The organism is Cellulomonas sp. P24, from assembly GCF_024704385.1.
In the GTDB taxonomy this organism is placed as follows: Bacteria; Actinomycetota; Actinomycetes; order Actinomycetales; family Cellulomonadaceae; genus JAJDFX01.
Genome location: NZ_JAJDFX010000002.1, coordinates 2,005,698 through 2,063,368 on the forward strand (window position 1 = coordinate 2,005,698; position 57,671 = coordinate 2,063,368).

The window sequence follows — 57,671 nt, forward strand, 5'->3', positions numbered from 1 at the left end:
TCGGCTACGCGTACGAGTCCGCCGAGGCGATCGACCTGCTCGACGAGGTCGTGGAGTTCATCTCGTTCCACGCGATCGACACGAGCGCGGACCTCGCCCGCGAGCGCGGCTCGTACGCGACGTACGCCGGCTCCGGCTGGTCCCAGGGCCTGGTCCCGATCGACACGATCGCCCGGGTCGAGGCAGACCGCGACGTCCCGGTGCAGGTCGACCGCACCACCCGGCAGGACTGGGACTCGATGCGGATCAAGGTCGCCGGCGGCATGCGCAACGCGACGCTCATGGCGATCGCCCCGACCGCGTCGATCGGCCTCGTCGCCGGCACGACGCCCGGCCTCGACCCGCAGTTCTCGCAGATCTTCTCCCGCGCGACCAGCTCGGGGAAGTTCCTCGAGGTCAACCGCAACCTCGTGCGCGACCTGCAGCAGCTCGGGCTCTGGGAGCAGGTCCGCGACGACCTCCTCGCGACCCAGGGCGACCTGTCCCGGGTGCCCGGCGTCCCGGAGCACCTCAAGGCGGTCTACCGGACGTCGTTCCAGCTCTCGCCGTACGCGTACATCGACGTCGCGTCCCGCGCCCAGAAGTGGATCGACCAGGCGATCAGCCGGAACATCTACCTCGAGTCCCGCGACATCTCCGAGATGGCACGCCTGTACGCGGCCGCGTGGGAGAAGGGCGTCAAGACGACCTACTACCTGCACGTGAAGCCCCGGCACACCGCCGAGCAGTCCACCGTCCGGGTCAACAAGGCGGAGACCCTGCCGGCCGGACGCGGTGCCACGACCGTGCGCCCCGCGGAACCGGGTGCTGCCTCCGCACCGCGGCGTGGCTTCGGCTTCGGCAAGGCAGCGGGCACGACGACGCCCACGTCGGACGCTTCCGCCACCGCCGCCGCCACCACCGCCTCGGACTCGGGTGCCTCGACGGACACGCCGTTGTCGATTGCCTCTGTGTCGGCTCCAACTCCCGAGGCGCCCACACCCACACCCACACCCACGCCCGCTGCCGCTGCCGAGCCCGCTCCGGCGACCACATTCTCGTCACTGACCACCCACGCGGCGCCGCCGTCGGTGCTCGCAGCAGTGGTCGACGCCGCCCGTCAGGTGTCTCCCGCGCGCACGTCGGCGCCGACACCGGAGCCGTCCGCTGCACCCGCTGCACCCGTCACCCCCGCTCCGGCTTCGGCTTCGGGCGCGTCGCACCGGCGGAAGCCACCTCAGCACCGCCCGCGTCCGCACCGTCCACCTACGCACCGCCCACCGACCTGACGCCGCCGCCGTCGGCCACGGTCCTCGAGGTGCAGGAGGCCGACATCATCGACGGCGTCGCGTGCCCCGTCGACCCGATGGAACGCCTGCAGTGCGAGTCCTGCCAGTGACGACAGCGACGACAGCGACGACACAGTCGTAGATCGACCGCCCCCGACGAAGGAGCTCCCATGTCTGCCCCGCACTCGATCCTCGGGACCGGAATCTCCGAGGGCCTGCTGCTGAAGCCCGTCCGCTACCAGTGGGCGATGGACCTGTACGACCAGGCCGTCGCGAACACGTGGTTCCCGAACGAGATCCAGCTCGGCGAGGACCTCGCGGACTTCAAGCGCATGACCGACGAGGAGAAGCACGCCGTCACGTTCCTCATGTCGTACTTCAACCCGAACGAGCTGCTCGTCAACAAGGCGCTCGCCTTTGGTGTCTACCCCTACATCAACGCCCCCGAGGCGCACCTGTACCTCGCGAAGCAGATGTGGGAGGAGGCCAACCACTGCATGTCGTTCGAGTACGTCCTCGAGACGTTCCCGATCGACCGCACCGAGGCGTACTCCTCGCACGTGTCGGTGCCGTCGATGGCCGCCAAGGAGGAGTTCGAGGTCCGCTACATCAAGCGGATGACGGAGCAGACGCTCGACATCACGACCACCGAGGGCAAGCGCGACTTCATCCGCAACCTGGTCGCGTACAACATCATCCTCGAGGGCATCTGGTTCTACTCGGGCTTCATGGTCGCGCTGAGCTTCCGGCAACGGAACCTGCTGCGGAACTTCGGCTCACTCATGGACTGGGTCGTGCGGGACGAGTCGCTGCACCTGAAGTTCGGCATCAACCTCATCCTCACCGTCCTCGACGAGAACGAGGACCTGCAGACGCCCGAGTTCGCGGAAGAGATCCGTCAGATGATCCTCGACAGCGTCGAGATGGAGGAGCAGTACAACCGCGACCTCCTGCCGACCGGGATCCTCGGACTCAACGCCGACTACGTGAACCAGTACGTGAAGTACCTCGCCGATCGCCGGCTCGAGGAGCTCGGGTTCGAGCCGCACTACAAGGTGTCCAACCCCGCCAAGTGGATGGCGGCGGCCAACGACACCCTGCAGCTCGTGAACTTCTTCGAGGCGACCAACACCTCCTACGAGGTCAACGCACGCTCCGGGAGCTGATCGCGCGGTCTCACCCTCGAGATTCTCAAAGGTCCGTCACGATTCTGCCGATGTGACGGTAGCGACCGGGGCAGATCGTCTCGGCGCCCTGCGATCGAGGACCGTCGTGACCGTCAGTCTCGGGCACCTACGAGGCGGCACGCTGCCGTCAGAGGCCCGCACGCGCCTCCGCGAGCTCCTCCGCGGCTGGGTCGTCGTCCTGACGCTCATGGTCGCGACGGACATCCTCGTCGTCTCCACCAACCAGGCCCCGCAGGCGTATCTCGCGGCGTTCCTCGTCATCGCGGGGATCGGCGTCGTCGCCCGGTGGAGCACCTTCGCGGTGCTGGTCGGCTACGTCGTCATCCGGTTCGCCGCAGTCGGCGACCGCTCCTACACGGCCTGGCTGCTCGCCGCGTGCGGCGTCGCCTTCGCCTCGTGGAGGTACAGCGCACACGTCAGCGAGCGGCAGCGGCGACGGCACGCCGAGCTCGAGCACCTCGCGACGCACGACGAGCTCACCGGGCTCCCGGTCCGGTCCCGCCTGCGATCGGTCGCCACCGAGCTCGTCCCCGAGGTGACCACGTCGCTGACCCTCGCGATCGTGGATCTCGACCGGTTCGTCGAGATCAGCAGGACGCTCGGGCGCGAGCTCGGCGACGACCTGATCGTCGAGATCGCCACCAGGATCGTCCGCGCGGTACGACCGCAGGACGTCGTCGGTCGGCTCGGACCCAGCCAGTTCGGGGTGCTGCTCCCCGACGCCACCCTCCCGTTCGCCCGGTCCATCGTCGAGGCGGTCCGCCGGCAGGTCACCACGACGATGAACCTCGGTGGCGTCGACGTCGGCGTCGAGGCGACCGTCGGCATCGCCCAGTGGTCGACCCCCACGTCCGGGAGCCCGGCGGCCGAGCCGGATCGCGTCGTCGCCGACCTGCTGCGCCAGGCAGAGATCGCGGTTCACGAGGCCAAGAACCAGCTCGCCCCCGCAGCGGTCTACGACGTGGCCGTCGAGGCGCACAGCGCCGACCGGCTCGAGCTGCTCGCCGAGCTCCGCGAGGCGATCGACACCCGCTCCCTCTCGGTGCGGTACCAGCCCGTGCTCGACCTCGACACGTCGCACGTGCGGTGCGTCGAAGCGCTGGTGCACTGGCAGCACCCGACCCGCGGGCTGCTGACGCCCCGGGAGTTCGTCCCTCTCGCGGAGGCCACAGCCCTCAGCGGCCCGCTGACCACCCTCGTCCTGGACCTCACCCTCGCCCAGTCCGCGGTGCTCGCCTCGACCGGGCGCCCCGTCGAGATGTCCGTCAACATCTCGCCTCGCACCCTGCTCGCGACCGGGTTCGCCGCCCAGGTCCTCGAGGCCCTCGATCGTCATGAGGTCTCCCCCGCCATGCTGCGCCTCGAGATCACCGAGGCCGGGTTGCACGCCGACCCGTTCGGGGCACGCGCCGTCCTGCAGCGACTGACCGACCACGGCATCAAGGTGTCGATCGACGACTTCGGTGCCGGGTACTCCTCACTCACGCACCTGCGCGACCTGCCCGTCGACGAGCTCAAGATCGACCGAGGGTTCGTGACCGGGCTGGCGACCACCGCGGCGGACAGCACCGGTGGCGACCCGATGGTCGTCCGTGCCGCGGCACTCCTCGGCCACACGTTGGGGATGACCGTCGTCGCCAAGGGCGCCGAGACCTCCGCAACCGTCGAGACCGTCAAGCTGCTGGGCTGCGACTGCGTGCAGGGGTACTTCCTCGCGCGACCGATGGACCCTGAGCGCCTGCTTCACTACCTCGGGCCGCAGACGGCGCGGTTCTTCAGCCCTGGTGGGCGGTCGTCACGGTGAGGACCCCGATCAGGTACTGATCGCCGGACGTCGACGCCACGACGGTGTTGACCCCCGCGGTGAGCGTCGCGGGCGCAAACCCCTTCGCATCCACCCCGAGCGAGTTCACGTCGGAGGACCCGATCGCGGTCGAGTCGAACGCGTTGTCCGCCGCCCCGAGGCTGGTCGTCCCTGTCGACGGATTCCAGCGCAACGGCGTCAGCGCCGTCCCGTTGAGGCCCAGCTTGTCGCCCGACGTCCCCTGGTCACCCTCCCAAGCCACCACCCCGAGCCGGACGGGCTGCTGCGCCAGGCCACGGAACGCGAACGGCACCGAGCTGTTCGAGGCGACCCACGCCCCGCCGTCGTACACCGTGACGTCGCCGGTGCCACCGGAGTACACGACCACGAGGGCCCAGCCCGCGTAGTAGGTCGGCGACGGGTCCGTGGCCCCGACCGGCAGGGCGATGTCCGCCACCGACCAGGTCCCGCTGCCGGCAGCAGCCACCTGGGAGGTCACGTCCGCGAACGACTGGTAGTACGAGCGGCCCCCGGAGTCCGTCACCTTCGCGACGACCGTCCCGCTGACGTCCCGGTACCCGGCGTCACCCGGCCCCCGGAGCCGCGCGTTGGTCAGCGGGGCACCGAAGGTCTGCGCCGGACCGGCGTTCGCCGACCAGTACAGACCCGCGAACGTGACCGTCCGCCCGGCAGGGACCGTGAGCGTCGACGAGGACGACGTCTGCGTCCCGCCCGCGGCGTTGAGCGGCACCATCGTGAGGCTGTTGTTGTTCCCCGACCGCGTGCCGTCGAGGATGTCGGTGCAGGTGGCGGAGGGTGCGCACGTGAGGAGCGGGGCACCGATCTCGGTCACGTCCGACGCAGCGGACGACGTGTACCGCGGCGCCAGGCCACCGTCGGCGATGCTCGCCACGAGGTGCTGCTCGACCGGGACGAGACCGTCCGCCCGGATGCTGAGCAGCAGGTCGGCGACCCCGGCGGCACTCGGCTTGAGCCCGATCTCGACCGGCACCTCGGCACCGACGGCCAGGTCCCCGAGCGCGCACGTCACGGTGGCGGTCGCGGTGCCGGTCGTCGTGCACGGCGTCGCACCGACCCGGCTCGTGTCGAGGTCGATGCCTGACGGCAGGACCACGTCGGCAACCACGTGGTGCGCGACGGCGTCCCCGGTGTTCACCACCGTGAACGTGACCGTCCCGGACCTGCCGGCGGACAGCGCCGCGAGCGGTGCCGGGTTGCCGAACTCGAGCACCGGGGCCGGGGCGGGAAGCTGCGTCGTCGTCACGGTCGCTGCCGCCGACGGTGCCACCGTGCCGTCACGGAACGCCACCGCGGTGAGTACGCCTGTCGGCTGCTGGAGGGCGGCCTCAGTCGCGACGAGGGTGGGTGTCAGGTCGAGCGACGCACCGACCTCGAGGGTCGGCCGCCGGCAGTCGATCGTCCCGTCGGATCCCGCGGTGCAGGTCCAGCCGGTCGGCTGTGCGGCCGACGGGTCCAGGCCGACGCCGGCCGGCGGCGTGATCACCACGTCGATGCCGTGCAGCTCCGGGCCGGACACGTGCTGCACCGTGAGCTGGACCGGCGTCGGGACACCGATGGCAAGGCTCGCGGTGCTCGGGGCCTTCACCGCGAGCTCGCCGGGCGACGGCACCACGGCCAGGACGGCGTCGCCGAGGGCCGGCGCGCTCGATCCGGTCCACGTGAGCGCGCGACCGACTCGCAGCGTCGGCGACGGGGCCGCGAGCACCCGGGTGTCCGCGACGGCCGTCAGGGCCAGTGCCGGCGTGACGGCGTCCGGGCCGAGCGACGGGTACGAGCACGTCAACGCCGCCGCACCCCCGATGACCGGCCCCTGGTCGGGTACGCACGTCCACCCGGCGTCGGCCGCACCCGCAGCGTCGAGCGTCAGCCCCTCCGGTACCGAGAGGGCGAGCGACAGGGCCGTCGCGGTCTGACCGCCGACGTTCGACACCGTCCACGTCAGCGGCTGCGGCTCGGCCGCGGTGAATGCGTCCACCGTCGGGTCCGTCACCATCAGGACCGCCGGCATGGTCGTCACGTGCGCCGGCACGTTCAGGCGGGTGGGGGCGATCCCGGAACCGCTGAGGTCGAGCACGACCGTCCCGTCGCCGCCCGCCGTCTTCACCACCTCGAGCTTCACCGTCAGGTGGGTCACCGCTCCGCCCGCCAGCTCGGGGAGCCGACAGGTCATCGAGCCGGCCGTGGTCGTGATGCACGTCCAGCCCACGGTCGGCAGGGTGCCGATCCGGACCGAGCGACCCACGCCGCCGACGACGACGTCTCCCTGGGCGCCGGCCACCGGACTCACTCCCGGTGGGAGCGTCAGCACGGCGACGAGGTCCGTCGCGGTCGACTGGCCGCTGTTCTGCAGTCCGATGCTCACGGACGTCGAGGTCCCGGCCGACAGCTCGACCGCGAGCTGGGAGGACACCACCGTGATGCTCGCCGGTGTCAGGACGGGATCCTGGGTCGGGCTCGCGGTCGGCGTCGTGGTGGTCGGTGTGGTGGTCGTCGTCGTTGTCGTGCCGGTGCTCGCGCCCGTGCCTGGCACGGTCGACCCGGTGGGCGGTGCCGTCGTCGCGGGCGCGGTCGGCTGCTCCGTGGGCACGGTCTCGGCGACCGATGCGCCTGCTGGTGGCGTCGCGCCCGGTGCCACCGCACCGGCGGACGGTGCAGCGGCCGAGCTCACGTGGGCCGTCCCCCCGGTCCCCGGGAGCAGCCCGAGCGCCCCGGCGGTGACGAGACCGCCCACCACGATCACTCCGGCGAGCGCCGCTGCGATGGCTCCGCCGGACAACGAGCCGAGGAACGCGAGGATGCCTCCGCCGCTCGCCGCGACCCCTGCGGTGGCACCGACCGACGCCGCTGCACCGGCCGCGACACCTCCCGAGCCGGCCCCTCCCGACGCGGCCCCGCCGAGCGCGCCTGCCCCCGAGGCGGCGACGCCTGCGCCGACGAGCGAGCCCGTCGACGCCGCCGCGCTGGCCGCAGCGCCTCCCGACGCGGTGCCCGCGGCCACGGTGCCGCCCTCCGCCGCCGCACCGCCTGCCGCACTTCCCCCGGCCGCCCCCTGACCGGCCGCGCCGGCCCCGGCGGCCAGACCACCCGCGACCGGGAGTCCCTTCGCAAGCGCCGACAGCCCGGCGAGGCCGAGGACGAGGGGCGCGATGACGGTCCGCATGCCGTGGTTGACGTCGCCGAGCTCGAGCAGCAGCGCCCGGCAGTCCTCGCACGACTCGAGGTGCTCCTGGACCTGCGCGGTCTCGCGCCTCGCGAGCCCACCACGTACGTACGCACCGAGCTTGTCCGCGCAGGGTCGGCAGGCGTCGGTCGGCGGCGCCTGCAGGTGCTCCTGGAGGTAGGCCTGCCGCAGTCCCTCGCGGGCACGGTAGGACAACGCCGCGACGCCGTTCGCCGTCAGACCCAGCAGCGGGGCGATCTGCGCCGGTGAGAGGCTCTCGACCTCGGTGTACCAGAGGACGGCCTGCCAGCGTTCCGGGAGCGTGGCGTACGCACGGGACACGACGTTGCGCTCGAAGCCCGCCATCGCGGGTTCCTCCGTCGACGCGGCCATCCCGAGCCCGGACTCGAAGGTCTCGACGTCGTCCGTCGGGGCCACGCGACGCAGGCCGTCCTTCCGGGTCATCGCGAGGCGGCGGACCACGGTGAACAGGTAGGCGCGGAAGGCGACGTCCGGCCCGCCGCCGTACTGGAACACCGAGAACACCTTGGTGAAGGCCTCGGAGACCACGTCCTCGGCGTCAGCAACCGACGTGGAATACTGTCGCGCGACCACGAGCGCGGCCCCGGCGTGACGTTCGTAGAGCGCGGCAAAGGCAGCGGAATCGCCTCCGCGGGCAGCAGCGATCAGCTCGGCGTCTCCGAGCACCTCGCCACCGACGCGAGCGTCGCTGGTCACTGCCGTTGTCTCCTTCGTGCGGGAATTCGGTGTTCGTCCCGCGTGTCCTGGTTCCCTATGGTCCCCCGAGCGGGTGATTTCCGGAAGCCTGACCGGATCTCGCGTCATGGCGGGCGCTCTGCTCGCTCTCATCGCACGTGACCACTTCGGGGCCCGGGACGTCGGCGCGTCCGCCGCAGCTGCGCGAGCAGTGGCGTGTCGAGAGCACGGAGTCGGTCTGGATCCGGCCCGCAGACTGGTACCACCCGGCGGTCGATGCGCTGGTCGAGGCCGTGGAGCAGGGCGCGGTGCCGGTGGCGGTCGCGGAGCGTCTGGGTGAGGTCCGTGCGACCGACGGTGTCGGGATCAACGAGGCCATCGACGACCTGACGTGCCTGTACCGCTCGCTCGGCAGCGCCGAGCCGCCGTTGGCCCTCGTCCGCGCCCTGTGCGCCGGGTGGGCGTCCGCGCAGGCGTCGACGGTGGTCCTGGGGACGTGCATCGACCCGGAGTCGGGGCTGCCGACCCGCGAGTACCTGATCGTGCGGCTCGGAGAGCTCTACGGTGCGGCGGCGCGCGCGGGGACCACCCCGACCTCGACGCACGGACTCGTCCTCATCGACGTGAGCACGGCCGGCGTCTCACCCTGGACCCGGATGGCGTGCGCGGCGGCGATCGGTGCGGCCCTCGGCGACGCGTACGGCGACGGTCGCCCGGTGGCGTCGCTGGGTGCGGGGCTGTTCGCCGTGGTCGTCGAGCGCGACGAGAACCTGGGGTCGCACGCCGCCCTGCTGCGCGACCGGATCCATCACCAGGCAGCCCTGTTCGACATCGAGGCGTTGATGCGGAACCCTGCGCGCATCTGGATCGAGGGCCTCCCCTCGACCCACGAGGCCGCCACGATGCTCCTCATGCACGCCCGAGGCTGACCCCCCCTCGGTCAAGTGGCGCGTTCTGCCGCGACACGCCCGCGTGTCGCGCGCAGAACGCGCCACTTGACCGAGGGACGGGCGTGACGCATATCACGCATATCTCTCCAGCGGATCGCAGATCAGCAAAGACTTGGCCACGATCGACGTGACACGTTCGTCACTTCGTCATATGTTCGCCAGATGACTACCGTCTCCGAAGCCACCGGTCTGACCGATCCGCACGGAGCACCCGGACCGCTGCTGGCCTCAGGGACCTGGTCGGACGTCTTCATCCTCGACGGCGAGCGCCTGCTCCGCCGCAACCGGCACCGCGACGTCAGCGCGCGTGAGGTCGAGCTGCTCCAGCTCGTCAGCGACGCCGGGTTCCCCGCACCGACCCCGTTCTCCGTCGACGGACCTGACCTGGTCCTCGAGCGGCTGCACGGTCCGACCCTGCTCCAGTCGCTCGCCGCCGGCGAGACGCGGCTGAGCGTGGGCGCGCAGATGCTCGCAGACCTCCACCACCGCCTGCACGCCGTTACTCCGCCCGCCGACGCCGAGCCGGGACAGGTCGTCCTCCACCTGGACCTGCATCCGGCCAACGTCATCCTCACCGAGACGTACGGGCCGGCGCTGATCGACTGGACCGGCGCGGCGCTCGGCCACCCGGACCTCGATCTGGCGGTGACGGCCGTCGTGCTGGCCGAGGTCGCCGTCGACGACGAGATCGAGTACGCCCGCGGGGCGCGCGCCCTGCTTCAGGCCTTCCTCTCCGAGTGCGGAGGCGATCCTGTCGCGCACCTCGACGACGCCGTCCGGTCGCGACTGTCGAACCGTGTGCTCGACCAGGACGAGCGGGCGCTGCTGCCGGCAGCCGCCGACCTCGTCCGTCAGGTCGTGCACGCCTGACGACGCCGGCTCGACCGCTCCGGCGGCTCGACCGCTCCGGCGGCTCGACCGCTTCGCCGTCTCGACCGCTCCGCCGTCTCGACCGCTCCGGACCTCGACGACGCCTCAGGCGGTATGACGCGGCACAAACGGGATCACGGTCCGGTTGTCGGGCTCGTCGCTCACGGCGAGGCGGTCACCCAGCCAGGCCAGAAGCTCGGCGGCCGGCTGCGGGCTCAGGTACAGGAACCCCTGCGCCTCCCGCACCCCCAGCGCCATCAGCAGGTCGCGCTGCTCGGGTCGCTCGACACCCTCGGCGATCGTGCGCAGCCCCATCCGCGCCACCATGGTGACGATCGCCTCGGTCACGGCGCGGTCCTCGACGCTCGTCGTGCTTCCGGCGACGAACGACCTGTCGATCTTGACGATCTGCACCGGCAACGACCGCAGCGTCGTGAGCGACGCATAGCCTGTCCCGAAGTCGTCGATCGCGATCAGCACCCCGCTCGCGGACAGTGTCCTCAACCGGTCGATCGCCTGCGGCGACCCGATCACCACGGTCTCGGTGAACTCCAGCACCAGTCGGTTCGCCGGCCAGGAGAACTCCCGCAGGACGTCGGCGACGGCGGTCGCGAACACGTCGTCGTCAAGCTGGAGCGCGGAGACGTTCACATGGACGGCCAGGGGTGACCGCGGGTGGATCTCCCGCCACCGGGCGACGTCGGCCACGGCCTGGCGCAGCACCGCGACACCGATCGACCCGATCGCCCCCGTGCGTTCGGCGACGGCGATGAAGTCGTCCGGCTGCAGCAGACCGCGTTCGGGATGCTGCCACCGCACCAACGCCTCGACCGCCCCGCACCGGCCGTCCTCCAGGCTCACCACCGGCTGGTAGTGCACGACGAGCTGCCCGTTCGCGGCCGCCGTCGCCAGGTCGTGCTCGAACGCGATCCGCGACGGGTCACCCCGCAGCAGTCCCGGCTCGAACACCTGCACCCGGGCCTTGCCCTGCGCCTTGGCGGAGTACATCGCCACGTCGGCCCGGTGCACCAGCGCCTCCGCGTCCTCCCCGCCGACCACGCCCGCCACGCCGACGCTCGCTCCGACGTGCACCACCGCGTCGTCGAGGGTCGCGGGCGTGGACACCGTCGCGACGACCCGCTTCGCGATCTCGGTGGCGGCGGCCTCTCCGGTGCGGGGCAGGAGCACGGCGAACTCGTCGCCGCCGATGCGCGCGCACAGGTCACTGGGGCGGGTCACCTCGCGCAGCCGGTTCGCGACCACCCGCAGCAGGTCGTCGCCGGCGTGGTGCCCGTACGCGTCGTTGACGTCCTTGAAGTCGTCCAGGTCGACGAACAGCACCGTCGTCTCCCGATCGGCCACGCCTTCGAGGTCCCGCGACAGGGCCGCGTTGAACGCCGCCCGGTTCGCCAGTCCCGTGAGGCTGTCGATCTCCGCCAGCACCGTCAGGTCCCGGTGCACCGCACTGTTGCGCAGCGCCAGGGTCACCTGGTTCGCGAGGTTCTCGATCGCTGCGAGCGCCTCGGACGGCACCCGCTCCGGCGCACCCACCAGCAGCCACGCACGACCAACCGGGTAGTGCACCTCCGGCAGCGCCACGCACGCCCACGCACAGGTGTCCCCGGCCGCTGCGTCGAGGGTGGCGATGGCCCTCGACTCCTTCTCACACCCACCACCGGTGTCGCGGCTCAGGGCTCCGGCGAGCTCGGGAGGGAAGTCGACCGGCAGAGACGCGACGCCCTCGCTGGCCCGTTCGACCCGGAAGCCGGCGCCGTCGGCGACCACCTTGAGGACCCGCAGTCCGGGTGTCACCTCGCAGAACTGGCCGATCGCGGACCAGGCGATCTCCCGGATCTCGTCCGCGTCCGTCGTGCTCAGCAGCTGGGCGCCGAGCGTCCCGTGGACGGCCTCGAGCTGTGCGACGTGCTCACGGGTCCGCACCGCGGAGGCCAGGTGCTGGCCGACGGCGACCGTCAGCAGCATCGTCGGGATCGATGCGATCAGCGGGGTGAGGCTCGTCGTGCCGGAGTGCCCGGGCACCAGTGTCGACAGCGGCGCTGCGGTCGACATCACGACGACCAGGATGGCCACGCGCATCAGGCCGCGCCGGACGGAGCCGTACTGCGCGCGGAACCACAGGGTCGCGAAGACCACCGGGAGCACCCCCTCCGCCAGGGGGTCGGCGAGGCTGAGGCACAGCAGGGCCACCGCGTCCACGAGGTCCATCGCGATCGACACCCGGCGACGGCGGTACCCCGACACCCACGAGACCACCAGCGCGGACCCGCCGACGAGGACGAGGCCCCGCACGAACGGGCCGCTGCCGGCGAGACCCGCGGGCAGCGTCACGAAGAGCGACACCACCACCAGGACGCCGAACAGCCATCGTGTCCGCTCGACGATGCCCACCGGTCGTCTGATCCATCCGGGCACCCGCGCGGCGAGCCATGACACGAGGCGACCCCCGCGTCGCGTCCCTCCTGGTTGGTCCAGGAGGTCGCGACCGCGGGCGGCTGCATCGCGCCGCTGGGAGACCGACGACATCGTGACCCTTCCCGCTGGGCAGCCGGGAGCCCCGACCGTCGGCGCCTGCGACGGGCATCGCAGGTCGCCTCTCCCCCAACGATCGACGTTGAACGCCCTCGGGATGAGGTGAGGGGCGTTTCACCCGGATTCGCTCACCCGTTCGGCCTAGCGTCGTCGCGGGAGAGTGTCCTCGTCGTCGCCGCGGCGCGCCCGGCGGTCAGAACTCCCAGTCCTCGTCCTCCGTGTTGACGGCCTTGCCGATGACGTACGAGGAGCCGGACCCGGAGAAGAAGTCGTGGTTCTCGTCGGCGTTCGGGGACAGGGCCGAGAGGATCGCCGGGTTGACGTCGGTCTCGTCCTTGGGGAACAGCGCCTCGTACCCGAGGTTCATCAGCGCCTTGTTGGCGTTGTACCGCAGGAACTTCTTGACGTCCTCGGTGAGCCCGACACCGTCGTAGAGGTCCTGCGTGTACTCGACCTCGTTGTCGTACAGCTCGAAGAGCAGCTCGAACGTGTAGTCCTTGATGGCCGTGCGCTCGGTCTCGGAGAGCTTCTCGAGGCCCTTCTGGAACTTGTAGCCGATGTAGTACCCGTGGACCGCCTCGTCGCGGATGATCAGGCGGATGAGGTCGGCCGTGTTGGTGAGCTTGGCGCGGCTCGACCAGTACATGGGCAGGTAGAAGCCCGAGTAGAAGAGGAACGACTCGAGCAGCGTGCTGGCGACCTTGCGCTTGAGCGGGTCGTCCCCGCGGTAGTACTGCATGATGATCTCGGCCTTGCGCTGGAGGTTCGGGTTCTCCTCCGACCACCGGAACGCGTCGTCGATCTCCGGCGTGGAGATCAGCGTCGAGAAGATCGACGAGTAGGACTTCGCGTGCACCGACTCCATGAACGCGATGTTCGTGTACACCGCCTCCTCGTGCGGGGTGATCGCGTCCGGGATCAACGAGACCGCACCGACGGTGCCCTGGATCGTGTCGAGCAGGGTCAGGCCGGTGAACACGCGCGTGGTGAGCTGCTGCTCCTGCGGGGTCAGCGTCGCCCACGACTGGATGTCGTTGGAGATCGGCACCTTCTCCGGGAGCCAGAAGTTCCCGACGAGCCGGTCCCACACCTCGGAGTCCTTGTCGTCCTGGACCCGGTTCCAGTTGATCGCCGACACCCGGCTGACCAGCTTCAGCTTTCCCGTGGACATGTCACTTCTCTCTCTTCACCGGGCAGGTCCCCGGGGTCGTGCGGCCGGACGTGCGCGAGCTGACCAGGGTCTACAGCATGCAGGAGACGCAGCCCTCCACCTCGGTGCCCTCCAGGGCCATCTGCCGCAGCCGGATGTAGTACAGCGTCTTGATGCCCTTGCGCCAGGCGTAGATCTGCGCGCGGTTGATGTCGCGGGTCGTGGCGCTGTCCTTGAAGAAGAGGGTCAGCGACAGGCCCTGGTCGACGTGCTGCGTCGCCACGGCGTAGGTGTCGATGATCTTCTCGTAGCCGATCTCGTACGCGTCCGTGTAGTACTCGAGGTTGTCGTTCGTGAGGAACGGCGCCGGGTAGTAGACGCGGCCGATCTTGCCTTCCTTGCGGATCTCGATGCGCGACGCCACCGGGTGGATCGACGACGTCGAGTTGTTGATGTAGGAGATCGAGCCGGTCGGCGGGACGGCCTGCAGGTTCTGGTTGTAGATGCCGTGCTCGCGCACCGACGCCGCGAGCTCGCGCCAGTCGTCCTGCGTGGGGATGTGCACGCCGGACTGGGCGAAGAGCTCGGCGACGCGAGCGGTCTGCGGGACCCACTCCTGCTCGATGTACTTGGTGAAGTACTCGCCGGACGCGTAGGTCGACCGCTCGAACCCGTCGAACGCCTTCCCGCGCTCGATCGCGAGGCGGTTGGACGCGCGGATCGCGTGGTACGCGACCGTGTAGAAGTAGATGTTCGTGAAGTCGAGGCCTTCCTCGGACCCGTAGTGGATGCGCTCACGGGCGAGGTAGCCGTGCAGGTTCATCTGTCCGAGACCGATCGCGTGGCCACCCTCGTTGCCGAGCTTGACCGACGGGACGGACTCGATGCTCGTCTGCACCGACACGGCCGTCAGGGCGCGGATCGCGGTCTCGACGGTCTGGGCGAAGTCCGGTGAGTCCATCGCGAGCGCGATGTTGAGCGACCCGAGGTTGCAGGAGATGTCGCGGCCGACGTGGCTGTAGGAGAGGTCCTCGTTGAAGGTCGACGGCGTCGAGACCTGCAGGATCTCCGAGCACAGGTTCGAGTGCGTGATCTTGCCCTCGATCGGGTTCGCCTTGTTCACCGTGTCCTCGAACATGAGGTACGGGTAGCCGGACTCGAACTGGATCTCGGCGAGCGTCTGGAAGAACTCGCGCGCGTTGATCTTGTGCTTGCGGATCCGCGCGTCGTCGACCATCTCGTGGTACTTCTCGGTCACCGAGATGTCGGAGAACGGGATCCCGTAGACGCGCTCGACGTCGTACGGCGAGAACAGGTACATCGGCTCGTTCTTGCGCGCGAGCTCGAAGGTGATGTCGGGGATGACGACGCCGAGGGAGAGCGTCTTGATGCGGATCTTCTCGTCCGCGTTCTCCCGCTTGGTGTCGAGGAACCGCATGATGTCCGGGTGGTGCGCGTGCAGGTACACCGCACCGGCGCCCTGACGTGCCCCGAGCTGGTTCGCGTAGGAGAACGAGTCCTCGAGCAGCTTCATGACGGGGATGACCCCGGAGGACTGGTTCTCGATGTGCTTGATGGGTGCGCCGTGCTCGCGGATGTTCGTGAGCAGCAGCGCGACCCCGCCGCCGCGCTTGGAGAGCTGCAGCGAGGAGTTGATGCCGCGCGCGATGGACTCCATGTTGTCCTCGATGCGCAGCAGGAAGCACGAGACCGACTCGCCACGCTGGGCTTTGCCCGAGTTGAGGAAGGTCGGCGTGGCCGGCTGGAACCGGCCGGCGATGATCTCGTCGACCATGTGCATGGCGAACTGCTCGTCGCCGTCGGCCAGCGTCAGGGCGACCATGCACACGCGGTCCTCGAAACGCTCGAGGTACCGCTTCCCGTCGAACGTCTTGAGCGTGTACGACGTGTAGTACTTGAATGCGCCGAGGAAGGTCTGGAACCGGAACTTCTTCGAGTACGCGTGCGTGAAGAGGCTCTTGACGAACTCGAACTCGTACTTCGCCAGGATCGCCGGCTCGTAGTACTTGTTCTCCACGAGGTACTCGAGCTTCTCCTCGAGGTTGTGGAAGAACACGGTGTTCTGGTTCACGTGCGTGAGGAAGTACTGGCGCGCGGCCGCCCGGTCCTTCTCGAACTGGATCTCCCCGTTCGGCCCGTACAGGTTGAGCATCGCGTTGAGCGCGTGGTAGTCGAGCTCGGGCGAGACGCCCGTCGTCGCGCCTACGCCGGTATCCGTGAGTGTTGCCACAGCTGTCCCAATCCTTCGCGGACGCGTGTGACGTCCTCCGGTGTCCCCAAGAGCTCGAACCCGTAGAGGTACGGGACCTGGCACTTGGCGGCGATGATGGTGCCGGCGAGGCAGTACGCCTCACCGAAGTTGGTGTTGCCCGCGGCGATGACGCCACGGAGCAACGACCTGTTGTGCGCGTCGTTCAGGAACTTCACGACCTGCCTCGGCACGGCGCCGCCCTCGTTGCCCCCGCCGTAGGTGGGGACCACCAGGACGTACGGTTCCTCGACCCGCAGGAACCCTTGCGCCGGGGTCAGCGGGATGCGTCGGGCCGGCAGCCCGAGCCGCTGGACGAACCGGTGCGTGTTCTCCGAGACGCTGGAGAAGTAGACGAGTGTGCTCACGACGACCTGACCGGACCGAGGGGATGGAGTGCGTCGGCAGGGGTCGCCGGTGACCGTGCGGGACCTGTCGGGCGTGTCGCCCGCGTGCTCAGGCGACCGCGGCGACGAGCTCCGCGAGAGAGCTGATCTTGTCCGGGCGGTAGCCCGACCAGTGCTCGCCACCGGCCATCACGACCGGCGCCTGGAGGTAGCCGAGGCCCCGGACCATCTCGAGCGCGGCCGGGTCCTGCGTGATGTCGATCTTCTCGTACGAGATCCCGCGCTTGTCGAGCGCGCGGTAGGTGGCGTCGCACTGCACGCACGCCGGCTTGCTGAAGACGGTGACGGTCATGTCCCCGAGGCTCCTTCCACAGTTCTGTACCCACGCAGCGAGAGGTCGTAGGACCTTCGGCCTGGAAGATTCTCAGACACTACACCTTGTGGTGCAAACTGGAAGTAGGCACAACACTTGGTGTTTCAGTCGTGTAGTTTGTCCGCTTCTGATCCTACGTCCCGGCACCCACACGCCCGACCCGGCGCCGTCGCGGGCAGGCGCCCGGCGCTCGTGCGGCACCCGTGCCCCCACCCCGTACGTCACCCGAGCGCCCGCCCGCACGGCACCCGCGCCGCGATCCGCGCCACCACTCGCACCGGCACACAGCCCCCGATCGCACCACCGGCATGACGAGCCGCCGCGTCGTCCTGGGGGATGCTGTCACCGTGCAGATCACCGCGCTCGGACCGCTTTCGATCGACGGCCACGCCGTCGAGGGCTCCCGTCTGCCCGCGCTGCTGCTGCCACTGCTCCTCGCCCGCGGCCGCGTCGTCCCCACCGGGGTGCTCGTCGACGAGGTCTGGGAGGAGGCACCGCCCGCCGACCCCCTGGGCGCCCTGCAGGCCCTCGTCACCCGGGCCCGCCGGCTCGGTCTGACCCTGACCGCCACGGCGGGCGGCTATCGGCTCGACCCGACCGGCCTCGACGTCGACCTGCTGACCGCGCAGGACCTGCTCGCGCACGCCCGCGCCTCCCTCGGCGCGGGGGACCCCACGCGCGCCGCGGACGACGCCGCCCGCGCCGTTGAGCTCTGGTCCGCCGACAGCACCGCACCCCTGGACGGCCCGGCCGGGCGCCTCTACCGCGACCTGGTGGCCCTCCGGGTCGAGGCCACCCTCGCCTCCGGTGCGCGCCTCGTCCCCGAGGCGCTCGACGACCTGCGGGACGCCGTCCGGCACCTGCCGACCGACGAACCCCTCGTCGTGCTCCTCATGCGCGGCCTCGCCGCGACCGGCCAGGAGGCGGAGGCTCTCGCCGTCTACGCCCAGCTGTGCGCACACCTGCGGGAGACCTACGGGACCGATCCGTCGGCGCTGGTCTCGCGGACCCATCTGGCGCTGCTCCGCGGCGAGCTCGGCGCGTCCGGCGGCTCCGACAGGACCGGTGGTCCCGGCACCCCCGGCACACCCGACCCCCGGAGCACTCCCGCCCGTCCCACCACGTCCCCCGCACCGTTCCCCACCACCACACCCCTCGCCACACCCCCCGCCACACCCCCCACCCCTGCGGCGCTGCTCCGACGCCAGACGACCCCGCTCGTCGGGCGGGACGCCGACGTCGCCGCGCTCGAGCGCGCGCTCGAGACCTCGCCGATGGTGACCCTCGTCGCGGTCGGCGGGGCGGGCAAGACGCGGCTCGCGGCCGAGGTCGCCGCTCGCGCCTCGCGCCAGGGCGTCCCGGTGCACGCCGTCGAGCTCGCGGGCGTGCGCGACCCGGACGAGGTCCTGCCCGCCCTCCTCACGGTGCTCGGCGCCGCCGAGTCCACCTCGGACGGCGTCGACCCTCGGACCCGGCGCGCCCTCGACCCGCAGGAGCGGGTGCGGCGCGCCGTCGGGTCGCTGCGCGGGCTGCTGGTGCTCGACAACTGCGAGCACCTGCTCGACGCCGCGGCCGACCTGGCGGCCCTCGTCCTGCCGGCGGCAGACCCCGGTCTGCGGATCCTCGCGACGAGTCGCGCGCCCCTGGGCGTCGTCGGTGAGACCGTGCACCCCGTCGCGATGCTCTCCGACGGCGCGGCTCTCACGCTGCTGGAGAGCCGCGGACGAGCGGCCCGGCCCGGCCTCACCTGGGATCCGGAGACCGCCCTCGAGGTGTGCCGACGGCTCGACAACCTCCCGTTGGCGCTCGAGCTCGCCGCCGCCCGCCTGCGGTCGATGTCGCTCGCGGACGTGCTCGCCGGCGTCGACCACCGGTTCACGCTGCTCACGGGGGCGCTACGCGGCCTCCCGGACCGCCACCAGGGTCTGTGGGCCATGGTCGACTGGAGCTGGGCGCTCCTCGACGAGCGGTGCCGCACGCTGCTGCGGGACCTCGCCGTGATCCCGGCCGCGTTCAGCGTCGACACCGCGCTCGCCGTGTCCGGGTCCACCCACGACGACACCACGCGCGCCGGGCTCGCCACGCTCGTCGAGCAGTCGCTCCTCACGCTCGACGAGCCCGGCGACGGCGAGCCTCCCCGGTTCCGCATGCTCGAGACGGTGCGGGAGTACGGCGACGCGCACCTCACCGAGGACGGTGCGCGCGAGGAGGTGATGGCGCGGCTCACCCGGTGGGCGGCGGAGCGGGGGCGCACCCTGCGCGACGACTACGCCGGCCCCGCCCAGCTCGCGGCGCTCGCGGCGACGGCGCGCGACCACGACGCCCTCGCCGTCGCGCTCCGGTGGGCGGTCGAGCACGGCAGCACGGCCGACGCCTTCGCGATCGCCGCCGACCTGCTGACCGTCTGGACGTTCCACGGGCTGCACCTCGAGGTGCTCGGCTGGGCGCGGTCGCTGCTGGAGCGCGACGACCCGGCGGCCCGGCGCGCGACCTGGCAGCGGCTGCGTGAGCCGGCCGGCGACGTCACCCCGGACACCGCCCCCGACCCCGACGACGCCGCCGTCATCGGCGCGCTCGTCGTCGTCACGTCGGGGATCACGCGCGACGTCCGGCTCGGCGCCCTCGGCGCTCGACTCGCACGGTGGGCGCTCACCGGACCCGCCGACGCGAGGCGCCTGTCGCACCGGTCGGCGGCGATCGCCACCGTCGCCCTCGCCGTCATGTCGGACCGGAAGGACCGGCAGGCCGCCGCGGTGGACCGGCTCGTCGCCGACGCGGACCCGTACCTGCACGGGCTCGGGCTGCTCCTTCGGGCGATGTCGCGCGAGAACGAGGGCGACCTGGTCGGCTCGGCGGAGGACGCCCGGACCGCGTACGCGTTCTTCGAGTCCACCGGTGACCACTGGGGCATGGGCATGTCCGCGCAGGCGCTCAGCCAGTGGGAGGACGGGTTCGACGCCGAGAGGTCCGACGAGTGGCTCGCGCGCGCGATCGGCCACTTCGACCAGATGGGCGCCGTGAACGACGCCCGCACCCTGCTGGTCGCGCGTGACCTGCGCCGCGCGCTCCGGGGATCATCGGAGGCGACCGCCGCGCTCGAGGCGACGCTGCGGGCGGCGTCGTCGGCACCGAACGAACGCGCGCAGGCCGCGATCGGCCTCGGCGCGCTCGCGGCACTCTCGGGCGACGCGGACGCATCGGTGCGGTATGCCGAGCTCGCGGTGGGTGCGGCCCGCAGCGACACCACCGCCGCGCCCCAGTTCAGGATCACGGTCGAGGTGGGCGCTGCGGTGCTGCAGATCCGCGCCGGGGCGGACGGCGAGGGCCTTCTCGCCGTCGCCGCCCACGCCGCGCTGCCGCTCGGGGACATGCCCGTGATCGGCGCGGTGGCCCAGGGCTACGCCGAGCTCGCGGCGAGCCGGGGGCAGACCGCACGCTCCGACGAGCTCTGGGAGCTGGGCGCCCGGCTGGGCTCGAACCTGGGGCTCGTCCTCGGTCGATCCACGGTCGCCCGCCCCGCCGCGAGCATCCCCGCCGACGCGAGCGCGTCGATCGATCCGGGCCCACCGGCCGTCTCCGGCGCCGCCGACCCGGGTGAACCACCCGGCGCGGCTGCCGGCGAGGGTGCCGGGACTGCCCTGGCACCCTCGCCGGGTCGGCTGACCGCGGCCGAGGCACTCGCCCGGCTCACGGCCCTGATCGAGCCGGACTGACTCAGATCTTCCGGCGGTAGGCCCGTAGGGCGAGCGGCAGGAACACGGCCACCAGGCCGACGCACCATGCGAGGGTCCACCACACGTGCGTGCCGAGCGGATCTCCGAGGAACAGCCCCCGCATGGAGGCGACGAGGTGGGTGAGCGGGTTCACGTTCACGAACCCCTGCAGCCAGCCCGGGAGCGAGGACGTCGGCACGAACACGTTCGAGGCGAAGCTCAGGGGCATCACGATCAGGAACATCACGCCCTGCACGGCACCCGAGGTGCGCACCTTCATCCCGACGAAGACGGACACCCACGAGAGCGAGAGCGCGAACAGCACGGCGAGCAGGCAGCCGGCGACGGCCTGGGCGATGTTCGTGTGGATCCGGAAGCCCATGACGTAGCCGGTCGCCATCGTGGAGACGGTGACGATCACGTAGCGCGCCACGTCCCCGATCACAGCGCCGATGAGCGGCGCGGAGCGTGCGATCGGCAACGATCGGAACCGGTCGAAGATCCCCTTCTCGAGGTCGGTGTTGAGGTTGACGCCGATCGCGATCGCGCCCTGGGCGATCGTCTGCGCCAGGATCCCCGGCAGCAGGTACTGCAGGTACCCGCTGGTCGAGCCGGACACCGCCCCGCCGAAGATGTACACGAAGATCACCAGGAAGATGATCGGCTGCAGTGTCACGTCGATCAGGGCCTCGGGCGTGCGCCAGGTCTTGATCAGGCTGCGCTTGGCCAGGGTGAGCGAGTGCCGCACGAGCGGCAGGGCGCGGCGGCTCGCGCCGCCCGGGTCGTTGGCGCCGGCGCCGGGCGTCAGGCGCGCCCGTGGCGCCGTCAGGGTCGTGTCGAGGGTCATCAGGCCACCTCCGCGTGCTGGGTCGTGTCGTCGGCGGTCGCCGTGCGACCGGTGAGGGTGAAGAAGACCTCGTCGAGGCTCGGCAGGTGCAGCGCGAGCTCGGTCACGCCGATGCCTGCGCTCGCGAGCCGCTCGACCGTCGCCGCGAGCGCGTCGTCGCCGGCTACGGGCACCGCGAGGACGCCCTTGCGCGTCGGCTCGGCCCGGCCGGCGGTCGAGACGGCGCCCAGGATCGCGGCGGTCTCCTCGAGCCGTGCCGGGTCGGCCGGGCGGACCTCGAGGGTCTGGCCGCCGACCACCCGCTTGAGCCCCTCTGGAGTGTCGTGGGCGATGACCTGCCCGTGGTCGATCACGGTGATCTCGTCGGCGAGGGCGTCGGCCTCGTCGAGGTACTGGGTCGTCAGCAGCACCGTCGAGCCCTCGGCGACCAGGGACCTGATGACGTCCCACATGTCCTCGCGCTTGCTCGGGTCGAGGCCCGTGGTGGGTTCGTCGAGGAAGATCACCTCCGGTCGACCGACCAGGCTCGCCGCGAGATCGAGCCGTCGCCTCATGCCGCCCGAGTAGGTCTTCACGGGTCGGTCCGCGGCGTCCGCGAGGTCGAACCAGTCGAGCAGCTCGGCTGCCCGGCGTCGGGACTCCCGGCCGCGCAGGTCGAGCAGGGCGGCGATCATCACGAGGTTCTCGCGACCGGTCAGGGCCTCGTCGACCGAGGCGTACTGGCCGGTGAGCCCGATGCTCTGCCGCACCTGCTGCGCGTGCGTGCCGATGTCGTAGCCGCAGACGCTCGCGCGTCCGGCGTCGGCGGTGAGCAGGGTCGCGAGGATCCGGACCGCGGTCGTCTTGCCGGCCCCGTTGGGGCCGAGGAGCCCGAGGACGGTGCCTCGGGCGACATGCAGGTCGACGCCTTGGAGCGCCTTGGTCCTGCCGAAGTGTCGGACGAGGCCTTCTGCCTCGATCACCAGGTCGTGTTGAGTCATGGCACCACCGTGACGGCCGTCGCCGACGGGACGACGACACGGGGCTGACACGGGCCGACACGGGCTGACACCGCGCTGACACCGCTGCCGCGACGGCGAGTTGCGCTGCCCTCGGCGACCCACGGATCATGCCCCGCATGGAGCCGAACCCTGCGACCGTTGCCGACCCTTACGCCTGGCTCGAGGACGTCGAGGGCGACGACGCGCTCGCGTGGGTGCGTGCCCGCAACGCCGAGGCGACCGGAGCCCTCACCGGGCCCGGTTTCGAGGAGCTGCGCGCCGGCATCCTCGCGGTGCTCGACTCCGACGCGAAGATCCCGGCGGTCACCAAGGCCGGCGACCTGTACTACAACGTGTGGCGCGACGCCGAGCACGAGCGTGGTCTCTGGCGTCGGACCACGCTCGAGTCGTACCGCACCGACGACCCGGACTGGGACGTGCTGCTCGACGTCGACGCTCTCGCCGCCGCCGAGGGAGAGAGCTGGGTGTGGCACGGCGCGCAGGTCCTGCGGCCCGACTGCCGTCGCGCGCTGGTGACGCTCTCCCGTGGTGGTTCCGACGCGGACGTCACGCGCGAGTTCGACCTCGAGACCCGGGCCTGGGTACCGGACGGCTTCGAACGGCCCGAGTCCAAGGGCGGCATGAGCTGGATCGACGAGGACACGGTGTTCGTCTTCACCGACACCGGGTCGGGTTCGCTGACGACGTCGGGCTACCCGCGGACGGTGCGGCGGTGGCGTCGCGGGACCCCGCTGGCGGAGGCCGAGCTCGTCTACGAGGGCGACGAGACCGACCTGTACATCTCCGCGTACCACGACCGTACGCCCGGTTTCGAGCGCGACCTCGTCGTTCGGTCGATCGCGTTCTACCGCGAGCAGGTGTTCCTGCTCGGCACCGACGACGTCCTCACGCGTCTCGACCTGCCGGAGTCAGCCGACCTCGGCCTCAAGCGCGAGTGGCTCACCGTCGAGCTGCGGGACCCCTGGGAGGTCGGCGGGTTCGAGCACCCAGCGGGTTCTCTCCTCGCGATCCGCCTGGACGCCTTCCTCGCCGGCGACCGGTCGTTCGACGTGATCTTCACCCCGACCCCGACGACCTCCCTCACCGGTGCGAGCTGGACGCGTCACCACCTCGTCCTCAACATCCTCGACGACGTCAAGAACCGGCTCCGCGTCCTCACCCCCGGCCACGGCGGCTGGACGGACGCGCCGCTGCACGGCGTGCCGGAGGTCGGCACCGTCAGCGCCGGCGCGGTCGACGCCGACGAGTCCGACGCCCTCTGGCTCACCGTGACCGACTACCTCACCCCGTCGACGCTCGCGCTCGCCACGCTCCCCGAGACCGGTCCCGCCGACCTCGCGGAGGTCGCGCCCCTGAAGTCGATGCCCACGTTCTTCGACGCGACCACGCACGTCGCCGAGCAGCGGTTCGCCCGCTCGCAGGACGGCACCCGGGTCCCGTACTTCCTGGTCCGGCCGCGCGACCTCGTGCTCGACGGCACCGCGCCGACACTCCTGTACGGCTACGGCGGCTTCGAGATCTCCCTCACGCCGAGCTACTCCGGCAGCCTCGGGCGTTCCTGGCTCTCACGCGGCGGCGTGTACGCGGTCGCGAACATCCGGGGCGGCGGCGAGTACGGCCCCCGCTGGCACCAGGAGGCGCTGCGGGAAAACCGCCACCGCGCGTACGAGGACTTCGCCGCCGTCGCGCGGGACCTCGTCACGGCCGGCGTCACGTCCCCCGAGCACCTCGGCATCCAGGGCGGCAGCAACGGTGGGCTGCTGGTCGGGAACATGCTGGTCCACTACCCCGAGCTCGTCGGCGCCGTCGTCGTGCAGGTGCCGCTGCTGGACATGTCCCGCTACAGCCACCTGCTCGCCGGTGCCTCGTGGATGGCCGAGTACGGCGACCCCGACGACCCCGCGCAGTGGGAGTTCATCCGGACGTTCTCGCCGTACCACCTGGTCGACCCGGACCGGGAGTACCCGCCGGTGCTCTTCACGACCTCGACCCGCGACGACCGGGTGCACCCCGGCCACGCGCGCAAGATGGCCGCCCTGATGCTCGCGGCCGGCAAGGACGTGCTGTCCTACGAGAACATCGAGGGCGGGCACGGTGGCGCGGCGACGAACGCGCAGTCGGCGTTCATGTCCGCGCTGGCGTACACGTTCCTCTGGAAGCGACTCGGGGGCTCCGGGGCGTAGTCGCCGTCGTCGGCGGGCGCGTCCGTCGGTCCGCCGACGGGCCCCGTGGCACGGCCGACGACCTGCGCGTCAGCGGCCGACGACCTGCGCGTCAGCGCGGCCCCGGCCGCCAGAGCACGAGCGCACCGCGGGCCTCGGCCTCCGCGAACCGCATGCTGCGCTGCGGGCGCTGACCTCGCCGGACCGCCACGACGTCTCCCGACGGTCCGGCGGTGAAGACCCGGCGCCCCGGCTCGACGTACGCGCGCAACGCGTCGACCTGCTCGGTGAGCCGGGTGACCTCCGCCTCGAGGGCGAGGATCCGCTTGATCCCGGCGAGGTTGACACCCTCGTCCTGGGAGAGTCGCTGGACCTCTCGCAGGGTCGCGATGTCACGCATCGAGTACCGCCGACCGCGACCGCGCGTCCGCCCGGGCGAGACGAGGCCCAGGCGGTCGTACTGGCGGAGCGTCTGCGGGTGCATGCCGGCGAGCTCGGCGGCAACCGAGATCACGAACATCGGTGTGTCGTCGTGCACCGTCGACCGCCCTCCCGGAGCTGCTCCCTCGTCAGACCTTGGCCTGTGCCATCAGGTTCCCGCGGACGTCGGCGTCGGCCGTCGCCTCCGCGAATGCCCGCACCGCGTCCTTCGCCGCACCCGTCAGCCGCTGCGGAACCACGACCTGCACCGTGACCAGCAGGTCACCGGTGCCCTTGGGGGTCGTGATCCCCTTGCCCCGTACGCGCAGCGTCCGGCCGGACGGCGTGCCCTCCGGCACCTTGACCTTGACGGTCGACCCGTCGAGCGTCGGCACGTCGATCTGCGCCCCGAGCGCGGCCTCGTCGAACGCGACGGGCACGGTGATCCGCACGTTGTTGCCGTCCAGGCTGAACAGCGGGTGCGGGGTGACGCTGACCGTGATGACCAGGTCACCTGCCGGCGCCCCGGACTCGCCCGGCTGCCCCTTGCCGCGCAACCGGATCTTCTGCCCGTCGCTCACCCCGGCCGGGACGCGCGCCGTGACGTTGCGCCCGTCCACCGACAGCGTGACTGTCGACCCGGACGCCGCCTGACGGAACGGCAGCGTCGTCGTCGCCGTCACGTCGCTCCCCCGGCGCGGCTGACGGAAGCCGCCACCGCCGCCACCGAAGAGCCCGCCGAGGAGGTCCTCGAAGCCGCCGCCACCCTGCGTCGAGTACCGGACCCGACCGCCACCGGGCGCACCGCCACCGAACATGCCGCCGAAGAGGTCCTCGAAGCCGGCGCCACCGGCCCCGCCGGCACCGGCGGAGAACCGTGGTCCGCCCGCCATCGCGCGCAGCTGGTCGTACTGCGCGTGCTGCTCCGGGTCGGAGAGCACCGCGTACGCCTCGCCGACCTCCTTGAAGCGCTCCTCGCTCTTGGCGTCGCCCGGGTTGTGGTCCGGGTGCAGCGTGCGAGCGAGCTTGCGGTACGCCTTCTTGATCGTGGCGGCGTCAGCGTCCTTGGGAACGCCGAGCACGGCGTAGAAGTCCTTCTCGATCCAGTCCTGGCCGCTCATGACGCCTCCCTCCGCTGATCGTGCCACTCACCTGCTGTCGCGACGTCCGTGCCCGGCAGTGTGCCGTCGGACCCACCGGACCCACCGGGCCCGCCAGGCCCGCCAGGCCAGCCGGGCCTGCCGAGCACGGACGTTCGCGGGTGACGGCCGCGTCGGTGCTCAGGCATCCGGGTCCGCGACCGCGACCCGCGCAGCCCGCACGATCCGGTCGCCGACCTTGTAGCCGTCCTGCAGCACCTGGACGACCGTCGGACCGGTGACCTCGGACGAGTGCTGGTGCATCAGCGCCTCGTGCACGTTCGGGTCGAACATCTCGCCGACCTCGCCGTAACGCTGCACCTCGAAGCGGCTGAGCACCTGCTCGAGCTTCTCCGCGATCGAGGCGAACGGACCACCGGCGAGCTCGCCGTGCTGACGAGCCAGCGCGATGTCGTCGAGCACCGGGATCAGCGCCTCGGCGATCTGCACCACGGTCTGGTCGCGTGCGACGGACCGGTCACGGTCCACCCGCTTGCGGTAGTTGACGTACTCGGCCTGGAGCCGCAGCAGGTCCTCGAGCCGCTCCGCCGCGAGCGTCTCGGCGAGCGCCAGCGCAGAGTCCTCGGCCGGCTCCTCGCCGACCTCGGTCAGTGCCTCCGGCTCGAAGTCCAGGTGCGCCAGCGGGTCGGCGGGCTCGCGCAGCTCACCGGTCTCCGGGTCGAGGCGTCGCTTGTCCGTGAAGCGCGGCGCCTCCTCGGGGCCGGGCGTACCCGACCCCGAGGTGCCGGTGGTGTCGTCGCTCACTTGGACTCGTCCACGATCTCGGCGTCGACGATGTCCTCGTCGGAGCCTTCGGTCGAGCCGGACGTGTCGGCACCTGCAGCGGTCTCGGCCTGGCTCGCCGCGTCGGCCGCGTACAGCGCCTCACCGATCTTCTGGCTGACGGTCGCGAGCGTCGCCTGCTTCGTCTTCACGGCCTCGATGTCGTCGCCCTCGAGCGCCGTCTTGAGCTCGGCCAGCGCACCCTCGACCTCGGTCTTGACGTCGGCGGGAACCTTCTCGGCGTTGTCCGCGAGGACCTTCTCGGTCGAGTAGACGAGCTGCTCGGCCGTGTTGCGGGTCTCGGCCTCCTCGCGACGCTTGTGGTCCTCGGCGGCGTGCGCCTCGGCCTCCTTGATCATGCGGTCGATCTCGTCCTTCGGCAGCGCGGAGCCGCCGGTGATCGTCATCGACTGCTCCTTGTTGGTGCCGCGGTCCTTGGCGGACACGTGCACGATCCCGTTCGCGTCGATGTCGAACGTGACCTCGATCTGCGGGACGCCGCGCGGGGCGGGCGCGATCCCGGTGAGCTCGAACGTGCCGAGCGGCTTGTTGTCCCGGGCGAAGTCACGCTCGCCCTGGAACACCTGGATCAGCACCGACGGCTGGTTGTCGTCCGCGGTCGAGAAGATCTCCGAGCGCTTGGTCGGGATGGCCGTGTTGCGCTCGATGAGCTTGGTCATCACCCCGCCCTTGGTCTCGATGCCGAGCGACAGCGGCGTGACGTCGATGAGCAGGACGTCCTTGCGCTCGCCCTTGATGACACCGGCCTGGAGCGCGGCGCCGACGGCCACGACCTCGTCCGGGTTGACGCCCTTGTTGGGCTCCTTGCCGCCGGTGAGCTCGCGCACGACGTCCGCGACGGCGGGCATGCGCGTCGAGCCGCCGACGAGGACCACGTGGTCGATGTCCGCGAGCTTGACGCCCGCGTCGCGGATGACGTTGTGGAACGGTGCCTTGGTGCGCTCGAGCAGGTCAGCGGTCATCTGCTGGAACTGCGCACGCGTGAGCTTCTCGTCGAGGTGGATCGGGCCGTTCTCCGACATCGACAGGTACTGCATCGAGATCGTGGTGCTGGTCGAGGACGAGAGCTCCTTCTTGGCCTGCTCCGCCGCCTCGCGCAGACGCTGCAGCGCGATCTTGTCCTTGGACAGGTCCACGCCGCTCGAGTTCTTGACCTGCTTGATGAGGAACTCGACGATCCGGTTGTCCCAGTCGTCGCCGCCGAGGCGGTTGTCGCCGGAGGTCGAGCGGACCTGGATGGTCGAGAACTCGTCCTCGTCCTTGCCGACCTCGAGGAGCGAGACGTCGAACGTGCCACCGCCGAGGTCGAAGACCAGGATCAGCTCGTCCTCCTTGCCCTTCTCCAGGCCGTACGCGAGCGCGGCGGCGGTGGGCTCGTTGACGATGCGCAGCACGTTGAGGCCGGCGATCTGGCCGGCGTCCTTGGTGGCCTGGCGCTCGGCGTCGTTGAAGTACGCCGGGACGGTGATGACCGCGTCGGTCACCGGCTCGCCGAGGTACTCCTCGGCGTCACGCTTGAGCTTGCCGAGGATCCGCGCGGAGATCTCCTGCGCGTTGTAGTTCTTGTCGTCGATGGCGACGTGCCAGTCGGTGCCCATGTGGCGCTTGACGGAGCTGATCGTCCGCTCGACGTTGGTGACGGCCTGGCGCTTGGCGACCTCGCCGACCAGCACCTCACCGGTCTTGGAGAAGGCGACGACCGACGGCGTCGTGCGCGACCCCTCGGCGTTCGCGATGACGGTGGGCTCCCCACCCTCGAGGACGGCGACCACCGAGTTGGTGGTCCCCAGGTCGATCCCGACCGCACGTGCCATGGTGATTCCTCCACTGATCTGGTGCCCGCGACGTTCCGCGCGGGCGTGTTGAGCCTGCTGCGCTCAAGTCTGTGCCGAGTTCCGCCGGAGCGCAAACTCGACTGCCCAAACTTGAGCCCACCTCACTCAACCTCGACCCCACCGCCCCCATTCCCACCCACCACCCGACTGCCCCGTCACCCCGTCAAGTGGAGCGAAGTGTCGCGACACGCCCGCGTGTCGCGACACTTTCGCTCCACTTGACGGGACGGGCGGGACGGACGCCGGGTGGATGGGTGGCGGGGCCGGCGGCAGCGGTCTCAGGGGCGGGGGCGGAGACCGTCGACCACCAGGTCCGTCGCCCGCGCGACGGCCGCCGCGTCGGCGCGGCCGATCGGACCGGTGACGACCCCGTACACCATCCCGATGATCATCAGGAGGTCGTCCAGCGTGAGGTCGGCCCGCACGACGCCGGCGGCGCGGCTCGACTCCAGCGGTCTCGTGAGCAGCGCCAACGACCGCTCCCACAACGGAGCGAGCTCGGCGTGCCCCGGGCCCTCCGTGAAGATCAACCGGAACAGGCCGGGGATGCGCGCCTGCTCCGCGGTGATCTCCCGCACGAGGGTGAGCAGCACGCCGGGGTCGTCGCTGTGCTCCGCCGCAAGCGCCTCGAACGCGACCAGCCGCTCCTCGTAGACCGCCGCGACCAGGCTGTGGCGGTCCGGGAAGTGCCGGTAGAGCGTGCCGCGCCCGACCTGCGCGCGTTCGGCCACCTGCTGCAGCGGGACGGCGACGGACTCCGCGGCGAAGATCTCCTCGGCGGCGGTGAGGATCCGGGCGCGGTTCCGGCGCGCATCGCTGCGTTGGCTCATGGCGCCCCATGGTAGGGGCGCATGCTGGGTCGATCGTCAACCGCGCGCGTGCGGCGTGCGAGCCGCACCGTGGCGCCCGTACCGACCCCGCGGGATCACCCCTCCTCGGCCGTCGCTGCAGGTCCGGGCCGCGCTGTCGTCAGAACCGGGACAGGGTCTCCGCGAGCCGCGCGTAGTCGTCGATCGTGTTGTACAGGTGCGCGGAGAGGCGCACCGCGACCCGGTCGTCGTGCGCGACGAACTTCGCCTCGAAACCCTCCGCCCGGACGTGGTCCGTCAGCTCCCGGCCCGTCGCACGCCCCGCCGCACCGGACAGCGGCACCACCGCGAGCGAGCCGACCATCGATGCCGGCACGGGTGCCGCCGTCCCGAACGCCTCGCACATCAACGCCTGCGCCTCGAGGACGAGGTCGTGGTTGGCGGCGCGCACCCCGGCCCACCCGCCCGGGTGCCGCGCGGCGATCTCACGGATCGCGACGGGGACGCTCAACCAGGCGGTCGGGTCCGACGTCCCCGGCCAGTCGAACAGCGCGTGGAACCGCCCCTCGTCCGCGGTGCGCACGTCGCTCCACCCGTGGCTGACCGTCAGCGGCACGACCTCGTCACGCCAGCCCGCGGCGACCCGCACGAACGCCGCACCCTTGGGTGCGCAGACCCACTTGTGCAGGTTGCCGGCGTAGAACGACGCGTCCAGCGCGTCGAGGTCGAGGTCGACCATGCCGGGTGCGTGGGCGCCGTCGACGATGACGACGACGTCCGGCTCGAGCGCGGCGACGATCTCACCGACGGGGACGACGACGCCCGTCGCGCTCTCCACGTGGTCGATGAGCACCGCGCGCGTGCGCGGACCGACGGCGCCCAGCACGAGCGCCGCGAGCTCGGCCGGACCGTCGAGCACCGCCGGGACGTCGACGACGCGCACGACGACGCCGGCCGGGGCCGTGATCGCGTCGACGGCGTACCGGCACGCCGGGTAGGCGTGGCTCGTCACGAGGATCTCGTCGCCCGCGGACAGCCGTGCCACGACCGCACGCACCGCCATGTTCACGGCCTGCGTGGTGTTGGTCGCGAAGGCGAGCGCGGCAGGGTCGCTGCCGACGAGCTCCGCGACCACCTCGCGCGCGGCGCGCACCGCCGCCGGGTGGGTGAGGTCGAACCATCGCGTCGGGTTCGCCTCGAGCGCACGCCGCAGGCGCTGCTGCTCGTCGAGCACCGGCCACGGGCAGGCCCCGAACGAGCCGTGGTTGAGGTGGGTCGTCCCGGGGTCCAGTGCCCAGAACGGGGTCGGGTCACCCATGCGGTGCTCCTCGAGGGTCGTCGTGCGCATCAGGTGAGCGCCAGGTGCCAGGTCCCGGCCAGCATGCCTGCTGCGGTCGCGACGGTCACGATCACCACGCCGCCGATGACGACGCCGACGTCCGATCGGCGCAGCCGACTCGTCCGGGCCCAGGTCCGCGTCCCCGGACCGCCGAACCCGCGCGCCTCCATCGCCATCGCCAGTCGGGTCCCGCGGCGGATGACGAGCACGAGCAACGCCAGGACCTGCCCCGCCGTGGTGCGGGCACGTCCGACCGCGCCGTCGTCCCCGATCCCGCGGGCTCGACGTGCCGCGCCGAGCGACTCCCACTCGGTGCCCATCAGCGCGAACAGGCGCATGGCCGCGAGCGCCGAGAGCACGAACCGGTGCGGCAGCCGGGCGACCTGGGCGAGCGCGTCGGCGAGGTCGGTCGGGTCGGTCGTCGCGAGCAGCACCACACCGGGGAGCCCGACCGAGAGGATCCGCAGCGCGATCGCGCACCCGGCCAGGAACGACCCCTGCGTCACGGTCACCGGTCCCAGCGCGAGCAGCACCTCGCCCGAGTCCACGCCGAGCCACATGGTCACGAGCCCCGCCGGGACCGCGCCGACGAGCACGATCCAGCCGCGACGCAGCAGTCCCCGCGGGCTCAGACCGCACCACGGCAGCGCCGCCACCTCCAGTGCCAGGGCGACGCCGGCGGTGACGACGTCGACCGTGAGCAGCAGGGTCAGCGAGACGAGCAGCGCGACGGCGAGCTTCGCGACGGGGTTGGCCCGCGCGACGAACGCCCCGGGCCGCAGCTCGGGGTCGGCGCCGAGCGTCAGGACGGTCATGTCGGCACCACCGTGACGGGAGCCGCCGCGCTGTCGGCCGGTCGCCCCGTGCCCGGGCCCGCGGCGCCCGCACTCATCGCGCCCGGAACCGCGTCGGTCGGTCCCGGTGCGGCGCCTCCGACGACGGGTCGGACGGTGCCGTCCCCCACGCGGAGCTCGCGCCCTCGTCCTTCGGCGAGGAACGCCTCGACGAGGTCGCGGTCGTGGGTCGCGCACACGATCGCGGTCCCGTCCATGAGCAGCTCGCGGAGCAGGTCGACGAGCACCGCCCACGTCACGGAGTCCTGACCGAACGTCGGCTCGTCGAGCACGAGGACCCCGGGGCGGGTGACGAGCGCGGTCGCGACCGACAACCTCCGTTGCTCGCCGCCGGACAGTGTGAACGGGTTCGCGAGCGCCAGCGCCCCGAGCCGGAGCCGCGCGAGGGTCTCGTCGCACCGTCGTCCTGCGACGTCGGCGGCGACCCGGGCCTGGTGAGGTCCGACGGCGAGCTCGGCCTGAACGGTCCCGGCCACGAACTGGTGCTGCGGCTCCTGGAACACCGTCCCGACGCGGGTCACGAGGTCCCGGGCGCGCCATCGCACGGGATGCAGGCCGGCGTCTCCGGCGAGCTCCGGCTCCGCGGTGAGCTCTCCGGCAGCCGGGGCCGCGAGGCCGGCCAGGGTGAGCGCCAGCGTCGACTTGCCCGAGCCGTTCACGCCGGTGAGGAAGAGGATCTCGCCGGGGACGACGTCGAGGTCGACCCCCGTGAGCACCGGCGCCAACCGACCGCGTCGCACGGCCAGGCCGCGAGCGCGGAGCACCGGCTCGTGCGTCGGTCGGGCGACCTGGGCGCGGGCGGGGGTCGCGGCCGCGGGCCGGAACCGGCGCGGCACCCACACGCCGAGGCGGAACAGCTCGGGCCCCTGGTCGGCGAGGACCTCGAGTGCCGGCCCGTCGGCGATCACGCCGCCACCCGGCTCGAGCACCACCACGCGGTTCACGACGTCCAGCCACTGCTCCACCCGGTGCTCGACGACGATCAGCGTCGCCGTGAGGCGCCCGTCGGTGTGCGGGGCGGCACCGATGACACCGGCGACGGACCTGACGAGCTGCCGGGCCCCGTCGGGGTCGATCATCGCCGTCGGCTCGTCGAGCATGAGCAGCCCCGGGCGCATCGCGACCACCCCGGCGAGGGCGAGTCGCTGGCGCTCGCCGCCGGACAGCGCGGACGTCGGGTGCGCACGGTCGTACGGGAAACCGACGAGCCGCAACGCCTCGTCGACGCGCGGCCAGATGAGCTCGGGCGGCACGCCGTGGTTCTCGAGCCCGAAGGCGACGTCGTCACCGCACCGGGCGAGGACGGTCTGCGCGTCCGGGTCCTGCAGGAGCAGCCCGGTTCGCGACGTGCCGGGCGCGCGAAGACCGCCGGGCCCGTCCGGCGCCGTGCGGGCTGCCCGCGTGTCGAGACCATCGACCTCGAGCGTCCCCTCGGACTCCCCGGCACCGTCGTCGAGCAGACCCGCCGCAGCAGCGAGCAGCGTGGACTTCCCGGCCCCGCTCGGGCCGAGCAGCAGGACGCGCTCCCCCGGGGCGATGTCGAGGTCGACCCCCCGCAACGCCCACGCGCGGCGTCCCGAGTGCCGCCACCCCCAGCCGCGGGCGCGGAGCCCGACGGCCGGGGTGGCGGCGGTGCCGATGTCAGACGCGGCGTGCATCTCGGCCCGACGCCAACGACGACAACGCGCCGGTCCGGGCGAGCGCCCGGGTGAGTGCCCACGAGCCGAGGCCGGCGATCACGACGCCCGAGACGATCGTCGCGACGATGTACGCGGTCTTGTACGCGGGCGAGAACTCGGGGTAGTACACGAACGAGTCGAGCAGGCCGACGACGACACCCGCCGCCGCGCCGCCACCGAGAGAGGCTCCCAGCCCGAACCGGCGGTACAGGAGAATCGCGAAGACGACCTCCGGGCCGAGCCCCTCGAGGAACCCGTACCAGACGGTCGAGAATCCCCACTGGTTCCCGACGAGCGCCGAGACGACGGCGGCGAGCAGCTCGGTGTAGAGCGCCGCGCCGGGCTTGCGGATCACGAGCGCACCGAGGACGCCGGGCAGGAGCCAGATGCCGACCCCGATGCCCGACGCCGGGGGGAACGCGGCGAGCGCCCCGCTCACGACCGGCCACGAGAGGTTCCACACGACGAACAGGAACCCGCCCGCGACCCCGAGGACGGATGCGGTCACGATGTCCACGACCCGCCACGACTCACGCGTCGTGGAGGCCCAGCCGGCAAGCCACAGGCCGGTGAGAGCGAGCAGGACCGCCGTCGGGACGGTGAGGTCGGCGAGCGACGAGCCGAACAACGACGGGCCGGCCGGTAGGCCGATCGCCCAGACGGCGACGGCGAGGGCGAGGCCGAGGGCGGCCGGGACGACGGCTCGCGTCGTCCGGAGGCTGCCGAGCGGGCCGGCGCCGATCGCCGAGGTGGCTCCGGCCCCGGATGCCGGTGGTGATCCCGCTGCCTCGTCTGCTCGAGGTGCTCGAGGTGCTTCAGGTAGTGCCATGGTGAGTTCTCCCGTCGTCACACGGGGAGGGCCGCGACGGGGGCGGCCCTGCCGCGTCGACGGTGATCAGCCGTCAGCGGGACGAGCAGCACCCGGCTCACGGCCGAGATTCCCGACTCCCTACGCCGGTGCAAACCGGATCAGGTTCGAGGGTCTGCGGTCGCCCGCACTCTCAGCGCCCTGGTGGCGCTCCCCTGTCGTTCGCGAACGAGAATACACCGCGGCTCGTCCCGCGTTAGCGTGGGTCGACGAACACGTCGCACCTGCGACGTTCCCGGACACGGAGGTGCGACGTGGCGGACGACGAAGCCCCCTCGACCCTGGCGAAGATCGCCGGCGCGGGTGCCGCGGTCGCCGCGGCGTGGGTGGCTCAGCGCGCGGTGACCCTGGCGTGGAAGACCGCGACGGGCCACCGTCCGCCGAAGCCCGACGAGGACCTCGAGAACCGGTTCGTCGAGATCGCCGCCGCGGCTGCGGTCACCGCCGCTGCGGTCGCGTTCGCGAAGGTCTACACGGCCCGGGGAACGGCGCGGCTCGCGGCGCGGGTGAACGCCAACCGGGCTGGTTGAGCGCCTCGCCGCCGGGCGGTAGCCGCGTCGCATCGACGCCATCGCGCTGACCAGGGACGTTGCGTATCACAGCACGTTCATCCGACGAACCGATGTCCGCATGTTGCGCAAATGCCCGATATGGTCCATCATCAAGGGGTCAGCGAAAAGGGCAAACCCGCCGCGAGGTGGGGACGCAAAGCCACGGGACCGTGACGGTCAGCCGGGCTGCCGAACGTCAGGAGAACCATCATGGCCACAGGCCTTCTCAACACCAGCAGCTACACGCCCCGCGTCGACGCGCTTCTGACGCCTGGCGAGGTCGCCGTGCTGTTCCACGTCGACCCGAAGACGGTCACCCGCTGGGCCAACGCCGGCAAGCTCACCTCGGTCCGGACCCTCGGCGGCCACCGCCGGTTCCGCGAGGCAGAGGTTCGCGGCCTCCTCAGCGGCATCCCCACGCAGGCGTCGGGCGAATAACTCACTCACGCGAAGCCGGTCGGTCCTCGGACCGACCGGCTTCGTCGTGCTCGGCATGCATCTGCTCGGCATGCATCTGCTCCGCGCGCATCTGCTCCGCGCGCATCTGCTCGGCACGCATCTGCTCCGCGCGCGCCCGCTCAGCGCGGCGCATGTCCACGGTGAGCTCGTCGACCACGAGCGTCGCCGAGGGGACCTTCCCGGTGCGGTAGCCGGCGCGGCCGACCATGTGGGCGGCCACCGGCGCGGTGAGCATCTGGAAGATCGCGACGAGAACGAGCGCCCACACGGCCGGCGCGGAGCGGATGCGGAGCGCGAGACCGGCGAGGACGAGCACCAGCCCGAGGGTCTGCGGCTTCGTCCCGGCGTGCATCCGCGCGAGCAGGTCGGGGAACCGCAGCACGCCCACGCCGGCGGCGAAGGCCAGGAACGACCCCCCGAGCAGGAACGCACCGGCCGCGACGTCCGCGACCGTCGTCCACGCGTCCGACCCCATCACTCCCCCTCCCCCGGTTCGTCCGCGGCGTCCGCGGCAGTGGCATCCCCGCCCACGCCTGCGTCCCCGCCCGCGCCGTCAGCCACGTCCTGCGCTCCGCTCTCCTCGGCGACCTCGGCCTCCTCGTCGGCAACCTCACGCGCCGCGCGCTCGGCCTCGACAGCGGCGGCCTCCTCCCGGGTGAGCACCCGACCTTCGCCCGCCGGCTCGACGGCGGCGAACCGTGCGATCGTCACCGAGCTGAGGAACCCGACGATCGACAGCACCACGAGGATCGGCACCGCGACGGCACTGCGCGTCACCGCCGACTCGAGGGCGATCGCTGCGATGAGCACCGTGACGACGACGTCCATCGCGATCGTGCGATCGAGCATCGACGGCCCCTTCTCCACCCGGACGACCGCCAGGACCGCGCCGGCGGCGAGCATCACCGCACACAACAGGGCAAGGACGGTCATCGCCGCGCTCCTCGCGTCGGGCGCCGGACCGGTAGGCCGGCGCGGATCAGCTCGTCGTCGGAGGCCAGGGCCCGCATGACCCGCTCCTCGAGACCGAGCACGGCCGCATGGTGCGCCTCGGCCTCCGCGGCCGTCGTGACGTCGAGGAGGTGCAGGTACAGCATCCCGGTCAGCCGGTGCGCCTCGATCACCAGGGAGCCGGGCACGAGCGACGCGAGCTCCGCGGTGATCGTCAGGTAGAGGTCCGAGTGCGACCGGAGCCGGACACCGATCACGGCGCCGCGGGGTGTCCGGCCGGGCGTCAACGCGATCACGCTCACCTGGAACGACGCACGGGTGACCTCGACCGCGAAGTGACCCAGCAGCCGCAGCATCCCGAGCGGTCGCACCCGCCCGTGGAAGTCGATCGGCGGCATCGGCAGGACGGTCGTGATGACGAATGCGAGACCCGCCCCGACCAGGACGTTCGCGATCGAGAGGTCACCCCACAGCAGCACCCACACCGCCACCATCCAGGCGTAGGTGAGCGCGTGCATCGCGAGGTGCCGACGATGACGGTGCAGCGTCATGGGTGCACCTCCGCGACGGGATCGGCCGGAGCGGGACGCCCGAGCCCGCGAGCGCCGTCGGGCAGCACGGCATCGATGTACGGGGTGCGGTCGCGCAGCGACGTGGCGGTCCGGTCCGCGAAACCGTAGAGCGGACCCGCGACCATCGTGAGCGACAGGCCGACCAGGACGAGCGCCGCGGCGGAGCCGACCATGCCGAACGGCAGCCGGGTACGGTGCCGGTCGGTCGGGAGCTCCGCGGGTGGCGTCTGCCAGAACGCCTTGTTCCACGCCTTGACGAGCGCGTACAGCGTGAGCAGGGACGTCACGACGCTCCCGCCGACCAGCACGTACGCGAGCGGCGTGCCCTGGGCGACACCGGCCTGGAGCAGGCCGATCTTGCCGAGGAACCCGGACATCGGCGGCACCCCGGCGAGGTTCATCGCCGGGACGAAGAACAGCACCGCGAGGACCGGCGAGACCTTCGCGAGCCCACCGAGCCGATCGAGCGACGTCGAGCCGCCACGACGCTCGATCAGGCCGACGACCAGGAACAACGCGGTCTGCACGGTGATGTGGTGCACGACGTAGAAGATCGCTGCCGCCATGCCGGCCTCGCTCGACAGCGCGATGCCGAACAGCATGAAGCCGATGTGGCTCACGAGCGTGAACGAGAGCAGACGCTTGATGTCGTTCTGCGCGACGGCACCGAGGATGCCGATGAGCATCGTCGCCAGCGCGACCCACATGAGGACGGCGTCGACGCCCCCGCCCGGGAACAGCAGGGTCTGGGTCCGCAGGATCGCGTACACGCCGACCTTGGTGAGCAGGCCGGCGAACACCGCGGTGACCGGGGCGGGCGCCGTCGGGTACGAGTCGGGGAGCCAGGCGGACAACGGGAACACGGCCGCCTTGATGCCGAAGGCCAGCAGCAGGAGGACCTGCAGGACGAGCCTGACCCCCGGGTCGATCTCCGGGAGACGCTGCGCGAGCTGGGCGAGGTTGACCGTGCCGGCGGCCGCGTAGGTGAGGGCCAGGGCCACCAGGAACAGCACCGAGGACAGCAGCGCGACGACCACGTAGATCGTGCCGGCGCGGATCCGTGCTCCCGTGCCGCCGAGGGTCAGCAGCACGAAGCTCGCCGCGAGCAGGATCTCGAAGCCGACGTACAGGTTGAACAGGTCGCCGGAGAGGAACGCGTTCGCGACCCCGGCGGTCAGCACGAGGTACGTCGGGTGGTAGATCGCGACGGGCGCCTCCTCGTCACCGTCGGCCTCGCCCTGAGCGAGCGAGTACAGCAGGACGCACAGCGTGACCGCGCTCGAGACCGTGAGCATGAGGGCGCTCAGCCGGTCCGCGACGAGGTCGATCCCGATCGGCGGCGCCCAGCCTCCGATGCTGAGGACGAGCGGCCCGTCGTCCACCAGGGCGAGCATCGTGGCCGATGCCGCGAGGACGAGCGTCAGGGTGACGACGCTGATGACGCGCTGCGCGCGGGGTGCCCGGTAGAGCGCGAGCGCGAGGCCGGCACCGAACAGGGGCAGCACCACGGGCAGCGGCACGAGCCAGGTCATCGAGGTCATCGGCCGGCCTCGCCCGAGGTGTTCGACGGCACGTCGGCGGGGTGACCCTCGTCGGTCTCGTCGTGGACCGCGGCCGCCTGCTCGTCGAGGCTCGCGCCGGTGTCCTCCGTGTCGGCGTCGGTGAACGACGGCTGGTCGGCAGCCGCGCGCCGGGCGACCCGACGGTCCTCGAGGTCGTCCTGCACCTCGTCGTGCTCGTTGAGCTGCCACGACCGGTAGGCCATCGCGAGCAGGAACGCGGTCAGGCCGAGGGTGATGACGATCGCGGTGAGGACCATCGCCTGCGGCAACGGGTCGCTCATCCGGCCGATCGGCGTCGTCCCGACGATGGGTGCACCACCGGCCGCACCCCCGGCCACGAGGAACAGGAGGTTCACGCCGTTGCCGGCGAGGATCAGCCCCACGAGGACGCGCGACAGGCTCCGCTCGAGCATGAGGTACACGCCCACCGTCACGAGGGCGGCGATCACGACGACGAGCACGATGCTCGGGCGCATGTCGACGGTCATCGCGCTGCTCCCGACGATCGTCGCTCCGGTCCCGTGGTTCACCGCGCCGCTCCAGTCGTTCTCGCGCCTCGGTCGTCCGTCGTGCTCGTCGGCGGTGTCGGTCCCGTCGACCCCGCCGGCCCCGCGGGTCCTGCCGGCGACGGCCCGGCCTCCGCCTCGACCTGCCGGTCCACCTCGGCGCCGAGGCTCCGCAGGATGTCGAGCACCAGCCCGACCACCACGAGGTACACGCCCAGGTCGAAGAACACCGACGTGACCAGGTGGACCTTCCCGACGACGGGCACGTGCAGGTCCACGATCACGCTCTGGAGCGCCGAGCCGCCCGCGAGCAGCCCGACGATCCCGACCCCCGCAGCGAGGAAGAGGCCACCGCCCAGAAGGAGGCCCGGCTGGATCGGGGCCGCCTCGCCGAGCTCGTACCGACCTCCTGCCAGGTAGCGGACGATCAGCGCGATCGACGTCACCAGGCCCGCCGCGAAGCCCCCGCCCGGGGCGTTGTGGCCGGAGACGAGCAGGTAGACCGAGTAGAGGATCATCGTGTGGAACAGCAGGCGCGTGACCACCTCGAAGATCACCGACCGCCGCTGAGGGGCGAGCGTCGGCACCGCTCGCAGCCACACGGCCGACCGCAGGCGCCGCGTCGGGTCCGCCGGTGACGGCACCGCGCTCGCCGGGGCGTCGATGGTCCCGTGCCGGCGCAACGCGCCACCGGGGTCGGGCAGGTCTCCCCAGACCGGGCGCCCGTGCGGCGTGGCCTCACCCGCCCGGAAGATCGGGCTGGTCCGGCGCCGCAGGAACACCAGCGAGGCGACGCCGGTCGCCGCGACCAGCAGCACCGAGATCTCCCCGAGGGTGTCCCACGCGCGGATGTCCACCAGGGTGACGTTGACGATGTTCGTCCCGCCGCCGTACGTGACGGCCTCGGCGGCGAAGCCTGCGGAGACCGGCGGATGGATCCGCGCGCCGGGGACGACGAGCGCCAGACCGGCCACCGTCAGCCCGGCCGCGAGCCCGACCGCGAGACGCACCCACCGGCTGGCCGCGAGCGGCCGGTCGGAGAAGTACGGCGGCAGCCGGCGCAGCACCAGCACGAACACGACGAGCGTGATGGTCTCGGACAGCACCTGGGTCAGGGCGAGGTCGGGCGCACCGTGCAGGAGGAACAGGGCCGCGACGCCGTAGCCGGAGGTCCCCAGCAGGATCACGGCCTTGAGCCGTCGGCGGGCGCGGGCGGCGAGGATCGCGGCGCCGATCGTCACGGCACCGAGGGCGAGCTGCGCGGGCCGGTCCCACACCCGCACGGACGTCGGCCACGACGTGCCGGCGATCGCCGTCCCGCCGGCCGCGACCACGAAGACCGCGAGGATCAGGCCCAGGTACAGCGGGAGCGACCCGCGCTGGGTGACGGCGGTGACGTCGGCCGCGACCTCGTCGAGACGCCGCATCATGCGGCGGTACACGCGGTCGGCCTCGAGGGAGACGTGCCGGTCGGCCTGCCAGACCTCGACCGGTCCGCGCAGCGCGAACAGCACCAGGCCCACGGTGAGCACCACGACGGTGATCGCGAGCGTCGGGGTGGGGCCGGCCCACAGGGTCAGGTGGGCGGCCTCGCCCGTGGGGTAGGTGTCCGCGTACGGGGAGAGCAGGTCCGACCCGAACCCCGGGACCAGTGCGACCGCGAGCCCGAGGACGGCGAGCGTCAGCGCGGGCCACACGAGCAGGAGCGACGGGTGCGTGATCGGCGGGGGGCGGGTGTGCGCGCTGTGACCCGGGGGCCGGGCGACCACCGCCGATCGACCGGCGGGGGCCTCGGTCGACCCGACCGCAGCAGCGTCGGCGACCGAGCTCCGCGGGTGGAGGAGGTCGGCGGCGGGCGGGGCGGGGATCACGCGTCGCTTGGTCGCGAAGGCGCCCCACAGCAGCCTCGACCCGTACGCGACGGTCAGCGCCGACCCGACGGCCACGACTCCCACCAGGAACCCGCCGCGCCACCCGGACGCGTCGTGCCGGACGGCCTCGAGCGCGGCCTCCTTCGCGACGTACCCCGCGAACGGCGGCAACCCGATCATCGACGCGGTCGCCAGCACGCCGGCCAGCGCGGTGATCGGCAGCTCACGGCCCACCCCCGAGAGCCGCCGCATGTCGCGGGTCCCGGTGGCGGCGTCGACGACACCCACGACCAGGAACAGCGCCGCCTTGAACATCGCGTGCGCACCGAGCATCGCCAGGCCGGCGAGCGCCGCCGCGCGCGTGCCGAGCCCGACCAGCAGGACGAGGAACCCGAGCTGACTCACCGTCCCGAACGCGAGGATCAGCTTGAGGTCGTGCTGACGCAGGGCCCGGTAGCCGCCGAGCAGGAACGTCCCGCTGCCGAGCGTCAGCACCACGACCTGCCACGGGACGAGGCCCGAGTAGCCGGGAGCGAGCCGGGCGATCAGGTAGATACCGGCCTTCACCATCGCAGCCGCGTGCAGGTAGGCGCTCACGGGCGTCGGGGCTGCCATCGCCGCAGGCAACCAGAAGTGCAGCGGCACGAGCGCGGACTTGCTCACCGCCCCGGCGAGGATCAGCACGACGGCGACCGTGACGGCCGTGCCCGACGGCGGGTGGGCGACCAGCTCCGACAACCGGAACGTGCCGGCCACGCGCCCGAGCACGATCACCCCGACGAGCATCGCCAGGCCGCCCGCGGTCGTGATGATGATGGCCTGCATCGCACCGCGCCGGCTCGCCTTGCGATCCGCGTAGTGGCCGATCAGCAGGTAGGAGAAGACGGTCGTCAGCTCCCAGAACACGTAGAGCATCAGGGTGTTGTCGGTCGTGACCAGGCCCACCATCGACCCCGCGAACGCCACCAGCGCCGCACCGAACCGTCCCAGGCCGAACGCGGACGCCGAGAAGTACGCCGAGCAGTAGACGAGGACGAGCGCCCCGACGCCGCCGACGATCAGCAGCATCAACCAGGACAGCGTGTCGAGCCGGAACGCCAGCTCCAGGTGCAGCGCGGGAACCCACTCGACCACCTCGGTCGGGACCGCGCCGGAGGCCGTGCCGTGCTGGACGACGGAGGTCTGCGAGAGCGCCCACACCGCGGCGGATGCCGGCGCGAGCGCGAGCACGAGGAATGCCCGCCGCCCGAGCCACCCGACGAGCGCGGGCGCAGCCAGTGCCATCGCGAGATGCCCCACGAGGAGTAGCAGCACGTCCGCTCCGTCCGAGAGTGGGCGGGTGGTCGGTCGATCAGGTGGTCGCAGGATACCAACAGGATCCGCACCCGTCTCGGGGGAGTGCGCCAAGTACGCAGGTCAGGCGCGTGAACCGGCGGCCTTGCGCGTCACCGACCCGTCCGGTCCGCGGGTCGGCTCGGCGGGTCAGCCCGGTGGGTCAGCCCAGCGGGTCGGCCCGGTCAGGCCTCACGCGGCGGTCGCTGTGTGGCGCCGACGCGCCGAGAACCTCCTGATCGGTGACAGCAGACGCCCCAGCCGACGTTCGGACCGGTAGCCGTCCTCGACCGTGCGGCACTCCGCGTCGAACACGCGGGTCACCCGGCCCGGTGCGCGGTACGGGGCCCAGCCGGGGCTCTCGCCATGCACGAACGCGACCCACGCACCGTGGACCTCCGCCGCGAGCGTCGCGGGCGGCTCGTCGCCGAGCACCCGCGTGACACCCTCCGCGTCCAGGTGGTCCCACGCGAACGGGAGGTCCGCGCAGTGGAAGGACCCCCGGGCGCCGCCCTCCACCGGCGGTACCCAGCGGAAGTCGTACAGCCAGGTGTGCCCCGGTGCGCGTCGGGCATGGATCTTCGCGGTGCGGACCGCCGGGATGCGGAACACGACCTCGGTCACGAGCTGGCCCACGACCCAGCTCGCCGGCCTCCCGGGGAACCGGTGCGCATAGGCGCGGGCCAACGATCCGGTCAGCCCGAGCGCGCGCAACGCCCGTTCGGCGCCCAGCCGGTCGACATCGGCCGCGACCGGTTCGAGGAGGGACGTGAACTCGTTCGCCGTCGTCCCGATCAGGAGCGGCACGGCGCTCGCGACACCGGTACGCAGCGCCTCGAGGACCGGCAGCGGGATGAGCTCGCCGTCGACCACCGGTCCGAGGTCGCGCCCCGCCGCGTGCGCGTCGGCCAGCTGTCGCACCGCGCGGGCGCCCGGATCGGACACGCTGGTGCGTTCCGGGACCTGCCGCACCGCGTCCTGCAGGTCGAGGAGCTCGTCCTCGGTGAGCGACGCGAAGCCGGCCCGGGTTGCCGAGACCCCGCCCGCGTCCGCCAGCAGCCCGACGAGCCGCTCGGCGTCCGCCCGGCCGTTCCCGTGGAGCGCGGGCGAGGCCGCGATCGCACGGTGGAACAGTCCCCGCGCGCGCGACGTCGCGATGAGCGTGAGCACCGCACCGCCGCCCGCCGACTGCCCGGCGATGGTCACCCGCGTCGGGTCCCCGCCGAACGCCTGGATGTTCTCCTGGACCCACTCCAGGGCGGCGATCCAGTCGAGCACCCCACGGTTCGGCGGTGCGCCCGGGATCAGTCCGAAGCCGTCCACCCCGAGCCGGTAGGACACCGTGACCGTCACGACGCCGTCGCGGTTGAAGGCGGCACCGTCGTACCACGGGCTGGCGGGCGACCCCGCGGTGAAACCGCCGCCGTGGATCCACACCAGCACCGGCAGGCCGCTCTCGACCGCCTGGGGCCGCCCGTCGTGGTGCGGCCCGGGCACGCCCGACGGCCGGGTGGGGCGGGGCGTGAAGACGTCGACCGTGAGGATGTCGTCGCCGGGGATCGACGGCTCCGGGATGGTCGTCACCGGCGCCAACGGACGCCGCTGCGGCGTCGGGCCGTGCGCGGTCGCGTCCCGCACGCCCGCCCAACGGTCGGGTGCCGCAGGGGCGGCGAACCGGAGCTCTCCGACGGGCGGAGCAGCGAAGGGGATCCCCAGGAAAGCGGCCGAGCCGCCCCGCCACGTCCCCCGCACGCTCCCGGTGGACGTCGTGACGACGGGATCGGCGGTCGGCATGGTTCCTCCTCGACAAGGACGACGCGTGATCCGGTCGGTCCCGCGTCGATTGGGGCATCTGCCCGATTCCAGTGTGGACCCCGACGGGCCGGCACGTGACGTCGGTACAGGCGGGGCTGGGATGAGGCCGTCAGCACGCGGCAGCGGCAGCGGCAGGATCGCAGGTGACCCGACCCCAGGGCCGGTCGTGTCGTTCGGCGCGACCTCGTTCGCGGGCGCGCCGGGCACCGATGCACCCTGCCGGACTACCGTGCTCCGGTGGACACCCTTCAGCTGGCCTGCCTGGCCGTCGTCGTGGTCGCGACCCTCGTCGGGGTGGCGGTCTTCGCCCGCGGGGCGACCGCGATCGTCCGGACCGTGCGCGTCGGCCGCCCCGCGGTGGGGCGCACCCGACCCGTCGGGCGTCGGACGTGGCTCGTGGTCCGGGAGATGATCGGGCACGAGAGGTTCCAGCACCGACCGGTAGTGCGGGCGTCACACTGGGTCGTGATGGTGTCGTTCCCGGTGCTCTTCCTCACCCTCGTGAGCGGCTACGGGCAGGTCGTCGACCCGACCTACTCGCTCCCCGTGATCGGTCACCTGCCTCCGGTCGAGTGGGTGACCGAGGCCTTCGCGTGGGCGGCGCTCCTCGGCATCCTCGCGCTCATCGCGACCCGGGTCCGCACCTCTCGCCGCACCCCCGCACGCACGTCGCGGTTCTTCGGGTCCGACGCCGCAGCGGCGTACTTCGTCGAGGCGACCGTCCTGCTCGTCGTCCTCGCGGTGCTCGTGCTGCGCGGGCTGGAGTACGCGCTCGCCGCCCAGTCGGCCGCGACCGCCCACCTGGCGTCGGCGTGGCACTTCCCGCTGACCGCGTGGTACGGCTCGGCCTGGGCCGGCGCGTCGACCTCTGTCCTGGACGCCGCGACCGTCGTGACCGCGACCGTCAAGATCCTCGTGTCGATGAGCTGGTTCGTCGTGGTCGGGCGCCAGCCGACGATGGGCGTCGCGTGGCACCGCTTCCTCGCGGTGGTCAACGTCTACGCGCGACGGGAGCTCGACGGGTCACCGGCGCTGGGCCCGTTGCAGCCGCTTCGCGTGGACGGTGCCGAGATCGACCTCGCCGCTCTCGAGGACCTGCCCGACGACGCCCGCCTCGGCGCCGGCGCGATCGAGGACTTCACCTGGAAGGGCCTGCTGGACTTCTCGACCTGCACCGAGTGCGGGCGGTGCCAGGACCAGTGCCCGGCCTGGGCGACCGGCAAGCCGCTGTCGCCCAAGCTCCTGACCCTGGCGCTCCGCGACCACGCGGCGGCGACGGCGCCGTACCTGCGCGCGGCGCAGGCGGCGACCAGCACCGGTGCGGTGCCGGTGGCGGATGAGCCGAACCCGTACGCGGGGGTCGACCTCCTGGCGAGCGGTGTGATCGATGCCGATGCGTTGTGGGCGTGCACGACGTGCGGCGCGTGCGTCCAGCAGTGCCCGGTCGACATCGAGCACGTCGACACGATCGTGGACCTGCGCCGCTACCAGGTGCTCATGGAGTCGGCGTTCCCGAAGGAGCTCGGTGGCATGTTCACCAAGCTCGAACGTCAGGGCAACCCGTGGGGCATGGCCTCGCGCGCGCGGCTCGACTGGGCCAAGGGACTGGACTTCGACGTCCCCGTCGTCGGTGCGGACGTGGACTCGGCCGCGGACGTCGACTACCTCTTCTGGGTCGGCTGCGCCGGCGCCTACGAGGACCGCGCGAAGAAGACGACCCGGGCGGTCGCCGAGCTGCTGCACACCGCCGGAGTGTCGTTCGCGGTGCTGGGCGACGGCGAGTCCTGCACCGGCGACCCCGCGCGCCGCGCCGGCAACGAGCTGCTGTTCCAGATGCTCGCCTCGGCCAACGTCGAGATGCTCAACGAGGTCGGCGCCCAGAAGATCGTCGTCACGTGCGCGCACTGCTTCAACACGATCTCCCGCGAGTACCCACAGCTCGGCGGACGCTACGACGTCATCCACCACACCGAGCTGCTCGACGAGCTCGTCACGGCCGGACGCCTCGTCCCACTGGCCCAGCCCGGTGCCGCGTCGTCGGTGACCTATCACGACCCGTGCTACCTCGGACGGCACAACACGATCTACGAACCGCCGCGTGAGCTGCTCGGAGCGTTGCCCGGGGTCGAGCTCGCCGAGATGCCACGCAACCGCGAGCGGTCGTTCTGCTGCGGCGCCGGCGGCGCCCGGGTCTGGATGGAGGAGTCCATCGGCACCCGGATCGGCACGGACCGGGCAGGTGAGGCGATCGCCACCGGCGCGGACGTCATCGCGACCGCCTGCCCCTACTGCTCCGTCATGCTCTCCGACGGTGTCGCCGCGCACACGGCCGACGACCCGACCCGAGCGGCGACGCCTGCCCACGGCCCCCAGGTGGTCGACATCGCGACGCTGCTCCTCGACCGGGTCCGGCCGGGCTCCGTCGGCTGAGTGTCCGCTGACCCGGGTCATGTCCCGGCCACACCTCGCGGCGCCCGCGGTCGCACTCGCACGCCGGCAGCGCCAGGTCCCACACCCCGGCGCCTGCGGTCGCACTCGCCCTCGCCCACAACACCGCCAGGTTCTGCCCCACGAGGTCGGTGGTCAGCTCATGTCGCGTCGCCGTAGCTGTCCACGACCGACACGTCGAGAGCGAACTCGACGGCCGTGTCGCCGAAGAGCAGCCGACCTGCCTCGACCGCCGACTCGCGCACGGCCGCCGCGACCTCGCCGGTCACCTCCGCCGGGGTGTGCACCATCACTTCGTCGTGCAGGAACATCACCAGGTGCGGGCCGCCGTCGAGCGCCCTGAGCCGGCGACGGAGTGCCGCCATCCAGCACAGCGCCCACTCCGCGGCCGTCCCCTGCACCACGAAGTTGCGGGTGAACCGTCCCCAGTCGCGCCCTCGACGTCGTGCCGCCCGGACCTCGTCGGCACCCGTCCCCTCCGCCGACGCGGCCCTCAGCTCCGACTGCCAGGCCGCGTCCGGCACCGGCGACGACCGGCCGAGCCAGGTCGTCACCACCTCACCCCGTTCACCCGACCGAGCCGCAGCCTCGACAAGGTCCACCGCGCGCGGGTACGCGCGAGTCAGCTGCGGCATCAGCACCGCGCTCGCGCCGGTGGTCGCCCCGTAGATCGCGCCGAGCATCGCGTACTTGGCCTGCTTCCGGGTCTCGACGATGCCCGCGTCCACGACCGCCTGATAGAGGTCCGCATGCTGACCGGCCAGCGCCATCGCCTCGTCGCCGGACATCGCCGCCAGGACCCGCGGCTCGAGCTGCGCCGCATCGGCGACCACAAGACGCCAGCCCGGGTCGGCGACGACCGCCGCCCGGATGCTCGCCGGAAGCTGCAGCGCGCCGCCGCCGCTCGTCGCCCACCGGCCCGTGACCACACCGCCGACCACGTAGTCGGGTCGGAACCGTCCGTCGTGCACCCACGAGTCCATCCACGCCCAGCCGTTCGCGCTCAGCAGCCGCGCGAGCTTCTTGTACTCCAGCAGGGGCGTCGTGACCGGGTGGTCCACGCCCCGGAGCTCCGGGGTGCGCGTCGTCGTCACGGCGACCCCCGCCGCTCTCAGCGCGCGCAGCAGGTCCGGTTGGGAGTCCGGATTCAGCGACGGCTGCCCGAGGATCTCCCGGACCTGCGCGGCCAGGGACTCCAGCCGGCGCGGCCGCATCCCCGGTGCCGGACGCTCACCGAGCAGGCGTGTCAGCAGCGCATCGTGCACGTCGGCACGCCAGGGCATACCGGCGTGGTGCATCTCGGCAGCGATCAGCGCCCCCGTCGACTCCGCTGCCAGCAGGAGTCGCAGTCGACCCGGCGTCTCCGACCCCGCGACGGCGTCGAGCTGGACCTGGAGCTCGGCCAGCGGGTCGCCGCCGTCCCCCGCCGTCGACGGCGCTGCCGCACGGGGATCAGCGAATAGGCCACCGCCGTCGTCCACGCGTGTCGACGGACGCGGCCCGTCCCACGGACCGGCCGGCGCCGTCGCGATCGCCGCACCGCGGCACCGTGAGCTCCGCCGCAGGATCGCGTGGCACAGGCGCAGGTCGTGGCACCTCTCGACGGTCAGCCCGGCGGCGAGGAGCGGTGGGTACCGGACGGACGTGTCGTCCCAGACCCACCGCGGATGCTCGACCTCCCGCGCGGAGACCGCAGCCACCAGGTCCTCACGACGCACCACCGCCCGTGCGCCCGCACGCCCGTCCGCGTCGACGTCCTGCAGGACGACGTTCCCCGCACGCGCCGCGTCATCACTCACGAGGACGTAGACCACGCCCCATTGTCGCCGCCCCCCACCCACCCCGCTCCGACCTCGCGCCCGCGCCCGAGCCCCCCACCCCAGCACACCCCAGGCGGGACCCGGCGCGCTCCGCGCCGCACGTGGTGCGCCTGTGACAGAAGTGGCTCGTGTGGCGTCACACGCGTCCCGTGTGCCACACGATTGCCGGCTGCGGCGCGGGGCGCGGAATGGGGACCGAGCGAGCGGGTCGTTCCGTGCGGAGACGTGACCGGGACGCCGGACAACCGGGACGCCGCGCAACCAGGACGCAGGACGACCTACGTGCCGCGCAACCGAGACGCCGGACAAACGAGGCGCCGCGGGACCGGGAAAACGCGGAGAGGGCTGTCAGGTGTTCTTGGAGTAGTACTCCGCGCTCGCGATGATCTGGCCGATGATGTCCTCGACCCGCGCCCCGTTCTGGATCGCCGTCACCCAGCTCGCCTGACCTGACGGGTCGATCCCCCGACCGAGCAGGTCCTGGTAGTAGCCGTTGACGACCGTCGTCAGGTGCTCCGTCGACAGGAGGAAGCCGTAGGCTACCGACGCCCGGGACGCGCCGTTCGCCAGCCGACCGACCCAACCGGCGACTTCGGACGGTGCCGCCGAGCGGTTGAGGACGGTGGCGTACAGCGAGCGGACCCAGCCGTCAGGCGTGCTTCCCGCCTTCGCGTAGAACTCCGGCGACGCGACGAAGCCGTCCTCGATCGCCTGGACCGTCAGGCCGCGTCCCAGCGCGTCCAACCAGCTCTGCAGGCCGACCGGGTCGGGGTCACGACTGAGGTACGTGCGGTAGATCGCCGCGACGAGCCGAGTCCGGTACTCCGTGCTCGACGTGATCGCATCCGCGACGACGATCCGCGGTACTCCGGCATCGAGCGCTCTCGTCCACGATGCGAGACCGGCAAGATCCGGAGCACGGTGAAACAGGTGGGAGTACACGCTCGTCACGTACGTGCTCGTGGCCGAGACCGGGGTTGCCGTCGTGCCCGTGACGGGAGTCGACGGGCTGCTGACTCCGAAGGTGTTGCTGGCAGTGACTTCGATGTCATAGGAGGTGCTCGGCTGGAGACCGGTCAGGGTCTCGGTCGTGGCCGTCGTCGATACCGCGCTGGTCCACGATGCTCCGGCCTGCCGGTAGGCCGCCTGGTAGGTCAGCGGCCCTCCTCCGGACGTCGCGACGGGTGCGTCCCACGCGATCGTCAGGGATGTCGGCGTCGCTGCGGCGATCCTGAGCTGGCTCGCCGACCCGGGACCGGGGACGACGTTCGACGACGCCAGCTCCGTCGTCGTCGTCGCGTCGATTCCGGTGACGACAGGCTCTGCCACGCCCGTGAGCGCCGCGGTCACCTGGTCGGGTGAGGCGCTCGGGTACGCCCCGAGGTAGAGCGCTGCGATGCCGGCCACGTGCGGGGCCGCCATCGACGTGCCGGACATCGTCGTGGTCCCACCCGGGTTGGCCGCTGAGAGCGAGACGATCGAGACCCCGGGTGCGAACATGTCGACGCACGGCCCCCAGTCGGAGAACGTCGCACGCCGGTCGCTCTGGTCGGTCGCGCCGATCGTCAGAGCGGCCGGGACCGAGGCCGGGGACGCCGAGCACGAGTTCGCGTCCGCGTTCCCGGCAGCGACCACGACGGTCAGGCCGTCGGCGATGAGCCCAGCGACGGCAGTGTTCAGCGTGGTGCTGAGCGGGCCGCTCAGTGACATGTTGACGACACCGGGACCGCCGGCGACGTGATGCGCGGCGATCCAGTCGAGGCCGGCGATCACGGTTGTCGTCGAGCCGGCGCCGCTGCAGTTCAGGACGCGCACCGGGACCACGGTGGCCTGCTTGGCCACGCCGTACAGCGTCGAGGCGGCCGTGCCGGCGACGTGGGTGCCGTGCCCGTTGCAGTCCGTCGTCCCGTACCCGTCGGTGAAGGCGGAGAAGCCGGCCGCGAGCCTGCTCCCGAAGCCCGGATTGGGTGATACACCGGTGTCGACCACGTACACAGGTACGCCCGATCCGGCACTGTCCGGGTAGGTGTAACGGTTGTCGAGCGGCAGGTTCACCTGGTCGAGGCGGTCCAGCCCCCACGGCGCAGGACTCTCGGTCGAGGTGGCGCGGAACGTCTGGTCGGCCGTCACCGCGGAGACTTCAGGCGTTGCCTCGAGCTGCGCGGCCTGCGTCGGGGTCAGGTCGACGGAGAACCCGTCGACGGCGTGGCTGAACTGCCTGTCCGGCGTCGCCCCGAGGGCATCGATCGCCGCGGCGGCAGCACCTGACTCGCCCGGCTTCACCTCGACGACGTAGGTGCTCGTCGGACCGCTCGACGGGGTCGGCGCCGTGCCGCCATCCGACGCGAGAGCCGCGCCAGCCGGCGAGGCGACGACGAGGAGCGCACACACCCAGCCGACGCTCCGCGCGCGATGCCTGGACGTGGTAGATCGGAGCACGATGCGTGTCCCTTCGACTTGGCCCGGGCAGCGGACCCGTGGCTCGGGGACGTGCCCCCGGGAGCGCCATTTCCATGGTGTATATCGGCGCGGGCTCCGACTGTCATGAGGCCGAAGGGCATGCTCGGATCAGGTGAATCCTCGCGCGGGCGTACGACCCCGGGCAGCAGGGTCGGGTCAGACCTCGAGGTCGCCCGCGTCCACCAGGAAGTCGTCGGCGTCGGCGATCTCCCCGCCGACGGCGGACTGCAACGCCTTCGCGAGGGCGTTGACGCGCCGTGCGGCCCGGCCGCGCGCGATCCGGTGCGCGTGCGACGGCTTCTCGAGCTCGAGCTCGTCGGGGTCCGGAGGGGTCCAGCGCACGCGGTACGCGACGGCTCCGTGCTCCGTCCAGGGGAGACCGCGCAGGATCGGCGGGAGGGTGTCCTCGTCGCCGACCTCGAGTGCGACGAAGCCGTCCATCACGAGGTCGGCGACGATCGCGTAGCCGTCGACCTGATCGGGGGCGGAGAGGGCGGCCATGTCGTACGCGTCGGCCTCGGCGTGAAGTCGGGCGCGCTCCTCGTCGCCGAGCACGTCGACGGGCGGGCGGAGCTCGTCGGGAAGCGGGGCCGGGCCCTGCCAGTCGACGCCGTCGAGGGCGAGCCGGGCCCGGGGGACGGCCCGCTGCACGATCCGCAGCGCCTCGTCGGGCTCGAGCCACACGTCGCTGAACACCGTCAGGTCGATGATCGCGTCCGGGTCGGGGGTCAGGACGACGCCGGCGTCGCCGGTTCGGATCGAGGCACGCAGGCGGCGTGCCGTGGAGACGAGCCAGAGCACGACCCGTTCCTCCTCACGGACGGGCATGCCGTCGGGGAACACCCGCTTGAGGCCGTCGCGGTCACCGCCGGGGTAGGGCCGTTCGCCTCGTTCGCGCGGCGTCGTCACGTCGAACACGGCTGCGGTCGTCGCCGGCAGCCCGAGGCTCAGGGCATCACCCGGACGGAGCCCGTAGGGGCCGGTGAGGGTCGTGTGGCGGGAGAGCCGCAGGACGCCGGGCGACGGGCGCGCCGTGGTGCCGGGCCCGGCCGACCGTGGCGGGACCTGCCAGGTCGTGCCGGGGAACCGGCTGACGGCGAGGACGTCGACCTCGTCGGCCGTCACGCCGTCGGGCAGGGCGAGCAGGTAGTGCCGGCGGATGCCGGGGTCGTCGATCGGGAGGACCGGCAGCTCTCCGGGCGCGCTCCCGCGGGCGGCCTCCATCGGTCAGAGCTCGGTGCGGTGGAAGTTCTGCCACGAGCGGGAGGCGGTCGGGCCCCGCTGGCCCTGGTAGCGCGAGCCGTACTCGCTCGACCCGTACGGGTGCTCCGACGGGGAGGACAGCCGGAAGAAGCACATCTGGCCGATCTTCATGCCGGGCCACAGGAGGATCGGCAACGTCGCGACGTTCGACAGCTCGAGGGTCACGTGCCCGGAGAACCCGGGGTCGACGAACCCGGCGGTCGAGTGGGTCAGCAGCCCGAGGCGACCGAGCGAGGACTTGCCCTCGAGCCGGGCCGCGATGTCGTCCGGCAGGGTCACGGCCTCGTACGTCGAGCCGAGCACGAACTCGCCGGGGTGCAGGACGAACGAGTCTCCGCGCTCGACCTCGACGAGTCGGGTGAGGTCCGGCTGGTCGACAGCCGGGTCGATCACCGGATACTTGTGGTTGTCGAACAGTCGGAAGAACTTGTCGAGGCGGACGTCGATCGAGGAGGGCTGGAGCATGGTGGGCTCGTACGGGTCGAGCACGACCCTGCCGGACTCGAGCTCGGCGCGGATGTCACGATCGGAGAGCAGCACGGGTGCAACGGTAACCAACGTGGACGCGGTGCGGGTACCGACTGCCCGGCCGATGGGCTCGACCTGGGACGGCCGTCCCATCCGGGGGCGGCAGCAGGTGCCGGTATGCTTCCTGGACCGGCTCGTGGGAGCGCTCCCGCACACCACACATCACACCTGAGAGGCGTCACCATGCGGTACGGACACTTCGATGACGAGGCCCGTGAGTACGTCATCACCACGCCCCACACGCCCTACCCGTGGATCAACTACCTCGGGTCGGAGAGGTTCTTCTCGCTCCTCTCGCACCAGGCCGGCGGGTACTCGTTCTACCGCGACGCGAAGATGCGACGCCTCACGCGCTACCGCTACAACAACATCCCCGCCGACGAGGGTGGCCGCTACTTCTACATCAACGACGGCGGAGACGTCTGGACCCCGTCCTGGATGCCGGTCAAGGCCGACCTCGACCACTTCGAGTGCCGCCACGGCCTGGGCTACTCCCGGATCACCGGCGAGCGCCGCGGGCTGCGCGTCGAGACGCTGTTCTTCGTCCCGATCGGTGAGGACGCCGAGGTCCACAAGGTCACGCTGACCAACACGTCCGACGCTGCGAAGTCCGTCACGCTGTTCTCGTACCTCGAGTTCGCGCTGTGGAACGCGCAGGACGACCAGACCAACTACCAGCGCAACCTGTCGATCGGTGAGGTCGAGGTCGAGCCGTTCACCGGCACGAGCAGCGCGATCTACCACAAGACCGAGTACCGCGAGCGTCGCGACCACTACGCCGTCTACGGGGTCAACGCCGAGACCGCCGGCTTCGACACGGACCGCGACACGTTCGTCGGCGCGTACAACTCCCTGGGCGAGGCCGCCGTGCCGTTCGCCGGGGCGTCCGCGAACTCCGTCGCCTCCGGCTGGTACCCGATCGCGTCGCACAGCCTCGAGATCACCCTCGAGCCCGGTGCGTCGACCAGCTACACGTTCGTCCTCGGCTACGTCGAGAACCCCGCCGACGAGAAGTGGGCCCCGGCCGACGAGGCCGCCGGCATCCTCCCCCTGCAGGTGATCAACAAGACCCGCGCGCACGAGCTCCTGGCCCGGTTCGCGACGACGGAGCAGACCGACGCGGCGTTCGACGCCCTGGTCGCCTACTGGACCGATCTGCTCTCCGGCTTCAGCGTCACGAGCGGCGACGAGAAGCTCGACCGGATGGTCAACATCTGGAACCAGTACCAGTGCATGGTCACGTTCAACATGTCGCGCTCGGCGTCATACTTCGAGACGGGGATCGGGCGTGGGATGGGCTTCCGCGACTCGACGCAGGACCTGCTGGGGTTCGTGCACCTCGTCCCCGAGCGGGCCCGCGAGCGCATCCTCGACATCGCCGCCACGCAGCTCCCGGACGGCTCCGCGTACCACCAGTACCAGCCGCTGACGAAGCGCGGGAACCACGACCTCGGGTCCGGGTTCAACGACGACCCGCTGTGGCTCGTCGCCGGGGTCGCGGCCTACATCAAGGAGACCGGCGACGTCGCGATCCTCGACGAGCTCGTGCCGTTCGACAACGACGACGCCCTCGCGGCGCCGCTGTTCGAGCACCTGACGCGCTCGTTCACGTTCACCCTGAACAACCGCGGACCGCACGGCCTGCCGCTGATCGGCCGCGCGGACTGGAACGACTGCCTCAACCTCAACTGCTTCTCGAGCGAGCCCGGCGAGTCGTTCCAGACCACCGAGAACCAGGCCGGCGGGGTCGCGGAGTCGGTGTTCATCGCGACGATGTTCGTGCTGTACGGCGAGCAGTACGCCGAGCTCGCCGAGCGGCGGGGCCTGGCCGACGTCGCAGCGGCAGCCCGTGCAGCCGTCGCCGAGGTGCGCGCCGTGACCCTCGCCGACGGGTGGGACGGCGAGTGGTTCCTGCGGGCGTACGACTTCTACGGCAACAAGGTCGGCACCGACGAGAAGCCCGAGGGCAAGATCTGGATCGAGCCGCAGGGCTTCGCGGTGATGGCCGGGATCGGTACCGAGAAGCCGGCCGACGGCGGACCGTCCGTCGCGGAGCGCGCGCTCGCATCGGTCAACACGATGCTCGCGACCGACCACGGCATGGTGCTCCAGTACCCGGCGTACACGAGCTACCAGATCGAGCTCGGTGAGGTCTCCACCTACCCGCCCGGGTACAAGGAGAACGGCGGGATCTTCTGCCACAACAACCCGTGGGTGATCATCGCCGAGACCGTCGTCGGCAACGGCGCCCGGGCGTTCGACTACTACAAGCGCATCGCCCCCGCCTACCGCGAGGAGATCAGCGAGGTGCACCGGCTCGAGCCGTACGTGTACGCGCAGATGATCGCGGGCAAGGAGGCCGTCCGCCACGGCGAGGCCAAGAACTCGTGGCTCACCGGCACCGCCGCGTGGAACTTCGTGGCCGTCAGCCAGTACCTGCTGGGCGTCCGCCCGGAGTACGACGGCCTGGTCGTCGACCCGTGCCTCGGCCCGGAGATCCCCGAGTTCACGGTGCGGCGGCGGGCCCGTGGCGCTACCTACGTCATCACGGTTCGCAACAGCGGGGGCAAGGGCGCGCGGCTCACGGTCGACGGCACGCCGATCGAGGGGACCATCGTGCCGTACGCACCGGCCGGCTCGACCGTGCTCGTCGACGTGGAGGTCTGACGGGCCCGACAGGGTCCTGGCATGCGACGTTGAAGCCCTCGCGAGTCCGGGTATGATGTCCGAACGCGTCGAGCGCACGGCTGTCGAGTCGGTCGCGAGGGGCAGCGGCGTACGCCGTGCGGGTGTAGTTCAGTGGCAGAACTTCAGCTTCCCAAGCTGATAGCGCGAGTTCGATTCTCGTCACCCGCTCCACAGCTGGTTCCGGAAAGTATGCCGTGGTGGTTCCGGTTTCTCGGGGCGCGCGCGGATCGCCACGACGCATGACGCTGGATTGGTGCCGTCGCACCCCAGATCTCGCGCTGCGCGGTCTGCCGGAGGGTGTCCGGCGGTCACCTCGGGTTCGTGGGCGCTGTCTCCGGGTACGCCGAGCGGCCCCACGCCCCTGGGGGACGTGAGGCTGCGGGCCGTGCGGTCGATCGGTGGTTGTTGGTGGCGCGGCCAGCGCTACGTGCGCAAGGGCCTGGATGCACGCGGCTTGCGAGCGCGTTTGCCGCTCGGGGTAGACGGGTCGGTTCGGCTGGGTGGCGCAGTGGTCGGGTGGTGCGTGGTCGAGGTGCCGGTCAGGCCAGTGTCGGGTCCGGTCGCCTCGGGCGCGTTGGCGGCCGCGACGAGGCCGGCGAGGGTGTCCTGATGGCGGCGCAGTCGCTTGCGGTGCGCGGGGGCCTCGGCCTGCTTGGCTCGCCAGGCCTTGATGATCCGGCGGTTGATTCCCGCGAGGAGGAACGCCAGGGCGAAGGTGCGCTTCGCGAGGCCCATGAGCTTGGAGTAGGTGCGTGTCAGCGCCGCGTACTTGTCCTTCAGGAGCGAGTTGGCGGTCTCGACCAGGACGCGCGGACCGTAGGCCAGCGTCCATGCGGTGGTCCCGTAAACCAGGCCCAGGCCCTGGGCGAGGGTGAAGTACGACGGCGCCGCGGTGATGACGCCTCCGCAGCACTTCTCGACGCCGTCGGGCAGGGTGACCAGGGGTGCGTTCTTCGACACCTTGCGCTGGGTCAGCTGGCTCGCCCTGAGGCGGCCCGCGCAGAACGGGCACATCAGGCGCTGGTACCCATCGGCGTCGGGGCGCCCGTGGTTGGAGTAGCGCCAACGGGCTCGCTCGTCGTACAGGGCTTGGATCCTGCGGCGCTCCTCGGCGGAGTCGTTGCGCCCGATGCGCGGCAGGTCCCGTAGGTGGTCGGGCAGGTACTTGCTGAATGGTGTCCCGTCGTGCCAGGTGACGTCGGTGAGCACCTGCACCTGGCTGCGCTGGGCGTCGGTCAGTTCGAAGATCGGCTCGATGCCGGCCAGCAGCAGAGGTCCATGGGCGTTCTCGAATGCCAACAACGAGTAGCCGCGGTCCCAGACCACGACCTTCACCGGGGAACCCGTGCGGTCTGGGGTGGGCGCCTTGCCGGGCTCCGGGACGCGCTCGGCACAGAGCATCGGCACGGTCGCGTGGCCGCGGTGAGCACCGGCCGGGACCAGCCGCGCACTGGTGATGATGTTCGGCACGTGCGGCCCGTAGGTGAGTTGACCGGGCTTGCCGGCGTAGGCGTAGTCGCGGATCTGGACCGACAGGTGCAGCTCGTAGCCGATGTAGAGACCGGCCTTGTGCTGGTGGTTGGCGCTGCGGTGTCCAGCACGCGCGTCGACGTCCCTGGTGTAGATCGCCCGCCCGTCCGGTCCAAGCTCGACCTTGCCCTTGAGTCGTGATCGGGTCTTGGCGAGCGCCTTGGCGTGCTCCTCCAGGGGCGTGTCGGTGTCCGGGGGCGTGGCTCCGTCGTACTCCGGGTCAGGGCTCACGAACGTTCCGCAGGTCTCCCAGTCGGTGCCGTCGACCGAGCGGGTGTGACTCCAGGGCAGGTCCGCCGGCACGACCGCCGACGGGAACACTTCGAACAGCCAGGCCAGGTCCGCGTGCACCGTGGCCGAGCCGTCCTGGAAGTCGAACCCGTCGGCCAGCGCCTTGATCACCCGATCGGTCTTGGCCCAGATCCGCTGGTAGGCGCGGTCCACGGGCAGGCGGACCATGCTCAGCTGCGCGAGCTGCTCATCGGAGCATGCGACGAGCTGCGAGGCGGCCTCGGTGTGCTCCGCGCGCGATCCTTCCTCGAAGGCGTTCAGCACCCAGGCGACCAGCACGGCTCGCGCGGGTACCGATCCGGGCCGTCCGCCGCCCTCGTTGATCGCAAGGCGCAACCCCTGGTGGAAACCCTCGCCAAGCCAGTCGACCGCCGCGCACGCCTCGGTGAACTCCTCGCCCGTAGGCTGGCGCTTCTCGGTGACGTCGATCGGCGCCCGGAGACGTGGCGGCTTCCGCGGCTTCGGTGGTGTGATCGGCTCACTCATCGAGCCACCGCCTCAACACCACGCAGCATCGCCCGGACCGCTGTCGCACAACGATCAGGGTCCTGGTCCAGCGGGGCGACGAACTCAGCCATGTCGCTCAGCGCGGTCATCGACTCCAACCCGGCCGCGGCCATCAGCTCGGGTACCCGGGTGCCCAGTGCCAGGTGGGCTACCAGCCACGTCGAACGCAGACGCCCGAGCTCGAGCTCGGGACCCGCCGGGTCGAGCCGGATCCTGGCGACCGCCTCGCTGGCAGCACCGCGGTGGACAGCAGTTCCACCGAAGAGCAATCCGCCGCCCGGGGTGTCGTCCACCAAGGCGCGCAGCCGCTCCTCGAATTCCCGTAGAACCGGAACCGCCCGGCCCGGGACGTGCACCATC

The 57,671-nt window shown here is 71.7% G+C and carries 41 protein-coding genes, 1 tRNA gene and 2 riboswitches (2 of these 44 cut by a window edge); of the genes, 12 read left to right on the top strand and 30 right to left on the bottom strand.

Going from position 1 to position 57,671, the window contains the following annotated elements; genetic code table 11:
- The 3 genes from LJB74_RS09400 to LJB74_RS09410 form a co-directional block, all read left to right on the top strand.
- Positions 1-1,268 carry the final stretch of a ribonucleoside-diphosphate reductase subunit alpha gene (locus LJB74_RS09400; RefSeq protein ID WP_259308287.1) on the top strand. The gene continues 1,687 nt to the left of window position 1, outside the view, so the window shows 1,268 of its 2,955 coding nt (coding positions 1,688-2,955); its start codon lies off the left edge, out of view; its stop codon occupies positions 1,266-1,268.
- Positions 1,269-1,438: 170 nt separating this feature from the next.
- On the top strand, positions 1,439-2,434 hold the full coding sequence (locus LJB74_RS09405; protein ID WP_259308288.1) for a ribonucleotide-diphosphate reductase subunit beta: 996 nt from the start codon (positions 1,439-1,441) through the stop codon (positions 2,432-2,434).
- 106 nt (positions 2,435-2,540) lie between these two features.
- Positions 2,541-4,259: a bifunctional diguanylate cyclase/phosphodiesterase gene (locus LJB74_RS09410; protein WP_259308289.1), complete on the top strand. Its 1,719-nt coding sequence runs from the start codon at positions 2,541-2,543 to the stop codon at positions 4,257-4,259.
- Here LJB74_RS09410 and LJB74_RS09415 read toward each other — a convergent pair.
- The gene (locus LJB74_RS09415) at positions 4,231-8,199 is read right to left on the bottom strand and encodes a sigma-70 family RNA polymerase sigma factor (protein WP_259308290.1); all 3,969 of its coding nucleotides are present in this window, start codon (positions 8,197-8,199) and stop codon (positions 4,231-4,233) included. The two genes, LJB74_RS09410 and LJB74_RS09415, sit on opposite strands and share 29 nt — an antisense overlap.
- 137 nt (positions 8,200-8,336) lie before the next feature.
- Between LJB74_RS09415 and LJB74_RS09420 the strand changes: the two genes are divergently transcribed.
- A complete protein-coding gene (locus LJB74_RS09420; protein WP_259308291.1) occupies positions 8,337-9,107 on the top strand; it encodes a hypothetical protein in 771 nt (256 codons plus the stop codon).
- Between the two features lie 183 nt (positions 9,108-9,290).
- Positions 9,291-9,998, top strand: coding sequence for a phosphotransferase (locus LJB74_RS09425; protein WP_259308292.1), 708 nt, complete (start codon positions 9,291-9,293; stop codon positions 9,996-9,998).
- A 105-nt stretch (positions 9,999-10,103) separates the two neighbouring features.
- Here the strand turns inward: LJB74_RS09425 and LJB74_RS09430 are convergent, their stop codons facing one another.
- From LJB74_RS09430 to nrdH, 5 genes are all read right to left on the bottom strand, one after another.
- Positions 10,104-12,407 carry a bifunctional diguanylate cyclase/phosphodiesterase gene (locus LJB74_RS09430; RefSeq protein ID WP_259308293.1) on the bottom strand — a complete coding sequence of 768 codons (2,304 nt, stop codon included), beginning with the start codon at positions 12,405-12,407 and terminating at the stop codon, positions 10,104-10,106.
- Between the two features lie 334 nt (positions 12,408-12,741).
- Entirely contained in the window at positions 12,742-13,719 is a 978-nt protein-coding gene (nrdF, locus tag LJB74_RS09435; RefSeq protein WP_259308294.1) for a class 1b ribonucleoside-diphosphate reductase subunit beta, read from the bottom strand.
- Between the two features lie 70 nt (positions 13,720-13,789).
- The gene (gene nrdE, locus LJB74_RS09440) at positions 13,790-15,949 is read right to left on the bottom strand and encodes a class 1b ribonucleoside-diphosphate reductase subunit alpha (RefSeq protein ID WP_259308295.1); all 2,160 of its coding nucleotides are present in this window, start codon (positions 15,947-15,949) and stop codon (positions 13,790-13,792) included.
- Positions 15,922-16,335, bottom strand: coding sequence for a class Ib ribonucleoside-diphosphate reductase assembly flavoprotein NrdI (gene nrdI, locus LJB74_RS09445; RefSeq protein WP_259308296.1), 414 nt, complete (start codon positions 16,333-16,335; stop codon positions 15,922-15,924). Before nrdI ends, nrdE begins: the two co-directional genes overlap by 28 nt.
- An 88-nt stretch (positions 16,336-16,423) precedes the next feature.
- Complete coding sequence (nrdH, locus tag LJB74_RS09450) at positions 16,424-16,666, bottom strand: glutaredoxin-like protein NrdH (RefSeq protein WP_259308297.1); 243 nt, start codon at positions 16,664-16,666, stop codon at positions 16,424-16,426.
- 329 nt (positions 16,667-16,995) lie between these two features.
- Here nrdH and LJB74_RS09455 point away from each other — a divergent pair, with 329 nt between their 5' ends.
- Positions 16,996-20,400, top strand: a complete 3,405-nt coding sequence (locus tag LJB74_RS09455) for a BTAD domain-containing putative transcriptional regulator (protein WP_259308298.1) — start codon at positions 16,996-16,998, stop codon at positions 20,398-20,400.
- A gap of 1 nt (position 20,401) precedes the next feature.
- Here the strand turns inward: LJB74_RS09455 and LJB74_RS09460 are convergent, their stop codons facing one another.
- Positions 20,402-21,247 (bottom strand): ABC transporter permease, encoded by an 846-nt coding sequence (locus LJB74_RS09460; RefSeq protein WP_259308299.1) that lies wholly within the window; start codon positions 21,245-21,247, stop codon positions 20,402-20,404.
- On the bottom strand, positions 21,247-22,227 hold the full coding sequence (locus tag LJB74_RS09465) for an ATP-binding cassette domain-containing protein (protein ID WP_259308300.1): 981 nt from the start codon (positions 22,225-22,227) through the stop codon (positions 21,247-21,249). The genes LJB74_RS09460 and LJB74_RS09465 overlap by 1 nt, the downstream gene beginning before the upstream one ends.
- Positions 22,228-22,355: 128 nt before the next feature.
- On the opposite strand from LJB74_RS09465, the gene LJB74_RS09470 reads away from it, so the two are divergent.
- Positions 22,356-24,431 carry a prolyl oligopeptidase family protein gene (locus LJB74_RS09470; RefSeq protein ID WP_396125147.1) on the top strand — a complete coding sequence of 692 codons (2,076 nt, stop codon included), beginning with the start codon at positions 22,356-22,358 and terminating at the stop codon, positions 24,429-24,431.
- 91 nt (positions 24,432-24,522) lie between these two features.
- Here LJB74_RS09470 and LJB74_RS09475 read toward each other — a convergent pair whose 3' ends face one another.
- From LJB74_RS09475 to LJB74_RS09515, 9 genes are all read right to left on the bottom strand, one after another.
- Positions 24,523-24,930 (bottom strand): heat shock protein transcriptional repressor HspR, encoded by a 408-nt coding sequence (locus tag LJB74_RS09475; RefSeq protein WP_259308302.1) that lies wholly within the window; start codon positions 24,928-24,930, stop codon positions 24,523-24,525.
- 49 nt (positions 24,931-24,979) lie between these two features.
- A complete protein-coding gene (locus tag LJB74_RS09480; protein ID WP_259308303.1) occupies positions 24,980-25,951 on the bottom strand; it encodes a DnaJ C-terminal domain-containing protein in 972 nt (323 codons plus the stop codon).
- Positions 25,952-26,110: 159 nt separating this feature from the next.
- Positions 26,111-26,734 carry a nucleotide exchange factor GrpE gene (gene grpE, locus LJB74_RS09485; RefSeq protein ID WP_259308304.1) on the bottom strand — a complete coding sequence of 208 codons (624 nt, stop codon included), beginning with the start codon at positions 26,732-26,734 and terminating at the stop codon, positions 26,111-26,113.
- Entirely contained in the window at positions 26,731-28,587 is a 1,857-nt protein-coding gene (dnaK, locus tag LJB74_RS09490; protein WP_259308305.1) for a molecular chaperone DnaK, read from the bottom strand. Before dnaK ends, grpE begins: the two co-directional genes overlap by 4 nt.
- Positions 28,588-28,886: 299 nt before the next feature.
- Positions 28,887-29,438, bottom strand: coding sequence for a TetR/AcrR family transcriptional regulator (locus tag LJB74_RS09495; protein ID WP_259308306.1), 552 nt, complete (start codon positions 29,436-29,438; stop codon positions 28,887-28,889).
- A 139-nt stretch (positions 29,439-29,577) separates the two neighbouring features.
- Positions 29,578-30,765: an aminotransferase class V-fold PLP-dependent enzyme gene (locus LJB74_RS09500; RefSeq protein WP_259308307.1), complete on the bottom strand. Its 1,188-nt coding sequence runs from the start codon at positions 30,763-30,765 to the stop codon at positions 29,578-29,580.
- The gene (locus tag LJB74_RS09505) at positions 30,765-31,571 is read right to left on the bottom strand and encodes an energy-coupling factor transporter transmembrane protein EcfT (RefSeq protein ID WP_259308308.1); all 807 of its coding nucleotides are present in this window, start codon (positions 31,569-31,571) and stop codon (positions 30,765-30,767) included. Before LJB74_RS09505 ends, LJB74_RS09500 begins: the two co-directional genes overlap by 1 nt.
- On the bottom strand, positions 31,568-33,268 hold the full coding sequence (locus LJB74_RS09510; RefSeq protein WP_259308309.1) for an ABC transporter ATP-binding protein: 1,701 nt from the start codon (positions 33,266-33,268) through the stop codon (positions 31,568-31,570). The genes LJB74_RS09505 and LJB74_RS09510 overlap by 4 nt, the downstream gene beginning before the upstream one ends.
- Positions 33,252-34,118, bottom strand: a complete 867-nt coding sequence (locus tag LJB74_RS09515; protein WP_259308310.1) for an ECF transporter S component — start codon at positions 34,116-34,118, stop codon at positions 33,252-33,254. Before LJB74_RS09515 ends, LJB74_RS09510 begins: the two co-directional genes overlap by 17 nt.
- A gap of 100 nt (positions 34,119-34,218) precedes the next feature.
- Positions 34,219-34,324, bottom strand: a riboswitch (TPP riboswitch).
- Positions 34,325-34,411: 87 nt separating this feature from the next.
- Here LJB74_RS09515 and LJB74_RS09520 point away from each other — a divergent pair.
- Positions 34,412-34,687, top strand: a complete 276-nt coding sequence (locus LJB74_RS09520; RefSeq protein WP_259308311.1) for a DUF4235 domain-containing protein — start codon at positions 34,412-34,414, stop codon at positions 34,685-34,687.
- Positions 34,688-34,827: 140 nt separating this feature from the next.
- A riboswitch (cyclic di-GMP riboswitch) is annotated at positions 34,828-34,902 on the top strand.
- A 16-nt stretch (positions 34,903-34,918) separates the two neighbouring features.
- On the top strand, positions 34,919-35,146 hold the full coding sequence (locus LJB74_RS09525; protein ID WP_259308312.1) for a BldC family transcriptional regulator: 228 nt from the start codon (positions 34,919-34,921) through the stop codon (positions 35,144-35,146).
- A 1-nt stretch (position 35,147) separates the two neighbouring features.
- Here LJB74_RS09525 and mnhG read toward each other — a convergent pair whose 3' ends face one another.
- The 7 genes from mnhG to LJB74_RS09560 form a co-directional block, all read right to left on the bottom strand.
- Entirely contained in the window at positions 35,148-35,642 is a 495-nt protein-coding gene (gene mnhG / locus LJB74_RS09530) for a monovalent cation/H(+) antiporter subunit G (protein ID WP_259308313.1), read from the bottom strand.
- Positions 35,642-36,100: a monovalent cation/H+ antiporter complex subunit F gene (locus LJB74_RS09535; RefSeq protein WP_259308314.1), complete on the bottom strand. Its 459-nt coding sequence runs from the start codon at positions 36,098-36,100 to the stop codon at positions 35,642-35,644. Before LJB74_RS09535 ends, mnhG begins: the two co-directional genes overlap by 1 nt.
- Positions 36,097-36,669 (bottom strand): Na+/H+ antiporter subunit E, encoded by a 573-nt coding sequence (locus LJB74_RS09540; protein ID WP_259308315.1) that lies wholly within the window; start codon positions 36,667-36,669, stop codon positions 36,097-36,099. Before LJB74_RS09540 ends, LJB74_RS09535 begins: the two co-directional genes overlap by 4 nt.
- Complete coding sequence (locus tag LJB74_RS09545) at positions 36,666-38,231, bottom strand: Na+/H+ antiporter subunit D (protein ID WP_259308316.1); 1,566 nt, start codon at positions 38,229-38,231, stop codon at positions 36,666-36,668. Before LJB74_RS09545 ends, LJB74_RS09540 begins: the two co-directional genes overlap by 4 nt.
- The gene (locus LJB74_RS09550) at positions 38,228-38,728 is read right to left on the bottom strand and encodes a Na(+)/H(+) antiporter subunit C (protein WP_259310323.1); all 501 of its coding nucleotides are present in this window, start codon (positions 38,726-38,728) and stop codon (positions 38,228-38,230) included. Before LJB74_RS09550 ends, LJB74_RS09545 begins: the two co-directional genes overlap by 4 nt.
- Positions 38,729-38,778: 50 nt before the next feature.
- Complete coding sequence (locus tag LJB74_RS09555) at positions 38,779-41,943, bottom strand: Na+/H+ antiporter subunit A (protein WP_259308317.1); 3,165 nt, start codon at positions 41,941-41,943, stop codon at positions 38,779-38,781.
- A 210-nt stretch (positions 41,944-42,153) separates the two neighbouring features.
- A complete protein-coding gene (locus LJB74_RS09560; RefSeq protein ID WP_259308318.1) occupies positions 42,154-43,755 on the bottom strand; it encodes a carboxylesterase/lipase family protein in 1,602 nt (533 codons plus the stop codon).
- Between the two features lie 258 nt (positions 43,756-44,013).
- Here LJB74_RS09560 and LJB74_RS09565 point away from each other — a divergent pair, with 258 nt between their 5' ends.
- A complete protein-coding gene (locus LJB74_RS09565) occupies positions 44,014-46,206 on the top strand; it encodes a (Fe-S)-binding protein (RefSeq protein WP_259308319.1) in 2,193 nt (730 codons plus the stop codon).
- Positions 46,207-46,364: 158 nt separating this feature from the next.
- On the opposite strand, the gene LJB74_RS09570 is transcribed toward LJB74_RS09565, so the two are convergent.
- The 4 genes from LJB74_RS09570 to dcd form a co-directional block, all read right to left on the bottom strand.
- Positions 46,365-48,038, bottom strand: a complete 1,674-nt coding sequence (locus LJB74_RS09570) for a bifunctional 3'-5' exonuclease/DNA polymerase (protein ID WP_259308320.1) — start codon at positions 48,036-48,038, stop codon at positions 46,365-46,367.
- Between the two features lie 354 nt (positions 48,039-48,392).
- Entirely contained in the window at positions 48,393-50,483 is a 2,091-nt protein-coding gene (locus LJB74_RS09575) for a DUF4214 domain-containing protein (RefSeq protein WP_259308321.1), read from the bottom strand.
- Positions 50,484-50,660: 177 nt separating this feature from the next.
- On the bottom strand, positions 50,661-51,728 hold the full coding sequence (locus tag LJB74_RS09580; RefSeq protein ID WP_259308322.1) for a hypothetical protein: 1,068 nt from the start codon (positions 51,726-51,728) through the stop codon (positions 50,661-50,663).
- A gap of 3 nt (positions 51,729-51,731) precedes the next feature.
- Positions 51,732-52,307: a dCTP deaminase gene (gene dcd, locus LJB74_RS09585; protein WP_259308323.1), complete on the bottom strand. Its 576-nt coding sequence runs from the start codon at positions 52,305-52,307 to the stop codon at positions 51,732-51,734.
- A gap of 171 nt (positions 52,308-52,478) precedes the next feature.
- Between dcd and LJB74_RS09590 the strand changes: the two genes are divergently transcribed.
- Together LJB74_RS09590 and LJB74_RS09595 are read left to right on the top strand one after the other, a co-directional pair.
- Positions 52,479-54,962, top strand: coding sequence for a GH36-type glycosyl hydrolase domain-containing protein (locus LJB74_RS09590; protein ID WP_259308324.1), 2,484 nt, complete (start codon positions 52,479-52,481; stop codon positions 54,960-54,962).
- 118 nt (positions 54,963-55,080) lie between these two features.
- Positions 55,081-55,154 (top strand) — tRNA-Gly (locus tag LJB74_RS09595).
- A gap of 252 nt (positions 55,155-55,406) precedes the next feature.
- Here the strand turns inward: LJB74_RS09595 and LJB74_RS09600 are convergent.
- Positions 55,407-57,290: a hypothetical protein gene (locus LJB74_RS09600; RefSeq protein WP_259308325.1), complete on the bottom strand. Its 1,884-nt coding sequence runs from the start codon at positions 57,288-57,290 to the stop codon at positions 55,407-55,409.
- Positions 57,287-57,671 carry the 3' end of a hypothetical protein gene (locus LJB74_RS09605; protein WP_259308326.1) on the bottom strand. Its footprint extends 734 nt past the window's final position, so the window shows 385 of its 1,119 coding nt (coding positions 735-1,119); the start codon falls outside the window, past its right edge; its stop codon occupies positions 57,287-57,289. Before LJB74_RS09605 ends, LJB74_RS09600 begins: the two co-directional genes overlap by 4 nt.

What these genes read in the sequence shown, in the direction of transcription:
- LJB74_RS09405 (WP_259308288.1), top strand. Translation starts at nt 1,439, where the DNA reads ATGTCTGCCCCGCACTCGATCCTCGGGACCGGAATCTCCGAGGGCCTG.
- LJB74_RS09425 (WP_259308292.1), top strand. Translation starts at nt 9,291, where the DNA reads ATGACTACCGTCTCCGAAGCCACCGGTCTGACCGATCCGCACGGAGCA.
- nrdF (WP_259308294.1), bottom strand. Translation starts at nt 13,719, where the DNA reads ATGTCCACGGGAAAGCTGAAGCTGGTCAGCCGGGTGTCGGCGATCAAC.
- nrdH (WP_259308297.1), bottom strand. Translation starts at nt 16,666, where the DNA reads ATGACCGTCACCGTCTTCAGCAAGCCGGCGTGCGTGCAGTGCGACGCC.
- LJB74_RS09455 (WP_259308298.1), top strand. Translation starts at nt 16,996, where the DNA reads ATGACGAGCCGCCGCGTCGTCCTGGGGGATGCTGTCACCGTGCAGATC.
- LJB74_RS09460 (WP_259308299.1), bottom strand. Translation starts at nt 21,247, where the DNA reads ATGACCCTCGACACGACCCTGACGGCGCCACGGGCGCGCCTGACGCCC.
- LJB74_RS09465 (WP_259308300.1), bottom strand. Translation starts at nt 22,227, where the DNA reads ATGACTCAACACGACCTGGTGATCGAGGCAGAAGGCCTCGTCCGACAC.
- LJB74_RS09470 (WP_396125147.1), top strand. Translation starts at nt 22,356, where the DNA reads ATGCCCCGCATGGAGCCGAACCCTGCGACCGTTGCCGACCCTTACGCC.
- LJB74_RS09475 (WP_259308302.1), bottom strand. Translation starts at nt 24,930, where the DNA reads ATGTTCGTGATCTCGGTTGCCGCCGAGCTCGCCGGCATGCACCCGCAG.
- LJB74_RS09480 (WP_259308303.1), bottom strand. Translation starts at nt 25,951, where the DNA reads ATGAGCGGCCAGGACTGGATCGAGAAGGACTTCTACGCCGTGCTCGGC.
- dnaK (WP_259308305.1), bottom strand. Translation starts at nt 28,587, where the DNA reads ATGGCACGTGCGGTCGGGATCGACCTGGGGACCACCAACTCGGTGGTC.
- LJB74_RS09495 (WP_259308306.1), bottom strand. Translation starts at nt 29,438, where the DNA reads ATGAGCCAACGCAGCGATGCGCGCCGGAACCGCGCCCGGATCCTCACC.
- LJB74_RS09500 (WP_259308307.1), bottom strand. Translation starts at nt 30,765, where the DNA reads ATGCGCACGACGACCCTCGAGGAGCACCGCATGGGTGACCCGACCCCG.
- LJB74_RS09505 (WP_259308308.1), bottom strand. Translation starts at nt 31,571, where the DNA reads ATGACCGTCCTGACGCTCGGCGCCGACCCCGAGCTGCGGCCCGGGGCG.
- LJB74_RS09510 (WP_259308309.1), bottom strand. Translation starts at nt 33,268, where the DNA reads ATGCACGCCGCGTCTGACATCGGCACCGCCGCCACCCCGGCCGTCGGG.
- LJB74_RS09515 (WP_259308310.1), bottom strand. Translation starts at nt 34,118, where the DNA reads ATGGCACTACCTGAAGCACCTCGAGCACCTCGAGCAGACGAGGCAGCG.
- LJB74_RS09525 (WP_259308312.1), top strand. Translation starts at nt 34,919, where the DNA reads ATGGCCACAGGCCTTCTCAACACCAGCAGCTACACGCCCCGCGTCGAC.
- mnhG (WP_259308313.1), bottom strand. Translation starts at nt 35,642, where the DNA reads ATGGGGTCGGACGCGTGGACGACGGTCGCGGACGTCGCGGCCGGTGCG.
- LJB74_RS09535 (WP_259308314.1), bottom strand. Translation starts at nt 36,100, where the DNA reads ATGACCGTCCTTGCCCTGTTGTGTGCGGTGATGCTCGCCGCCGGCGCG.
- LJB74_RS09540 (WP_259308315.1), bottom strand. Translation starts at nt 36,669, where the DNA reads ATGACGCTGCACCGTCATCGTCGGCACCTCGCGATGCACGCGCTCACC.
- LJB74_RS09545 (WP_259308316.1), bottom strand. Translation starts at nt 38,231, where the DNA reads ATGACCTCGATGACCTGGCTCGTGCCGCTGCCCGTGGTGCTGCCCCTG.
- LJB74_RS09550 (WP_259310323.1), bottom strand. Translation starts at nt 38,728, where the DNA reads ATGCGCCCGAGCATCGTGCTCGTCGTCGTGATCGCCGCCCTCGTGACG.
- LJB74_RS09560 (WP_259308318.1), bottom strand. Translation starts at nt 43,755, where the DNA reads ATGCCGACCGCCGATCCCGTCGTCACGACGTCCACCGGGAGCGTGCGG.
- LJB74_RS09580 (WP_259308322.1), bottom strand. Translation starts at nt 51,728, where the DNA reads ATGGAGGCCGCCCGCGGGAGCGCGCCCGGAGAGCTGCCGGTCCTCCCG.
- LJB74_RS09590 (WP_259308324.1), top strand. Translation starts at nt 52,479, where the DNA reads ATGCGGTACGGACACTTCGATGACGAGGCCCGTGAGTACGTCATCACC.
- LJB74_RS09600 (WP_259308325.1), bottom strand. Translation starts at nt 57,290, where the DNA reads ATGAGTGAGCCGATCACACCACCGAAGCCGCGGAAGCCGCCACGTCTC.